Genomic DNA, 57,671 nt, shown 5'->3' on the forward strand with positions numbered 1-57,671 from the left:
CCCACCTTCGCCAGGGCGTGCCGGTACCAGTCCGGCCAGCCCGGAGGCATGTCCTCGCGCGGTACGCCCCGGAAGGCGCGCACGCGCTCGTTCTGGAAGCTCTCGAAGAAGCTCTCCGCCTGGGCCAGGGGCGCGCGGGGAGCGGACTCGGACGCCTCGGACTGGAGCCGGTCCTCGGGAGGGAGGGACACCGGCACCAGGTGCGTGCCGGGCAGGGCGAGCTGCACGGGGTCCTCGTCCACGGACAGCACCTCGTCTGGTGGCGGGGGCGGGGGAACCGGCGCGAGATGTCCCGGGGACAAATCCACCTCCAGCCCTGCTGCAGCAGAAGAAAGACTCTTCTTCTCGCTCTCCCTCTCCTTCTTCCTTCTAGCGGCGGATGTCCCCGGCGCGTCCGCCGGACGTCCGCCGGACGCCGCGGCGGCCTTGTTGGCGCGCTCGCGGCGTTTTCGCTCGGCTTCCTTCCTCCTCTTTTCAAGGACTTGCACGTAGCGGTCACAGAGGGTGAGCCGGACGCTGTCGCCTTCGCGGACCAGGATTCCGGTGCGCAGCAGCGTCTCCCAGAAGGCGCCGGGTGCGCCCGTCCACCGGACGGCACCCTCGACCGCCTCGCACCAGATGGCCTCGTCCGCGGACGCGTCCCGCGGACGTCCGGCGGACGCGGGAAAGGGCTCGAAGCGTCCGGAGGGCAGGGCCTGCACGGCCCAGATCTGCAGCTCCACGATGGCTCCCAGGAACGCGCGGCGCTCCATGCCCAGCAGGCGCGCGGCGCCCACCACGGCGAGGCTCATGGGAAAGCCCACGTCGACCTGCACCCAATCCAACCCGCCCACGTCACTGCCTCCCATGAGCCCGCGCTCGAAGCGTCAGGCCCCTGCGTGCGTCCGATGCTCGCCGGTGTCCTCGTCCCTGTTCCCCGGTGCGTGGGACACCTCGTCACGCACCTCCCATGCCTGTCGCACCCTGTCGCACCCCGAAGACAGAGGGGCGCCGGGCTCGTGAGCTGATCGCGGCCCACCACTACGACAGAGACGCGTCGTTGATCCAGACCTCCGCGATCTGCTTCGCGATCTGGAACGCGTCTACCCCCTGGGTCCTGCGGCTCGCCGGGGTTCACCTCGGGTATGGTTCGGAAGGGGCGCTGCCTGCGCCGGCAGCGGGGCCTCTACAGCGTGCAACATGGTTTGTGACGTTCTGAAGCCAGGGTAGGTGAAGGTGGTCGGGATCTCACGGACCGTGCATTCCAGGCCGTGATCCCACCCGGATCCGACGCAAAAAAATTTGCGCTCCGGATCAGGCGTTCCTGATCTGCCTACAAAACATCACCCTGGATGTGAATATCCGTTTTTGTGCGTCCCGAGTAGCCTGGGTGGGTGAGCTGCGCAGGGCGCGGCGCACGGGTCTGCACGAGTCCTGCACAATCATTCCTCATGAAGCGCACGGGCGGGCCATCCGGGTTGCACACCGGGGGCCCACCCTGCGCTCATGAACGCACCACCTCTTCCTCCCCGCTCCCCGAGGGCACCTGACGGGGCCCTGCGCCGGGCCCTCCGGTGGCTCGTCGCCCACCACGTCTTCGGCAGCCTGCTCATCGTCGTCTTCGCCACGACGGTCATCGCCTCGCAGGTCGCGGACCGGACGGACTTCGCCAACTCGGAGCTGGCCGCCGGGGTGGAGGACCGCTGGGGCGCTCCGGTCACCCAGCCGGCGCCGTCGCTGCGCTACGTGCACAGCGGCACCATCTTCACCGAGCTGAAGCCGCTGCCCTTCGACCGCCAGCACGTGAAGGTGAAGGCGCAGATGAACTACCGCAAGCGCGGCCTGCGGTACTTCTCCGGCTTCGACTTCACGCTCGACGCGGACTACGCGGTGGTCAACACCGAGGGCCGCGACATCGACGTGGCGTTCATCTTCCCCATCGAGATGAACAAGTCCCAGGTGCTCCTCTCGGAGCTCCAGTTCCTCGTCGATGGCAAGAAGTCCAGCCTGGACCTGGGCGAGTCCGGCAACCGGCTGGTGTGGACGGGCCGCATCGCGAAGGACGCCACGGCGCGCTTCTCCATCCGCTATCGCGCCCGGGGGCTTAACTCGTTCGTCTACAAGCTGGACCCGGCGCTGCCGGCCCGCGACGTCAGCCTCCACTTCGCCGTCGAGGGAGGGGAGAACTACGACTACCCGTCCGGCGTGCTCTCCGCCTCGTCCGTGCAGACGCAGGGCGACGCCGTGACGCTGGACTGGGCCTTCCAGTCCCTGGAGTCGGGTGTGAACCTGGGCGTCATCCTGCCGTCGGAGAAGACGTTCGACGCGATGGTGTCCACCATGGCGGGCCGCGCGTGGGTGCCCTTCGTGGGCCTGCTGGCGCTGCTCGCCGCGCTCGGCCTGCGCCACCGCCGGCGGCTCGCGTTCCACGAGACGTACCTGCTGGCCGCCGTGTACGGCTTCTTCTTCGTGCTGCTCTCGTACCTGGCCGCCTTCATGAACTTCTATGCCGCCTACGCCATCGCCGCCCTCGGCCTGGGCGCGGCGGTGGTGGCCTATGCCCGGTGGCTCTTTCCCAAGGAGCGCGCCACCGTGCTCGCCGGCGTCTGGGGCGCCACCCTGGTGGTCCCCACCGTCGCCGTCATCCTCGAGGGCTACACCGGCCTCATCTACACGCTGGAGATCCTCGCGGCGCTGCTCGGCCTGATGGTGCTCTCCACCCGCGCGAGCGTGCGCGCCTTCATGTCCGACCTCTCGCAGCCCGGTGAGCCGCCTCGCGCCGCCGCCGTGGCCGCCGTTCCTGTCACTCCTGTCACCCCGGAAGCGAGCTGATTCCCATGTCCACCCTGCCTCTCGTCATCGGGCTCCTGCTGGCCACCGCCGACGCGCCGGCCTCGTCTCCCGCGGGCACCGCCACCGTGCCGCTGGAGCAGCTCATTCCCCTCTATGCGCAGCGTGACTCCACGCCGGCCACGCCCCCGCCGCTGGAGGCGCTGGTGAAGACGCAGCTCAAGGGCCGCCTCTCCGCGGACGCCCTCTTCGTGGACGGCCACTTCGACGTGGAGGTGCTCGGGGACAAGCGGTGGACGCAGGTGCGGCTGCTCCAGCTCGACGCGGACACGTACCCCAGCGAGCTGCCCACGCTGGACGACGCCACGGTGGGTGTCGTGGACGGATACCTCTGCCTGCTCACCCGGAAGGCCGGCCGCTATGCCTTCGAGGTGAGCCTCTCCATCCGCTCCCCGGGCACGGGCTCCGAGCGCCTCGCGCAGCTCCGTTTCGCGCCCAGCGTCGCACCGGTGCCGCTGGCGCTGGAGGCGGACACCTCCGCCTTCACGTTGAGGGAGCCGCTGCCCGCGTCCGGAGGCGAGTCCTTCGCCGTCTATCCGGTGCAGGGCGTGTTGCGCGTCGGCTGGCGCACGGCCGTGGCGCAGGTGGCGCAGAGCCAGAAGCCGCAGGTGCGCCCTCCGCTGGAGCCGCGCATCTCCGAGGCCACCGCTTCCTGGGTGTCCACGCTGGAGGGCCGCGCCACGCTGCGCGTGAGCTACGCGTTGAGCCTGGACCGCGAGCAGCCACTGGAGCTGGAGCTGCCCGAGGGGCACCGGCTGGAGCGCATCACCCTCAACTCCATTCCCATTCCCGTCGAGACGCAGGAGGGCTCGTTGAAGCTGAAGGTCGCCCCCGCGCGGCTCGGTGAGACGGGGGGCGCGCTGGACGTGGTGCTGTCGCGCGACCTGGGCGTCTTCCACCTCTCCGGCCAGCTGAAGCTGGCGCTGCCGCGAGTCTCCTGGCCCGTGGCCGAGCTCCGTGCCCGCGCGCACTTCCCCGCCGTGTTCAACTACCGGCGAGAGGGCGGCAGTCTGGAGCAGGTCGAGACCGACGCCGCGTCCGCGAGCGAGGCGGAAGCGGGTCTGCCTGGCAAGGAGCTGCACTTCCGCCAGTACCTGGTGGCGGCCTCCGCGCCCACGCTGGAGCTGGGGTACTCGGTGGACATCTCCAACAGCTACTTCCGCTGAGCGACCGGCGCGGGCGCCGCGACCACCGCGAAGGCGGCGCCCGAGCCCTCGGCCCGCGAGGGCAGCAGCTCCAGCCCCGCGCCGAAGGCCCTCAGCATGGACTGGGAAATCGTCAGCCCCAGCCCGGTGCCACCCCGCTCGCGCGCGGTGGTGAAGAAGGCGTCGAAGATGCGCGCCCGGTTGGACTCGGAGATGCCGCGCCCGTCATCTCTCACCACCACGCGCACCGGGCCCGTACCGTCCGCTTCCACCGCCAGCGCCACCCGCACGCCTTCGCCCCCATGCTGGCGCGCGTTGGTGACGAGCTGCCACAGCACGTCGTCCAGCACCTCCGCAGGCAACGCGACCTCGAGACCGGCCGGCCCCGGAGCCACCTGGACCTCCGCCACGCCCTCCACACGGGCCCGGGCCGCGAGCGCTTCCAGCAGCGGGGCCAGCGCCACCCGCGCGGGCGTGGCCGTCATCGAATCCGCGCGCGCCAGCTCCAGCAGCCGCTGCACCAGCCGTGTCAGGCGCCGCGCGTCCGCGTCGATGTTGGCGAGGAACCGCGCCCGCTGCTCCGGGGACATGGCATCCGCGCTGTCTCGCAGCAACTCCACCGCGCCCTGGATGGAGGCCAGTGGCGTCTTGAACTCATGCGACACGTTGGCGGCGAACGAGCGGATGTACTGGTTCCTGTCCCGCAGCGCGGTGGCCATGCCCGCCAGCGCCTCGGACAGCTCCGCCAGCTCCGCCACCACCGGGCGCGCCACCGGCTCGAAGCCGGACGGAGCGCTCGCGGCGATGGCGCGCGTCTGCTTCACCAGCGCCCGCACCGGCCGGCCCACCAGCGCGGCGGCGGCCAGCGACATCAGCGCCACCGCCCCCAGCAGCACGAGCCCCGTGGCGGTGAGGTTCCACCGGTCCGCATACACGGCCTTGGCGAACGTCATCGGCGTGCGCGCCAGCACCACCGCGCCCCAGACACGGTTTCCCTCCAGCACCGGCAGTGCCACCGAGACGCGGATGCCCGTGTCCCGGCTGAGCGAGGCCAGGGGGGTGTCCTCGGGCTCCGCGTAGCGGCGGCGCAGCACGCTCGCGGGCTCGCCGCGCAGGGCCTTCTGGACCTCCAGGCGGTCCGCCAGCGAGACGCCGAGGGCCTCCGCGCTGCTGCTGCCCACCACCACGCCCTCCGTGTCCACCACGCGGATGCCGGCCAGGGTGGTGGCGCGCACCTTCTCCAGCAGCGGCCCCATGCTCGCGCCCGCCTCCCGGGCGTGGGGCTCCGCGGGGATGCGTGAAGGCTCGGGCGCCTCGTCCGGCGGCAGCGGCGCGTCCGACGCCTTCAGCGAGGGGAGGATGGGCTTCAGCCGCTTGTCGTCCGGAATGGGGAAGGGCCAGCGCGCCGTGCGCACCCGGCCGTAGTCCTCCACGCCCGCCACCTCGCGCAGCCTCGAGCGGTACACCTCCGCCACCACCGCGCCCTGGGCGATGAGCTCCGACTCCGTCTGCCGGATGAGCTGGTCATCATAGACGCGCACGAAGGACAGGCCCGCGAGCGTCAGCACGAAGCCGGCCACGCCCACCGCGGCGAAGACCATCCACAGGCGCGGGCGCGCACGCCGCTCAGGGGAGGGCGAGCCGATAACCAAGGCCATGCACCGTCTCGATGACTTCTCCGCCGGCCGCGGCGAACTTCTGCCGGACCCGGCGGATGTGGCTGTCGATGGTGCGGTCGCTCACCACCACGTCGTCATAGACGCGCGTCATCAGCTCGTCGCGCGTGAAGACCTTGCCGGGCACGCGCAGCAGCGTGGCCAGGAGCTGGAACTCGGTGACGGTGAGCACCACCTCGTGCTCGCCCCACCAGGCGCGCCAGCGCTCTGAATCCATGCGCAGCGGGCCGCGCGCCTGCATCCGGGACGTGGCCGGGCCGGGCTCCGGAGAAGGGGCAGGGGAGGGGCGGGCGCGCCGCAGCACCGCCTTCACCCGTGCCACCAGCTCGCGCGGGCTGAAGGGCTTGGTGAGGTAGTCGTCGCCTCCCAGCTCGAGCCCGAGGATTCGGTCCACCTCGTCGTCGCGCGAGGAGAGGAAGACGATGGGAAGCTCGTGCTTGCGCCGGACCTCCCGGCACACGCCGAGCCCGTCCAGCTCCGGCATCATGATGTCCAGGACGATGAGCGCGGGCACGGAGCGCTCCACCTTCTCCAGCGCGGCCCGGCCGTCCGCGGCCTCCTCCACGCGGAAGCCTCCCTGCTCCAGCGCGAAGCGGACGATTTCGCGCAGGTGCGGATCATCATCAACGACGAGGACGGTGGGACGTTCAGCCACGGGTGCTCCGCGCGGGTGCGGCGGGCGGAGTCTACACCGGGGACTGCAAGGGGGCGGGGTACACCGTCACCGGGTACCCCGCCGTGCGCGCTAGCCGCGCCGGGAACGCCGACGCGGGCGCGGAATCGCCACTGCAGCGGCGATCAGCAGAATGACTGGAATGAAAACGAGCATCGTCTGGGCCATCACCGTCGCCCTCCTTTCAGGAAGTCGCGCACTATGTCGCGCCCCTCTGACGTCCCCGTCGGGGCTTTCCTGAAAACACATTTAAACGGGCGTGTGACATTTAGGAAGTAGTACGGTGACTCCGGAATTCTATTGCGCCACCGTCAGAGCAACTCGCGGGTGAGTACCTCGGAGCGCTCGGTGTCGTTCCAGGTGACCTTCCGGGTCTCCCGGCCATTGAAGTACATGGCCTCCTTGTCGCTGATGAGCTTCCGGATGGTGACGCGGGAGAGGTACCGGCCCTCGTCGACGCCGTGGGACAGCTCGTAGCGGGGGACGGCGGCGGGCACCTCGCCCAGCCGGAGGCGGATCTCCCCCACGGTGTCCACGTAGTCCGCCAGGGACTCGAGCTGCGTCAGCGCCCGCCGCAGCACCTTGTCGGTGTGCTTGCTGATGACCCTGTCCCAGAACAGGTAGCCGGCGCCCAGCGTGGCGGCGCTGGTGAAGAACATGAAGAAGCCCAGCGCGGGGTCCAGGTACCGGTTGCGCGTCAGGCCCTTGTCGGTGGCGGCCTCGCTGAGGATGTCCTTCATGGCCTCCACCGCCGTCCGGTGCGCCATCTGGAGCCACTCGCGCGCGTCCCTCTCCGCGCCGAGCAGCAGCCAGCAGAAGCCCAGGTGCAGGGCGATGAGCGAGGTGCGCGCCTTGTCCCGCTCCATGCCCAGCGCATCCGTGAAGCTGGCGCGCGCGGCCTTGAGCAGCTCCAGGCGTTCGTCTCGTGTGCGGTGCGGCTTCAGCGCTGCTTCCAGGTGGATGCGCCCCGCATGGAAGGGGCCTTCCTGGAGCTGACGCGCGTCGCGGTGGAGCCGCCGCAGCAGCGTGAGCTGCTCTTCCTGCGTGCCCAGGAGCGTCTCCACCAGCGGAGCCACGGCCGACTCATCCAGACGACCCCCCGCGGGACGGGTCACCGCCACGACGAGGTCATCCCAGCTGGCCATGCGCGAACTCCGATGTGCTGTAGCGACCATGGATGCGGCCCACCCCCTGCATCACGAGTCTGCCACAACGGGCATGGCGACAATGCATTGCCGGCCGCCACGGCGCGCTTCACGCCGGAGCCGCGGGCTCCAGCGAGGCGAGGAAGCGCAGCGCTTTCAGGCTCGGCAGAAAAAAATACCCTCCGCCCCTCGTGGTCACGAAGCGCCGCAGGTCCGCCATGCACTGGCGCACCGGACGCTGGGGGATGACGAGCCGTCCACCGCCGTCTCCCGAGAGTGGGTCTTCCGCGCCCTCCACCCCCTGGAGCTGGTCGAAGTGCACCCAGCTTCGCTGGACGAACTCGAACTGCCGTCCCAGGCTGGTGTTGAGCGCGATGAAGAGCAGGCCCCGTCCGCTGCCGTCCTCGTAGTTGAAGCCCCGCCGCAGCAGGCGGTGGCGCCGCGTCACCTGCCTGGACACCCGGCGCGAAGGAGGCAGGGCGTCGCGAGGGTTGCATCGCCGCGCGTGTGCCGTCACCGGACAGCCGTACCCATGCGGGTCGTCGCGCGCGTAGAGGAAGCCGTTGTCGACGTCCTTCGGGCCGCTCCGGGACACGCGCGGGGGTCTGGCCTTCTCGCGGCGGGACAGGAAGGGAAGCAGGCGGTGCAGCGGGCAGCGCTTCGCCGCCGTCAGGGGCGCGCCGTTGCGCCAGCGGCCCACCAGCTTCGCCGCCAGCCATTCGCGTTGATCCTCCGGCTTGCCCTCGGGTGCGAGCGAGGCGTTCGTCGCGAGGAAGCCGTTGAACGCCTCCACGTCCTGCTCCAGCTTGCGCAGCACCAGGTAGCTGCCGTTGTGGCCCAGGTCTCGCCAGCCCGCGTGGCCCGGGCTCCCGGGCAGCTCGCGCGCCGCGCCGAGGTGCTCCGGCACGCAGGGGGACAGCGGGTACTCCGCGTACTCGTTGGGGTGGCCGAGGATGAACTCCCCGCGCTTCACGGGCCGGTCATAGTCACGCGGGTGGCCGGCGGGGTCCTTGAAGCCCTCGATTCGCGGCTGCGACAGGCCGTCCAGGAAGCCGAAGTGGTCCCGGAAGTAGCCGGGCGGGTCGCCGGGCTCGTGCCGGCGCAGGCCTCGCTGCACGTGGACCTCCCGCAGTCCCTGCTGCCCCGCGAGCATGGCGTGGTGATGGAGCAGCTCGTCCATCCGCGCCTCATCCGCCGCGTAGAGCATGAGCAGCACATGGAGGTCGTCCTCGAAGCGTGTTCCGCCGAGCTGCCACCCGTCCGGGTCATTGGCTCCCACGTCGCGCAGGTGCTCGCGCGCGCGGCGCGCCATGCCCTCGCGAAGCTCGAAGGGCAGGGAGGCCAACACCTCCTCGGGCAGTCCGAGCGCCGCGAGCCCCCGCGGCGTCAGCGCGAGGTTGACGCGCGAGTAGTCCTTTCCCTCCTCGCGCGCCTTCCGCTGGTGCTTCACCGGGTCCGCCGTGGTGATGACCCCGCTGGCCAGCTCGCGCAGCCAGGTCCGGCAGCGGCTCGCGTCCTCGATGCGAAGGAACTGCAGCGCCAGCGCGTTCATCTCCTTGTAGCCGTGCAGCAGCAGCCCCTGGATGTCATCCAGCACCAGCGGCGGCGGCTGCTCCGAGGGGCGCGGGCGTGCCGAGGGGGAGGCTCGGCGGGATTCCAGGTCGGTGGAGTACACGGTGCTTCCTCCAGGTCTCTCCCAGCCAGCCGCGAAGGGCGGCGGAGAGCGTGGACAGCGAGTGGGTGAGCAGGGCGGGGAGCCGCGGCAGCGCGCGGCCCGGGTCGCATGCGCCACGGGACAGGAACGCGGCGAAGGCGCGGCGCGCGGCCCAGTCCCGGAGCGGCCGGTCGATGCGCTCGCGCGCGAGCAACTCCCGCAGCCGGAGCGCGTTGTGCAGCAGGAGGACGGAGTGCCGCTGGGCGGGACCCCCGTCGAGGGCGGCGCTGTACCAGACACGCGTGGGCACCTCGTGCCCGCGCAGCCATGCCTTGAAGGGCTCCACCGGGAGCTGCTTCCGCCACCTCCGCCACCAAGGCTGGGGGACGAGGCCGCGCGTCCTCTGGGGGAACCCGTCGGTCTGGCTCCAGATGAACTCCAGGAACTGGCGCACGTCCTCGTGGTCGACGAACGCGTCGATGTACGCCTCCCAGCTGTCGTCGTAGTTGCTGAAGAAGATGAGGTGGTGTGGCCCGCCGTCCCTGCTCGAGTAGAGCAGCCAGCGCGCGCAGTGGATGGTCTGGATGTGGTTCAGCCCCACCAGGTAGCGGCGGAGGCGGAGGTTCACGCTGGGCAGGGCGGCCTTCGCCAGCTTCACCGCCACCGGTCCTCCGGTGATGCGCGCCACATGCACCATGGGGTTCTGCACCATGGCGTCGCTCGGGGGCGGGGGACTTCGGGCCGCGGTCAGCTCCGGCGCGCAGGGGCCCCACTGCCTCGGAGGCTGCTTCGGGCCGAAGAGGCGCATCCACAGCCTCAGCCCCAGCACCACCGGCCGGGACCAGAGATTGCGGTAGAAGAGGTACGCCACCGTGGCCGTGGCCGCGGAGCCCCGGGCGGCGCGCAATCGCCGCCTCCAGTCGGGGTCGAACACGGTGGATGATTCCGCCAGCGCCACGTCCCGCAGCTCCCGGTGCAGGTGGGGCAGCTCGCCGCGTCCTCCGCGCCAGGGCGTCTTCGCGAGCTGACGGGCCCGCTCGTCCAGGTGCTGGTTCACCGCGCGCAGCACACCCACCGCTTCCCGCACCTCCTCGGGGGCCTCGAAGCGATAGACGAAGTCCACGTGCCGGGCGGTGGTTTCCGCGCGGTGCCGCAGCAGGTACGCCTCCACTGCGTCCGGGTCCGCCAGCCCCGCCGCCGGGTAGTCCCGGCACGTGCGGTAGACGTCGTCGAACACGCTGGCCTCGCGAGCGCCCTGCGCGCGAAGGCCGCGGAGCCACGAGACGAGCCCGTGGATGAGCTGCCGGTCGAGCTGGAGCGCGCCTCCCGTGCCGTCGGGGACGGTGAAGTCGGCGCCGAAGACGAGCCTGCACTCCCTCTGCCCGTCCGCGCTCTCCGGTGCGGTCAGGTCGATGAGGGCCCAGCGCGCGAAGTGCAGGCCGGGCACGCCGGCGAAGAGCCCGGTGCGAAGCCGGGCGGCCTCCGCCAGCCGCGCCTCCAGCTCCGCGAGCGCTTCAGGACGGATGTCCGTGATGACGGTCGCTGTGCCATGGCGCATGGTCATCCCTCCCTGGATGCGGACTCCCCGGAGCGAATGCCCGCTCCGCAGATGTGACGCTGACCGGAGACCGTGAGAACAGGCGCGGCTCCGGGGGCTGCGCCTGCTTGCCCCACCCCGTGGCCCGAGGGCGCACAGGTGCCCGCGATGCCCGCCTCGGAGCGGAGGGCGATGCGAGCCCCCGTGCCCGAGAGGACGGACGGGGCAGCTACCGGGCGATTCCTTGTTGTGCCAGGAGCCCGTTCCTAACGTGAACGGGTGGCCGCCGGGCGCGTGCCGAAGCGGGGGGAAGTCGGCGATGCCAGGAGAATGGACCAGTGACGAGGAGGCGCGCCGGGACTCCGCGCGAACACGGGGGCCCGATACGGACGCGTTCGACCGCGAGGATTTCGACGACAGCTTCCTGCGTCTGGTGGCGCGCGCCTCCGTGCCGCCCCGCCTGCCCGTGCCGGGCATGCGGCTGGGGGACCGGGATGGACGGCGCTACGAGGTACTCGAGGAACTGGGCGGTGGCGCCATGGGCCAGGTCTTCCGCGCCATGGACACCGAGCTCCAGCGGCGCGTGGCGCTGAAGTTCCTCATTCCCCACGAGTCACTGGCGGAAGCGCCCATGGTGGCCCTGCTGCGGCAGGAGGGACGGGCCATCGCGCAGCTCGACCACGAGCACATCGTCCGCATCTTCAACGTGGACCTCTGGAGCAGCGAGCCGGGAGAGCCCCCGCTCCCCTTCCTCGTCATGGAGTGCCTGGAGGGCGAGTCCCTGTCCGCGCTCCTGCGGCGGGGGCGGCCGAACCCGCGCAGGGCCATGGAGATACTCGACGCGGTGGCCGCGGGGCTCGCGCACGCGCACGAGCACCACATCGTCCACCGCGACCTGAAGCCCAGCAACGTCTTCATCACCCGCAAGGGCGTGGTGAAGATTCTCGACTTCGGCCTCGCGTGGCTGGCCGCCGCGAGCGCACCGCCCGACGTGGCGCTGTCCACCGCGGGCACGCCCCCGTACATGGCGCCCGAGCAGTGGCGCGGCGAGGCGCAGGACGCGCGCACCGACCTGTGGGCGGCGGGCGTGCTGCTGTTCGAGATGCTCACGGGCGAGCCTCCCTACATGGGCCTGCCCGAGGAGATTCGCGCGCGCGTCACCTCTCCGGACCCGGTCCCCTCCGTGCGCGAGCGCGTCCCCACGCTGCCGGAGACGGTGGACCGGCTGCTGGCGTTGCTGCTGGCCAAGAACCCCGCGGAGCGGCTGGGCTCCGCGGTGGAGCTGCGCGAGCGGCTGCGCCAGGTGGAGGAGGGACTGGCGCCCCGCCGCAAGGTGTCCCCGAGCGCGACGCCCCAGCGGCGGCAGGTGACGCTGGTGGCCTGCCGGCTCGCGGACGTGGCCGGGCTGACGGCGCGGCTGGACCCGGAGGACGTGGGCGAGCTGGAAGCGGCGTTCCACCAGACCTGCACGGACGTCATCCAGGAGCATGGAGGCTCCATCGTCCTGTGCGTGGGGGAGGAGGTGCTCGGCTGCTTCGGGCACCCGGTGGCGCGGGAGGACGACTCGGAGCGCGCCGTGAACGCGGCGCTGCGCCTGGCATCGGCCGTGGCGCCCGCGCTCCAGGAGTCACTGCTGCTGCCTCCGGGGCGCGAGCTGGCCCTGCAGGTGGGCATCCACACGGACATGGTGGTGCTGGACGAGGCGTCCATCCAGGGGGAGGCCCCTCGCATGGCCACCTGGCTTGCGCGGCAGGCGCGGCCCGGCACGGCGTGCCTCAGCGAGTCCACGCTGACGCTGGTCCGCGGGGCCTTCGAGACGCACCCCATGGAGCCCGTGCGCTTCACGGGCCTGTCCGGCGTGCGCGACGTGACAGTCCATGAAGTGCTGCGCCCGCGCCGCGTGGCGAGCCGGTTCGACCGCTCGCTGGTGGCCCGCCCGCTCACGCCGCTGGTGGGGCGGCGCGCGGAGCTGCGCCGCCTGCTGGACTGGTGGGAGGAGGCGCGCGGTGGGCATGGCGTGTGCGGCCTCATCACCGGCGAGGCGGGCATGGGCAAGTCGCGCCTGCTGCGCGAGGTTCGCGAGCGCGTGGCCCCGCTCATGCCCATCCGGCTGCGGAGCCAGTGCTGGCCCCAGTCGGCCACCAGCGCCTTCGCGCCCGTCATCGACGTGCTGCGCCACCTGCTGCAGCTCGACACGGAGGGCACGCCCGCGCAGCACCGCGCACGGCTGGAGATGGGGCTGGGCGCGCTTGGCCTGGGACACCAGCGCACATGGGTGCTGTCGGGCCTGGTGGGGCTGCCCGCGGACGAGGGCGCGCCGCACCTGCGCTACACGCCGGACCGGCTGAAGCAGGAGACGTTGGAGGCGCTGACGGCCCTGCTGCTGCGGCTGGCGGAGGACCGGCCGGTGCTCGCCGAGCTGGAGGACCTGCACTGGGCCGACCCCTCCACGCTCCAGCTCCTGGGCGTGCTCCTGGACAAGCTGCCCCAGGTGCGTGCGTGCGTGCTGCTCACCGCGCGGCCCGACTTCCGTCCGCCCTGGCCCACCCGCGAGTCCCTCCGCCGGCTCTCGCTGGAGCGGCTGCCGGCCGCCATTGCCGGCGAGCTGGTGCGCAAGGCGGCGGGGCGGCAGTCGCTGCCCTCGGAGGTGGTGGCGCGCCTGGTGGAGAAGACGGACGGCGTCCCCCTCTTCGCGGAGGAGCTGACGCGCACGGTGGTGGAGCGCCCCGGCACCGAGGGGCTTCCGTCCGCGGCGCTGAGCTCGCCCGTGCCCCTGTCCCTCCGGGAGCTGCTCCTCACGCGGCTGGACCGGCTTCCGTCGTCGCAGAAGGAGCTGGCCCAGCTCTGCGCCGTCGTGGGCCGCAGCTTCTCGCACGCGCTGCTGACGTCGCTGTCCAGCCGGGGGGACGCGGCGCTGCGCAAGGACCTGGCCGGGCTCGTCGGGGAGGGGCTGCTCCAGCCGGAGGAGGCCACGGAGCCGCGCTTCTGCTTCCGGCACGCGCTCATCCAGGACGCGGCCTCGGACTCGCTGCCCAAGCACCTGCGGCGGCAGTACCACCGCCGCGTCGCCCGGGTGCTAGCGGAGCAGTTCCCCGAGATGTCCGAGGCGCAGCCGGAGCTGCTGGCCTGGCACTACACGGAGTCCGGGCAGGTGGAGGCCGCCGTGCGCTGGTGGGCACGCGCGGGCGAGCTGGCCAGCCGCCGCTCGGCAAACGTGGAGGCCCTCAGCCACTTCCGGCAAGCGCTGGAGCTGCTGCGCACGCTGCCTCCCTCCCGCGAGCGCTCCGGGCAGGAGCTGAAGCTGCTGATGGCCCTGGCGCTGCCGCTGGTGCAGGTCCAGGGCTACCACTCGCCCGAGGGCGAGCAGGTGTATCCGCGCATCCGGGAGCTGATGCACGAGGTGGAGGAGGACCTGCCCCGGCTGGAGCCGCCCTACTGGGTCGCCTTCTCCCATGCCTTCGCGCGGGCCCGGTGGGACGAGGCGCACGAGGTGGCGGAGCGGCTGGTCCGCCTGGGCCGGGGCCATGGCCTGCGCGAGCTGCTGGCGCTGGGCTACCGGATGATGGCCACCGACTTCTTCACCTGGGGCAAGGTGCACGCCGCGCTGGAGCACGTGGAGCTGGCGCTCGCCTTCTCCGACGTGGGGCTGGAGCAGCACCAGGTGCTCGCGGTGAAGCACTGGGTCAACCCGCGCGTGGCGGCCCTGGCCTACGCGGCGGTGTTGCACGCAGTGCTGGACGCGCCGGAGCGCTCGCGCGAGCACGCCCGGCTGGCGCTGCGGCTGGCCATGGACATCGGCCACCCCAACACGACGGCCTTCGCGTTGCTGTACTCGGCGCTGGCATGCCAGCTCCGCCGCGAGCCTCGCGAGGCGCTGGAGTTGTGCGACCGCAACATCGCGCTGTCACGCGAGCACCACTTCCGGTTGTGGCTGGGCTGGGCCACGCTCATCCGGGCGTGGGCGCTGGCCATGCTGGGCAGCGCGCGCGACGGGCTGGCGCTGATGCAGGCGGCGCTGGGGCAGTGGCGGCGCTCCGGCGTCGAGGCGGGAATGCCGCACAACCTGGGCATGCTGTCGGAGATCCACCTGCTGCTGGGGCAGTTCTCCGCGGCGCTGGAGACGGTGCGCGAGGCGCTGGACGTGGTCGAGTCGTACGGCGAGCGCTCCTACGAGGTGGTGCTGCGCGGTCTGGAGGCGGAGGCGCTGCGGGGGCTGGGCAGGGAGGCCGAGGCCCACGAGGCCTACGCCCGGGCGCTGCGCGTGGCGGAGGCCCAGGGCGCGCTGGGCTATGACCGGATGGTGCGTGAGCGCAGGCTCGGACATCCGCGGGTGGAGATGTCGGTGTCGCTGGGCTCCCAGATGGAGGGCCCCTCGCCCGGTGCGTGAGCGGACGGCAATTCCGGAGTGCGTCACGTTCGCGCGGAGGTGACTCCTCCAGGCAGGCAATGAGCAGGAGCGTGACGCGATGATTTCACCGACGATGGGACCGGGGGAGGGCGCGGAGGGCGAAGGGCTCGCGTCTCGTGAGCAGTTGGAGGCGCGGATCCACGCGCTCTGCCTTCAGGGGGCGTACGGCCAGGCGGTGGAGCTGGCGATGCGTTCCTACGGGCCGGAGCTCCGGCGGCTGATGGCCTCCGTGCTCCACCACCCGGAGCTGGCGAAGGACGCCTTCAGCCTCTTCAGCGAGAACCTGGTGAAGGGGCTGCCAGGCTTCCGGTGGGAGAGCTCGTTCCGGACGTGGGCGTACCGGCTGGCGCGCAATGCCTGCTACCACCAGCTCCATGCACCCGCGTCGCGCGAGCAGCCCGTGAGCGAGCCCGGGGCCAACGAGCCACAGCGTATCCGCACGGACACCCATCCCTGGCAGCGCACCGCCATCAAGGAGCGCTTCCGCGCGCTGCGGGAGCAGCTCGAGCCGCACGAGCGGCTGCTGTTGATGTTGCGCGTGGACCAGCGCCTGCCCTGGACGGAGATTGCCCGGGTGATGGGGGAGCCCGATGAGCCCCTCACCCGGGCGGCGCTGAACCGCCGCGCCACGGCGCTGCGCCAGCAGTTCCAGCGCGTGAAGGCGCGGCTGCGGGCGCTCGCCATCGAACAGGGCGTCATCCCGGCCGACCGGCTGGACGCGTAGGCCTATCGCGCCGCGACGCTCCGGAGCAGGGGCCGGGCCTTCTCCAGTAGCGCGAGGAACTCTTCCCGCTCCGCGTTGCCGGCGGGCGTGGCCGCGCGGGCAATCTCCCGCACCGACTCGATGCTCCAGCGGTCCGCGTGGGGGCTGCGCCGCAGCAACTCCGCCGCGCCCATCACCGCCGTCGCGAAGCGCAGGTCGGCGCTGGCGTCCCCGAATGTGCCAGCAAGCGCTCCGGCGGGGAAGGGGTAGACGCGTTCGGTGGCGGACTCGCCGCGCGGCCGCTTGGCGCGCACGCGCACCGTGGCCAGTCCTTCTCCGGCGCCGGGCTTCAGCTCCAGCTCGTACAGCGCGGTGACGGTGTGGCCGGAGCCAATCTCTCCCGCGTCCACGCGGTCATTCCGGAAGTCGCGGTCCGCGATGTCCCGGTTCTCGTAGCCCACCAGCCGGTAGCGGGCCACCTGCGCGGGGTTGAACTCCACCTGCACCTTCACGTCCTGCGCGATGACCTCCAGCGTCCCACCGAGCTGCTCCTGGAAGATGCGCCGCGCGGCCATCAGCGAGTCCACGTAGTAGTGGTTGCCGTTCCCCTGGTCCGCGAGCTGCTCCATCATGGTGTCCTGGTAGTTGCCCATGCCGAAGCCCACGGTGGTGACGGTGATGCCCTCCTTCACGTGGCCGCGGATGGTCTTGAGGATGTCCGCGTGGTTCGTCGTGCCCACGTTGGCGTCTCCGTCCGAGAGGATGACGACCCGCGAGAGGGAGGCGCCGTCCAGCGTCTTCATGGCCTCCTGGTAGGCCAGCTCGATGCCCGAGGCCATCGCCGTGGAGCCACCGGCGGACAGCTCCTCGATGGCGGCGTGGATGCGTGCCTTGTGCTCCATGCCGGTGGGCGGCAGCACGCGCCGCACGCTGCCGGCGTACGTCACCAGCGCCACCGTGTCGCCGTCGCGCAGCTGGTCCACCAGCATGCGCAGCGCGCGCTTCGCCAGCGGCAGCCGGTCCGGTGACTGCATCGAGCCGGACACGTCCACCAGGAAGGTGAGGTGCGCGGGCTTGCGCTCGGACACGCTGAGACGCCGGCCCTGCACGCCCACGCGCAGCAGGTGGCGGCCCGGCGTGTACGGCGAAGGCGCGGCGTCCAGATGCACGGCCAGCGGGCCGTCGCTCGCGGCGGGCGCGGGGTACGTGTAGCGGAAGTAGTTGAGGAACTCCTCCACGCGCACCGCCTCCTTCGGCGGCAGCGCTCCCTCCAGCAGCTTGCGCCGCGCCAGCGTGTACGACGCGGTGTCCACGTCCACGGCGAAGGTGGAGAGCCGGTCCTCCGCCGCCGTCACGAAGGGATTCACCCCGTAGTCACGATAGCCCTCGCCCGAGGAGGGCGGCTCGGCGGGGGCGCGTCCGAGGTGCTTGCCCCCGAGCGCGGCCGTGGAGCCCATGCCCGTGAAGCTTCCGCTTCCAGTGCCGTAGCTCGAGACGCCGCCCCCGCGCCCCTTCGTGCCGATTCCGCCGATGCCGGCAGTGTTTCCACCCCCCAGGCCGCCACCTCCGGCGCCGATGCCCCGCAGCCCCAGCCCTCCCATCTTCCCTTCATCAGCCGTCTTTCCGAGGGACTTCGCGGCCGGGTCGATGAGGAGTGCGTTCGAAGACGGTGCCTTGCTCAGGGCAGGTGCGTCGGCGGAGGGGAGGATGACGAGCTTCGCCACCTTCGCTTCTTCCCCTGTCGCGGGCGCTTCGGGCCGAGCCGCCGCGGAGTCCCTGTCTTCTCGTGAGCGACAACCCGATGCCGCGCCCACCATGAAGAGTGCACAGACGACTCCCGTGACGGCCGTGTGGATCCGCCTCATTCACTGCCTCCGTTGTCTTGGATTCGCGAAGGCGTCCGACAGCCGCGCGCGGAGAAGGTTCCCGCGACGTCGCGGCGCCGCGTGGACTCGAGACAGCCGGGTCAGTCTGGCCCCCAGTCCAGCCAAAAGACGCGTGGCCAGAGGCAGATAGCGTCCACACTCACCGTGGTGATGCCTGGGTGTAAATTCACACCGTCGACAGAAAGCAGGCCCTTGCGGTACACGCTGCGTCGCTGGGCCGGGGTCGCCTGGTCACTGGCCGTACCACAAGAGGGGGACGTCATGACGCCGCAGGGGTTCTGGGCACGCACGCTCGCGTTGCTCGTCGTCGTCGCTTTCGCCGGCTGCAACAAGGACGCGGAAAAGGCCGAGTCGCCACCGTCCGCGGCGCTCGTGAATCAGCAGCGCGCATCCGTCCTGGCCACGGAGGAGGCCTGCGAGCCCGGCGACACCTCCCCCAAGCCCACGGCGCTGGAGTACTCGGGTGCCACGGAGGCCGAGTACGGCGACGTGCTGGGCCTGGTGGCTCGCCTGACGGACGCGTCCGGCCAGCCGCTGGCTACGCGCGAGGTGCGCTTCACCCTGGGAAGCCTGGAGGCGTCGGCCGTCACGGACGACCTCGGCATGGCGCGGGCGCCCCTGGCGCTGACGCTGGCGCCGGCCGCGGTGCCACTCCAGGTGCGTTTCGCGGGTGACGCGACCCACGCCCCGTCCGCCACCTCGGCCACGGTGACCATTGCCCGCGCGGACACCCGCACGCGCGTGCTGGGCCCCACGCTGCTGGCCACGGGCGCGCCCCAGCAGGTTCGCGCCTCGCTCGCGGACGCGGACGAGCAGACCGCCATCGCCGGCCGCACCCTCGTCTTCGAGGCCGCGGGCGCGCGCGCCACCGCCACCACGGATGCCTCGGGTGTCGCCACCGCCACGCTTTCCTGGAGCGCGAACGCCACCGGGCCGGCCGTGCTGGCCGTCTCCTTCGCGGGCGACACGTATTACGAGCCCTCGCGCGACGAGGCGCCCGTCACCCGTTACCTGCCCACCGCCTTCGCCGTCTGGGGCGGCAACACGCCGGGCCTCGCGCTCGGAGACCGCGTCAACTTCTGGGGCCACTCCTGGCCGAAGCAGGTGACGGGTGGCGCGTACGACGCGCAGGGCGACTTCAAGGGCTGGGCCTACGGCCTGCAAGGCTTCGCGCTCTGCCAGCCCACGGCGCGTCCCGGTGGCACGCCGCCGCTGACGCAGGGCTGCTGGAACAGCAAGACGGGGCAGAGCTGGCCGCCGGACTCGCTGCCCGAATACATCGGCGTCATCGTCCCCAACGCCATCTCCAAGGACAAGAGCACCCTCTTCGGCAACGTGGCGGCGCTGGCGGTGGTGAAGGTGGACCCGGAGCCGAAGTACGGCCCGGTGCCGGGCAAGCCGGGCTGGGGCACGCTGGTGGCGCTGGTGGACGGCGGCACCGTCTTCCCGCAGCCGGCGTCCCTGGTGGCCTCGCAGCGCCAGCCCCTGTCGGTGCAGCCGGGCGCCACCTTCGACGTCACCGTCGACCTGGGCAACCCCACCGCGACGGCGGCCCAGGCCGTGGTCGTCACCGAGCAGTTCGAGGGCGTGACGCCCACCTCGGGAGAGCAGTCGCTCGGCACCATCGAGCCCTCCACCCAGCGCTCCACCTCCTTCACGGTGACCGCGCCGTCCGTCGCCCCGCGCGGTGAGGCGGAGTCGCAGGTGGACTATCTCGCCCGCCTCGCCGCGCTGGACGGCCTGCCGCTGCGCTCCGTGGGCCGCGTGCGCTACGCGGACCCGACGGGCTCGTCACCGGCGCCCATCGACCTCTCGTCCGTCACGCGGGTGCAGCTGCCCCGGCTGACGGCGACGCTGTCGGCGCCCTCGTGCGCCGGCCCGTGCACCACCGTGCGCTACGTGCTGACGGTGGCCAACCTCGGCGCCGGCAAGGCCCAGGGCGTCACCGCCACCGTCGTCCTGCCGGACAGCTCCACCCAGGTGCTGGAGGTGGGCGCGCTCGCCTCCAACCTGCTGGCCACGCGTACCGTGGAGTGGAGCGTGCCCGAGGTGGCTGCGCGCGGTGAGGACGAGACGGTGGAGGCGTACCTCACGCGCCTGCGCGAGGCCGCGGAGCGGACGTACTCCGCTTCCGCGACGGTGACCTGGAAGGACGCGCGGGACAACGCCTACGGCCCCGTGGGCGCGCAGGTGACGACGGAGGCGCGGCTGCCCATCCTCACCGCCTCCACGGAGCGTCCCGCCCCCGTGCTGCCGGGACAGACGCTGCCCCTGGCCTTCACCGTCACCAACCTCGGAACGGTGCGCGCGGTGGACGCGCGGCTGCAGGTGGAGGGCGGCGGTGGCCAGCTCCCCGCCTTCACGCTGGAGGGCGGCCAGTCCACCACCATCCCCGTGGACGTCGTCGCTCCGCCCGTGGCGCCCAAGGGCGCGGAGGAGACGGACGACGCCTACCTGGCGCGCCTGCGGGCCACGGATGGCAGCCTCTTCTCCGTGGGCTACTCGCTGGACTGGGCCAGTGCGTGCCCGGCCCGCTTCGGCCCGCTGCCGGGCGTGGTGAAGACCTTCACCGTGCTGCCGGTGGTGACGCTGGGCCTGGAGGGGCCGGCCACCGCGGACGCCGGGGACACGCTGCACTACACCGTGTCGCTGGCCAACGTGGGGCACGCGGAGGCCTCCGGTCTGGTGGTGACGCTGGTGCTGCCGGACGGCAGCTCGCAGCCGGTGGCGGTGCCCGGGGCCGTGCTGGCCCGCGGTGCCACCGCCCAGGTGCCCGTCACCTTCACGCTGCCGGCCGGTCAGCCCGCTGGCACGGTGACGGCGCACGCCTCCGTGCGGTGGGCGGACGCGGTGGCCAACGCCTATGGCCCGGTATCCGCGAGCGCAAGCACCGAGGTGCGCCGCTCCAACCTGCCTCCCGTCGTCAACGCCGGGCCGGACTTCACCGTCACGCTGCCCGCGGGCGCCACCCTGCCGGGCACCGTCTCCGATGACGGCATGCCCCTGGGCTCGGCGCTCACCAGCTCCTGGGTGCAGGTGAGCGGCCCGGGCATCGCCGTCTTCGCGGACGCCACGGCGCCCATCACCGGCGTCACCTTCACCGAGCCGGGCACGTACGTGCTGCGCCTCATCGGCAGCGACGGCGAGCTGTCCGCCAGCGACGAGGCCACCGTCATCGTGAAGCCGCGCGAGGGCAATGGCACCACGCTGCCCGGCGGCGGCACCGTGCCGGGCGAGGTCCTCATCAACGTGGTGCGTGACGGCAACCAGCTCCGCCTGGACAACACCACCAACGCCTTCAACTTCATCTGGGTGGCCGTCTCCACCAAGGGCACGGTGCTGAAGTTCAACACCGCGACGGGCCAGATTCTGGGCGAGTACTACACCTCGCCCACGGGGCAGCCGAAGGACCCGTCGCGCACCACGGTGGACAAGACCGGCAGCGTCTGGGCGTCCAACCGCGCCGGCAACAGCGTCGTGCACATCGGCCTGGTGGAGAACGGCCAGTGCGTGGACCGCAACGGCAACGGCGTCATCGATACGTCCACGGGCTATGGCGACATCAAGGCCTGGACGAACGCGGGCGGCGCGGACACCAATGGCGGCGTCACCACCGCGCAGGACGAGTGCATGCTGCACTACGTCCGCGTGCGCTCGTCGGGGACCCGCCACGTGTCGGTGGACGAGAACAACGACGTCTGGGTGAGCGGCACCAACGGGCGCCACTTCGACCTGGTGGACGGACGCACGGGCGTCATCAAGCGCCAGGAGAACTCGGTCGGCTACGGCGGCTACGGCGGCCTGATTGACCGCAACGGCGTCATCTGGTCCGCCGCCAACCTGCTGCGCTGGGACACGGCGCTTCCGCTCAATGGCGCCAACGGCGTCAACTGGCGCGGCTACAGCCACGCCAGCTACGGCCTGTGCCTGGGGCCGGACGGGCACGTGTGGAACACGGAGCTCGGCTCGCGCATCCGCCGCTTCGCGCCGGACGGCACGCTGCTGGGGACCTTCACCCACGGCGGCTCCTACGCGCAGGGCTGTGTCGTGGCCCCTGACGGACACGTGTGGGTGGCCCATTCGCTCTACGGCAACACGGTGGGCCACCTGAAGCCGGACGGCAGTCACGTGGGCAACGTGCAGGTGGGCAGCGGCCCCACGGGCGTGGCGGTGGACGGCGCCGGCAAGGTGTGGGCGACCAACTACTACAGCGGCACGGTGTCGCGTATCGACCCGACGAAGGGCGCGCTGGGGCCGGATGGGGTGACGCGGGTGGGGCAGGTGGACTTCACCTCGCCGTACCTGGGCGGCAACCTCTACAACTACAGCGACATGACGGGCAGCACGCTGGCGGGCGCGCCGGACAACGGCACCTGGACGGTGGTGCGTGACAGCGGCGCGGCCGGCAGCGAGTGGGGGAAGGTGACGTGGAACGGGCAGGTGTGCGGCGACGCCACGCTGACCGTGACGGTGGCCAGCAGTGAGAATGGCACGACGTTCAGCGCCCCGGTGGTGGTGCGCAGCGGTGAGGACTTCGACGTCCCCAACGGCCGCTACCTGCGCGTGAGCGTCGCCTTCAAGCGCTCCAGCAAGGGCGAGAGCCCGGTGCTCTACAACCTGTCCATCGGCACCGCGCCGTACGTGATGCCGGAGCAGGCGAATGGCGTACCCACGGTGGACGCGGGCCGCGACCGCACGGTGACGCACCCCAACGTGGCGCGGGTGACGGGCTCGGCGTGCGACGACGGCCTGCCTTCCGGGGCGGCGGTGTCGCTGGCCTGGAGCCAGGTGAGCGGCCCGGGCACGGCGACCTTCTCCTCGCCGGCGCAGGAGGCCACGGACGTGGCCTTCAGCGAGCCGGGCACGTACGTGCTGCGGCTGTCGGCGAGCGACTCGGCGCTGAGCGGCCATGACGACGTGACGGTGACGGTGCTGCCGCGCAACCTGCCGCCGGTGGTGAGCGTGCAGGCCCCCACGTCCCTCATCCTCCCCGACGTCGCCGACCTCACGGCGACGGTGACGGACGACGGGCTTCCCGCGGGGGCGGTGCTCACCCGGAGCTGGGCGAAGGTGAGCGGGCCGGGCACGGTGACGTTCTCCGCGCCGGACGCGGACGTCACGACGGCGGCCTTCTCGCAGGCGGGCACCTACGTGCTGCGCTTCACCGCGTTCGACGGGCACCTGACGCGCTCGGAGGACATGAGCATCACCGTCAGCCCGGCGCCGTCCGCCAACCAGGCGCCCGTGGTGTCCGCGGGGCCGAACCTGTCGCTCATCTTCGGCGCCCAGGTGAACCTGGCCGGGACGGTGACGGACGACGGGCTGCCCACCGGCAAGGCGGTGACGCAGTCGTGGAGCAAGGTGAGCGGTCCGGGCACGGTGAGCTTCACCAGCCCGACGGCCGCCTCCACCCGCGCCACCTTCAGCGTGGCCGGTGAGTACGTGCTGCGGCTGACGGCCACGGACACCGACCTCAGCCGCTCCGCGGACGTCAGCGTGGTGCTCACCCCGGCCACGCCCGCCAACCGCGCGCCCAACGTCTCCATCTCCGCGACGACGAGCGGCACGGGTGGCATGCAGTTGTCGCTGTCCAGCACCGTCACCGATGACGGGCTGCCCTCGGGCGCCAGCCTCACCCGGCAGTGGAGCGCGGTGAGCGGCCCGGGCCCGGTGACCTTCAGCGCGCCGACGAGCAGCACCACCCTGGCGAACTTCACCGTCGCCGGCACGTACGTGCTGCGGCTGACGGCCAGCGACACCCAGCTCAGCACCAGCGCCGACATGCAGGTGGCCATCAACACCACCGCGCCTGCCAACACGGCGCCGTCGGTGTCCGCGGGCACCAACGTGGCCATCACCCTGCCGGTGAACTCCGTGCAGCTCAACGGCACCGCCAGCGATGACGGCCGTCCGACGGGCTCGACGCTGAGCGTGCTGTGGACGCAGGTGGGCGGCCCGGCGGGGGTGACCTTCACCTCGCAGACCACGGCCTCCACCCGGGCGGCCTTCCCGGCCGCGGGGACCTACGTGCTGCGGCTGACCGCCAGCGACGGCCAGCTCGAGCGCGCCTCGGACGTGAGCGTGGTGGTGCATCCGGCCGCCACGGCCAACAAGCCGCCCCTGGTGGCGGCCGGCCCCAACCTGTCCACGGTGCTGCCGCAGGACACGGTGCAGCTCCAGGGCAGCGTGAGCGATGACGGCCTGCCGGAGGGCAGCGCGCTCGCGGTGACGTGGACACGTGTGAGCGGCCCGGGCACCGTCACCTTCGGTGATGCGTCCCAGCCCGCCACCTCGGCGAAGTTCAGCGCGGCGGGCACCTACGTGCTGCGGCTGGCGGCGAGCGACGGTGCCTTCACCGCCACCTCGGACGTGTCGGTGGTGGTGAATGCCTCCGTTCCCTCCAACCAGGCGCCGGTGGTGGACGCGGGCCCGTCGTGGAACCTGCGGCTGCCCACGCGCACGGTGACGCTGACGGGCACGGTGACGGATGACGGACTGCCCACGGGCGCGGTGGTGTCGCAGCAGTGGAGCATGGTGGAGGGCCCCGCCTCCGTCGTCTTCAGCGCGCCCACCCAGAAGACGACGGCGGTGACGGTGAGCAAGGCGGGCGTCTACCGGCTGCGCCTCACCGCGAGCGACACGAAGCTGACGGGCTCCTCGGACGTGATGCTGAACGTCTCCGAGGCCGCCGCGGACAACGCTCCGCCGTCCATCGACCCTGGTCCCAACCTCAGTGTGAATCTGCCGGCTCCGGCGGTGGCCCTCAACGGCACCGTGACGGACGACGGGCGCCCGGTGGGCAACGTGCTGGAGACCCGCTGGGAGCTGGCGAGCGGCCCCGCGCTGGTGACGTTCGCCAATGCCTCGCAGCCGGCCACCACGGCGGGCTTCACGACGGTGGGCGACTACCTGCTGCGGCTGACGGCCAGCGATGGCGAGTGGGTGGCCAGCGCGGTGAAGCAGGTGCGTGTCCAGCCGGTCGTGGTGAACAAGGTGCCGGTGGTGAGCGCCACGGGCCCGGCCACGGTGACGCTGCCGGGCACGGCCCTGCTGTCCGGCTCGGCCCGCGACGACGGCCTGCCGGCCTCCAGCACGCTGGCGGTGTCCTGGAGCCAGGTGAGCGGCCCGGGCACGGTGTCCTTCACCCGCCCGGCGCAGGTGTCCTCGGCGGCCAGCTTCAGCGCGCCGGGTGACTACGTGCTGCGCCTCACCGCGAACGACGGCGAGCTGACGGCGTCGGCGGACGTGTCGGTGCGGGCGCTGGTGGTGAACCAGGCCCCGGTGGTGTTCGCGGGCGACGGCCAGGTGCTGGAGTACCCGGTCCGCACTGCGACGCTGACCGGTACCGCCACGGATGACGGCCTGCCCGCGGGCCGGCCGCTGACGGTGGCGTGGAGCGTGGTGGGCGGCGCGGGCGCGGTGACGTTCGGCAGCCCGGACCAGCTCGTCACCACCGCGACGTTCGCCTCCGCGGGCAGCTACCTGCTGCGGCTGACGGCGAGCGACTCGGAGAAGACGGCCAGCTCGGACGTGGTGGTGAACGTGGCGGCGCCGGAGGGCCCGGTGCCCACGGTGAGCCTCACGTCGCCCGTGGACGGCGCATCCGTCACCGGCCCCGTCACCGTCGCCGGCACCGTGAGCGGCGGCGAGTGGAGGGTGGAGTACCGCCTGGGCGCGGACGACACGGCCCCGCAGGAGTGGACCGTCCTCGCCAACGGCAGCGGCCCCTCCAGCGGCACGCTGGCCACGTTCGACCCGACGGTGCTCCTCAACGGCACCTACGAGGTGCGCGTGGTGGCCACGACGTCGGGCGGTGACTCCGTTGCCTCGGTCTCCACCACCGTCACCGGCGACCAGAAGGTGGGCAACTTCAGCCTCGCGTTCACCGACCTGGACATGCCGGTGGCCGGGCTGCCCATCCGCGTCACCCGCACGTACGACAGCCGCGACAAGCAGGTGGGTGACTTCGGCGTGGGCTGGACTCTGCAGGTCTCCAACGTCCGCGTGGAGAAGCGGGGCGTGCAGGGCAAGGCGTGGGAGCAGACGAAGTCGTCGGGCTTCTTCCCCACCTACTGCGTGACGCCCACGCGCCCGCTCGAGGTGACCATCACCTTCCCGGACAACCGGCAGTACCGGTTCATGCCGGAGCTGGAGGAGCCCTGCTCGGTGCTCTATCCCATCCAGTTCGGCTACGTGCGCTACCGGGCCGTGCCGCCCACCCAGGGTGAGCTGGTGGTGCTCGGCAACACCGAGGTCTACGTCGAGGGCTCCATCCCGGGCGCCGCGCAGCTCGTCGGGCTTGACGACTTCCAGGTCTTCAACCCGAGCCGCTTCCAGCTCACCACGGAGAAGGGCAACGTCCTCATCATCGACCAGACGGAGGGCGTGCAGCGCATCATCGAGCCCAACGGCAACAGCCTGACCATCGGCCGTAACGGCATCCTGCACTCCAGCGGGAAGAGCGTGGAGTTCGAGCGCGACACCAAGGGCCGCATCCAGCGCATCCTCGACCCGAACGGCAACGCGCTCACGTACGCCTACGACGCGCGCGGTGACCTGGTGGCCTTCACCGACCGCGAGGGCAACACCTCCACGTATTCGTACAACCTCAGCCACGGGCTGACGGGCATCAAGGACCCGCTGGGCCGCGAGCCGCTGCGCAACGAGTACGACGAGAGCGGCCGGCTGGTGAGCCACACCGACGCCTCGGGACGCACCGTGGTGTACGAGCGCGACCTGTCCGCCAACCACGAGGCGGTGACCAACCGGCTCGGCTACACGACGCTCTTCGAGTACGACGAGGACGGCAACATCGTCCGCATCACCGATGCGAAGGGCAACGTCTCGACGGCCACGTTCGACGCGCGGGACAACAAGCTGACCGACACGAACGCCCTCGGCCACGTCACCCGGTACGAGTACGACGCGCTCGACAACAAGGTGAGCGAGACGGACCCGCTCGGCCGGACCACGCGCTACACGTACAACGAGAAGCGCCAGCCCCTCACCATCACCGACCCGCTGGGCGGCGTCACCCGCTACGCCTACGACACCAAGGGCAACCTGCTGTCGGTCACCGACCCCATGGGCGGCGTCACCCGCTACACGTACGACTCGCAGGGCCAGGTGCTCACGGAGACGGACGCGCTCGGGGCCGTCACGCGTCACGAGTACGACGCGGAGGGCAACGAGGTCGCCACCACGGACCCGCTGGGCAACGTCACCCGGAGCACGTTCGACGCCAACGGCAACAAGCTGACGGAGACCGTCCGCCGCACGGTGGACGGACAGGTGCAGGAGCTGACCACCCGGTTCACGTATGACCGGGAGGGCCGGCTGATCTCCACCCTCATGCCGGACGGGACGACGCGCTCCACCGAGTGGAGCCCCACCGGCCAGCTCGCCGCCACCGTGGACGGGCTGGGCCGCCGCACCGAGTACACGTACGACCCGCAGGGCCAGCTCCTGGAGACGCGCTTCCCGGACGGCACCTCCGAGCGCTCCACCTGGGACGCGGAGGGGCACCGGCTGACGTTCACCGACAAGGCCGGCCGCATCACCCGCTTCACCTACGACGAGCTGGGCCGGCTGACGCAGACGCAGCATCCGGACAGCACCACCACGAGCCAGTCCTACGACGCGGCCGGCAACGTGGTGGCGAAGACGGACGAGCGCGGGCTCGTCACCACCTTCGAGATGGACGCCGTGGGCCAGCGCGTCGCGGAGACGGACGCGCTCGGGGCCACCACCCGGTTCACGTATGACGCGCTCGGCAACGTGCTGAGCACGACGGAGCCGAGCGGCGCGGTGACTCGCTACACGTACGACGCGGCCAGCCACCAGACGCGCGTCGAGCACCCGGACGGGACGTTCGAGACGCTCGCGTGGGATGCCCAGGGGCGTAACACGCGCAAGACGGACGCCGCGGGCCAGGCCACGGCGTACGCGTACGACAAGCTCGGCCGCCTCGTGTCCGTCACCAACGCCATCGGCGGGCTCACCGTCTACGTCTACGACGAGCTGGGCAACGCGGTCTCCGTGACGGACGCCAACGGCCACACGGTGCGCATGGCGTACGACACCCAGGGACGCCGCATCCGCCGCACGCTGCCCATGGGGCAGACGGAGTCGTGGACCTACGACGCCGCAGGCAACGTGCTGTCGCACACGGACTTCGCGGGGAGGACGACCACCTTCGCGTACGACGCCATGGACCGGATGGTGACCAAGACGCCGGACTCGGCCTTCGGCCAGCCCGCCATCCAGTTCCACTACGGCCCCAGCGGCCGGCGCACGGAGATGGTGGATGCCACCGGCACCACCGTCTACACGTACGACGTGAGGGACCGGCTCCTGCGGAAGGCCACGCCCTTCGGCACGCTGTCCTATACGTATGACGCCGTGGGCAACGCGCGCTCCATCCGCTCGTCGAACCTGGGCGGCACCGCGGTGGACTACGAGTATGACGACGCGAACCGGCTCGCCCGCGTGGGCGACGCCGCGCTGGGAGCCGCGGGCACCACGTACCAGTACGACGCCAACGGCAACCTCGCGAGCTTCACGCTGCCCAACGGGGTGAGGGCGGGCCACGTCTATGACAGCCGCAACCACCTGACGCAGACGAGCGTGGAGGGGCCGGGCGGCGTGCTGGCCCGCTACACGTACACGCTGGGCGCGGCCGGCAACCGCCTCTCCGTGTCCGAGCTGAGCGGCCGGACGGTGCGCTACTCCTACGATGCGCTGTACCGGCTCAACGGGGAGGAGATCTCCAACGACACCCGGTCCGGCACCGTCCTGTACGCGTACGACGCCGTGGGCAACCGGACGGCGCGCATCTCCACGCTGGCGGGCGTGAGCACGACGAGCAGCACGTACAACGCCAACGACCAGCTCGAGGGCCACACGTACGACGTGAACGGGAACACCACGGCCGCGGAAGGCCAGACGTACACGTACGGGTACGACAACCGCATCGCCTCGCTCAACGGCGGCGTGGTGACCTTCACCTACGACGGTGACGGCAACCGCGTGGCGCGGACGGAGGCGGGCGTCACCGTCCACTACCTGGTGGACACGGTGAACCCGACGGGCCGGGCCCAGGTGCTGGAGGAGGTGTCCGGCGAGACGGCGCAGGTGGTCTACACCTACGGCCACGCGCTGCTGGCCCAGCGCCGCCGCGCGCCGCAGGGCTCCACCGTGAGCTTCTACGGCTACGACGGCCACGGCAGCGTGCGCTTCCTCACGGACGCGGCCGGCGCCGTCACCGACACCTACGACTACGACGCCTTCGGCATCCTCCTGCGCTCCACGGGCACCACGCCCAACGACTACCGGTACTCGGGCGAGCAGTCCGACCCGACGCTGGGCATGGTGTACCTGCGCGCCCGGTACATGCAGCCGGCCAGCGGGCGGTTCTGGACGCGCGACGTGCGCGAGCCGGAGCCCTTCGAGCCGAGCACGCTGCACCGCTACCTGTACGCGGACGCGGACCCGGTCAACCGCAATGACCCGTCCGGCGAGGTGTCCAACCTCATCTGGGGGCGCCGCGTCCACCGCGACATCGGCACCCACTTCGTGAACCAGTCCCCGGGCAGCCGCGTGGCGGACCAGAGCATCAGCCGCATCCTCGGCTACCGGGTGCCGTTCGCCGGGCGCATGCGGCCCGACCTGACGGACCTGGGCACCTACGAGGTGTACGAAATCAAGCCGCTGGGCTCCTACCCGGAGGGCCTCGCGCAGCTCACCGGCTACGTCCTGTCCCTGCGCTACTTCGACCCGGCGAAGCGCCACTGGGACTACGGCTCCACGTACATCCCGCCCGTCATCATGCAGATCGAGCCCATGGTCTACGCGCTGGTGTCGCCGCCGGTTCAGGGCGTCATCATCTACGAGGTGCTCGACTTCCGGCTCTACCTGGCGGCCATCGCCGCGTACGGGGCCTACTCGCTGAGCACCAGCATCAGCATGGCGATGACCACCGCGTCGTTCGGGTTCGCGTTCTAGAATGGGCGAATGACCAACGTGGTGGAGACGTTCGCGGAGCGGTACTACCGGTGGGCTCGCGAGGAGATGGCGCGTGAGCTCGCCGGTGGGCTGGACCGGGCCCGGCGGGTGAAGGGCGCGGACGCGGCCCGGGCGGTGGTGCTGCTGGACTCGCTCGCTCCCGACGAGCGGACCCGGCTGGCCACCGCGCTCCTCAAGCAGGCGCACGCACCGGCGGCCGGACGGCTGGGGGAGGGGCCCACACCGGAGGAGACCGCCCTCGCGAGGCGCTTCAACGACCGCAAGATGCTGCTCCAGGCTCCGCTGGAGCTGCGGCCCGGCGCGGGCACGTTGAAGCGTCCGGAGCTGCGCAAGGTGCTGAAGGCGACGCTGAACCCGCTGCTGGGAAAGCCCCAGTCCGTCTTCGGTGGCCGCGAGGAGTGGCGCTACACCCGGCAGGTGGGGCGCTGGCTCGTCCACACGCACGTGGACACCGGGGGCAGCATCCGGCAGGCGGACTACAGCCACGAAATCGTGCCCGCGGGGGCCGAGGGACAGCTTCCACTCGCGCGGGCCATCTCGCTGATGACGTGGCTGGGGCTGTCGGGCACCACGAGCTGGAACGTGCTCGCCGAGGGCGAAGCGGAGGAGGCGGCCCAGGCCATGGCCTCGTTCTGCGAGCACTTCCTCCAGGCCGCGCCCGCGCTGCTCGACGGGCTCTAGCCCGGGCGCCCGCTCGCCGGCCTCCCATCCCCGGCCCGGCGCGGCTACGTTGGGAGGATGACGCATGCGGCTTCCGACACGTGGACGCTGCCCTGGCGAGGGCTGGGGCTGAGCAGCAACCTGAGCACGGCGGACGTGCCGCAACCGTACCGGCTGCTGGACGCGTCCCCGGGCCTCTTCGACTTCGTGGAGTACAGCGCCCCGCTGTCGCTGGACGAGGCGAAGGCGCACGCGTCGCTCTTCCCGGAGATGTGGCGGCGCCGCGCGGAGGTGCCGGTGCTCTTCCACCCCGTGCACCTCAACCTCTGGGGACCGGAGCTGGAGCCGGCGTCGGCGCTGGCGGAGCTGGACGCGCACGCGCGCGCGGTGCAGAGCCCGTGGGTGGGCAACGACGTGGGCTGGTGGCACGTGGGCGGCCAGCCCTTCCCGGGCTACCTCTACTTCACGCCGCCCTTCAACGAGGCGGGCCTCGTGGACTGCGCGGCGCACGCGCTCCACGTGCAGCGGCACCTCTCACTGCCCCTTGTGCTGGAGAACCCCGCGGTGCTCGCACGGCGCGGTGAGTGGCACGTGCTGGACTTCATGGCGCGGCTGCACGCGCGCACCGGGCTGCCGCTGCTGCTGGACCTGGGACACCTCTTCAGCCACCAGCTCTCCGCCGGTCTGCCACTGGAGGCGGGGCTGGACGGCTTCCCGTTGGACAAGGTCGTCGAGCTCCACATCGCCGGCGGGGTGGTGACGCGCCGGGGCTCGCGCTGCTTCTACGTGGACGACCACACCCAGCCGGTGCGCGAGGAGTTGTTCACGCTGCTGGAGTCGCTGGTGCCGCGCTGCCCCTCGCTGCGTGCCGTCACCTTCGAGGGGGATGGGCACCCGCCCGAGATAGCACTGTTGTCGCTGCGCCGCCTGCGCGAGCGGGTGCCCGGGGGCGAGCGCCCACCCCTGACGCTGCCCATTCCCCGCGACCTCACCGCGCCACCGTTGACGGGCGGAAGCCGGCCATGGGAGCTGTACGACACGGGCTACCTCGCCGCGCCTCCTCCATCCGAGGACGACGGGGAGGGCGCGCTGGCGGACCAGGACTTCCGCCTCGCGGTGGTCGCGGAGGTGCTGGACCGGGAGTGGCCGCTCACGCGCCTGCTGCTCGCGGGCTCGCGGGCGGGGCTGGCGGCCTTCACCGGTTCCCCCGAGTTCCGAAGCCTCTTCGGCGGTACGGGCCGCTCGCCGGGGCAGGTCTTCTCCAGGTGGGCCATGCGGTGCCTGCGCGAGCACCCCGACGAGGGCGCCTCCGCGGCCCTGGCGCTGGAGATGCTCCTGCCCACGCTGTTTCTTCGTCCGGTGCCTCCGCCGGGGCCGGGGCAGGTGGGGCTGGCGGAGGACGTGCGCCTGGGTGCCCTCCCGGTGGACCTGTCGGAGCTGGTGTTCGCCGCGCGGGCCGTGCGGCGTCACCTCACCGCGCGTGCGTGGGCCTGTGGCTCGCTGGAGTTGTCCGGCCTGGAGTCGCTCGCTCAGGTGGCGCGCCGGCCGGCCCCCGGGCCGTGGCACTTCCTCGTCCGTCGCAGGGGAGGGGGGCACGAGGTGCTGATGGTGCCGCCCGGACTGGCGGAGTGGCTGCGCACGCTCGCTGCCCATCCCGTGCCAGCGGACGGCGTCCCCCCCGTGCTGCTGGCCGAGGCCCAGGGGCGCGGGCTGATCCGCCGGGGGTAGATGTTCGAAAATGGACCGAAGCCTTGCGCGGGCCGCCCTGGTGCGGTAGTCGCGCCGCCATGGTGTCCCCCCTCGTTGTTGGCATCGCGGGCGGTACAGCGTCTGGAAAGACCACCGTTGCCCGCAAGGTCCGCGAAGCCCTGGCCGACTGCCGCGTGGCCTTCATCGATCAGGACTCGTATTACCGGGATTTGAAGGACCTCCCGCTGGTGGAGCGGCGAGAGGTGAACTTCGACCACCCGGACGCGTTCGACACGACGCTGCTCGTGAATCACCTGCGGGCGCTGAAGGCCGGGCAGGCCATCCAGAAGCCCGTCTACGACTTCGTCACCTCGTCCCGCCAGCCCCAGACGAAGGACGTGGCCCCCGGCGACATCATCCTCATCGAGGGCATCCTCGTCCTCCACATGAAGGAGGTGCGGGACGAGATGGACGTGAAGATCTACGTCGACGCGGACGACGACCTGCGCATCCTCCGGCGCCTCACCCGCGACATCAAGGACCGCGGCCGCGACTTCGACCACGTGGTGAGCCAGTACCTGCGCCACGTGCGCCCCATGCACATGGGCTTCGTGGAGCCGTCCAAGCACTTCGCGGACATCATCATCCCGCACGGCGGCAACAACGAGATTGCCATCGGCATGCTGGTGGGCGCGCTGCGCGGGAAGCTCTCCGGCGCGAAGCCCCGCGAGTAGTCAGCACCGCCGCAGGAAGTCGCTCAGCGGGCCGTGCAGCCGGTCCGCGTCCGACAGCAGCGCGCCGTGGTCTCCCGGCCCCGGCAGCTCCAGGAAGCGCGCACTCACCCCCGCCGCGCTCAGCAGGTGGTACGTGTCGCGCACCCGGTTCGCCGGCGCCAGCGCGTCCGTGGCGCCCGCCATGAGCAGCACCCGCGCGCGGATGTGCTGGAAGCAGTCCGCCACGTCGCACCCCGCATAGGCCGAGCACAGCGTGGCCCAGGACACCGGGTCGAAGGTGTCGGCGAAGGCGTCGGCCTCCGCCTCCAGCGCCAGCCGGGCCGCCTCGGCGTCCGGGTGGACGGAGGCGAGGTGCTCGCGTCCGTACAGCAGCTTCAGGAAGTCCAGCCGCAGCCGGCGCATCGTCTTGCGCGGCATGGCGTCCGGCCCGTAGAGGCCCTCGCGGAAGTCCGGGTCCGCGCGCAGCAACTGCCACGACAGGCCCAGCTTCTCCCGCACGCCCTCCGGGAGCGCGCGCGCCGACCCGAGCGCCACCACGCCTCCGGCCAGCTCGGGGAAGAGCGCCGCCAGCCGCAGCGCCACCAGCCCGCCCAGCCCCACGCCCACCAGCGCGCGCACCTGCTTCAGCCCCAGCGCGCGCAGCGTCGCGGACACGCCGCGCGCCATGTCCAGCACGGTGAGGGGAGGCAGGCTCAGGCCCCAGCGCTCACCCGTGGCCGGGTCCACCGACGCCGGGGACGTGGTGCCGAAGGGGCTGCCCAGCAGGCCCGGCACCACCACCGGCGTGAACTCCGGGTCCAACGCCAGCCCCGCCCCCACCAGCGCTCGGCCCCAGCCGGAGGGCCGGTACGCTCCGTCCTCTTCAGGGCCCAACGCCCGGTGCGAATGGGACAGGTCGTGCAGCACCACCACCGCTTTGCCGTCCGATGGTTCTCCATAGGTCTCCCAGGCGACCTGGGGATTGCCCAGCAGCTCCCCCTCCTCCAAGGGAAGCGGCACGGAGAACAGGTGGGTGCCGGTGGCCTGGATCACGTTGGGGAATTTTCATATCACTGCCGGCTCCAACGCACAGGAGCCAGCCTCGTGAAGCGCTACTTCGGAGTCATTGTCCTCATCGCGGGTGTGCTGCTGGCCGCCGTCATGAGCTACCGCACCGCCAGCGGCAAGGCCCGCGAGGCCCAGCGCGAGGCGGATGCCCAGCGCATCCAGGCCGAGTACCTCGAGCGCGTCGGGTGGATGCGCGCCAACCCCGACGAGGCCTCGTACCGGGAGGAGCTGAAGCCCTTCCTCAAGACGTACTTCGACCAGGTGGACGAGCACCTGACGCAGTTCGGCGGCAACAAGCAGTTCGACGGGTACCTCCAGGAGCTGGAGAAGCGCGCGGAGGGCGGCAAGGACGACCGCGCCGCGGACCGGAAGGCCTTCTACGAGTACACGCGCAAGGTGTTCGACAGCCTGCGCGAGGGCCGCTACCGCCCGGTGTGGACGGCCACGGACAAGGGCATGCGCCTGGACGTGGTGTCGTCGGACGTGGTGATGGTGATGGGCAAGCCGCAGGTGCGCCTGCAGCTCGTGCTGTGGGGCGCCCAGCGCATGCTCAAGGACGAGGGCAAGGTGAAGAAGATGCTGACCAGCGCCTCGTTCAACACGGTGTGGAAGCTGACGGACGCGAAGGGGAAGCTGCTGGGTGAGATGCGCGGCGGCGACCCGTCCATGAAGGTGGACTTCCCGGAGCGCTACGTCGCCTGGTTCCCGCCGCAGATGGTGCTGGGCCACTACGACCTGGACCTGATGCCCAGCGAGGTGGCGAAGCTGGAGATGACCATCAACGTCTCCTCGCGCGCGGCCTCCGGGGGTGACGCCAACGCCAACTACGTGTGGAAGCTGGACGTGCCCTCCGACTGGAAGCTGGGCGCCGGCGAGACGTGGGAGGGCGCCACCCAGGAGGAGCGCCCCGAGGAGGAGATCGACCCGTCGAAGTCCGCGAAGAACGAGTAGCGCCCGCGCCTACTCCACGACGGTGAAGTGGGACGTCAGCCGGTACGCGGACAGCGTGCCGGCGTCGTCCAGGAAGAAGAGGTTGAGGCGCACGTCCGCCTGGAGCGCGACGAGCCCCAGCCCCACCCGGACCTCCGCGAGCACCTGTCCGCCGCGGGGGTCCACCGCCCGCACCCGCTCGCCCGGCACCAGCGTCACGCCCCGCGCGGTGCGCGCCGGCAGCGGGCGGATGAGCGGCTCGCCCGCGGCGCCCACGCGCCAGTCCACCGTGCCCGACGCGGACACCCGCGCGGCGGCCCCGGAGGCGCTCGTCACCACCACCGCGCGCGGCAGCGGCGACAGCGCGTAGGGCCCCGGTCCCAGGTTCAGCGGGCGCTCCCAGACGCGGCGCCCCTTCGCGTCCAGGCAGAGCAGGAGGCCCTCCCGCTCGCGCTCCCCGGCGAGGAACACGCGCTGGCCCACCGGCAGCGGTACGGACGGGTGCGTGAGGTCCGGCTCGTGCGTCCATACCGCCTCGCCGGTGTGCGCGTCCGCCAGCAGCACCGCCCAGTGCGAGCCGCGGCCGAGCATGGAGAGGAAGCGCCGGCCCCACGGCACCGGCGGGCAGTGGAAGGGCATGGGCGCCCGCATCCGGTAGCGCACCTGTCCGTCCACCAGGTCCAGTCCGTAGAGGTAGCCCGAGTCCGTGCCCACCAGCGCCCGGTGTCCCTGGGTGGTCAGCCAGCTCCGCTGCGTGCGGGGAGGCGCGAGCCGCCATACCTCGCGGCCGGTGGCCTCCGCGAAGGCCACCACGGTGCGGTCCTCGGAGAGGGTGAGCAGCAGCCCGTCCTTGCGCAGCAGCAGCGGGCCCAGGGGGATGCCGTCATGGTCATGCAGCCAGCGCGCGCCCGCGCCCCGGCCGGTGAAGCCGTAGACGCGCGTCATGTCCGCCGCCACCGCGTGCCCGTCCGCGGACGCCGCCACGCCCAGCGCCGCCGCGCGCTTCCACAGCTGCGTGCCGTCCTTGCGCGAGAAGGCCACCGCGAGTTGTGGCGCGCAGTACACCGGCCCGTGGCGTCCCAGCAGCAGCCGCGCCTCCTCGGCGTCCGCCAGCCCGCGCTTCTCCCACAGCTTGTCGAAGCGCAGCCGGCGCAGGCGCCCGGGCACCTTCAGCGGGCGCGACGTGCCCCGGCCCGGCCGGGCCTTCTTCTCGCGCGCGGCGCCCTGCGCCTCGGGAGGCTCCACCGGGCCGCGCAGGTGCGACAGGCCCTCGCGGCAGCGGTCCGCCAGCTCCACCAGGTAGGGGCTGCCCACCAGCGTCCGGTCCGCCTCGGCGAAGGTCGCCGCCAGGGACTCGCCCAGGTGGAAGAGGGCGGCGGCCAGGGTGTTGCCGTCGAGCGGGAAGGGCGTGCCGGTGCGCCCGGCCTTCGCCTTGCCCGCCTTCAAATCCAGCACCAGCGTCGGCCGCGCGCCCGCGGGGGCCAGCTCGAAGCGCTCCTCGCCCAGCTCCACCGCGCGCGCCAGCTCCACCGCCTGCCGTGACAGCTCCAGCACCGCGAGGAAGGGCGGCCCGGGGACGCGCCACGCCTCCGGCCGGCCCGGCAGCGACAGCCACACCTCTCCCGCCGTCAGCAGCGGCGCCAGCGCTCCCGCCGTGCCGCGCTCGGCCGGCCGGCCCACGGGCACACCCACATCCCGCAGCTCGAAGCCGAAGCCTGGCACCTGCTGGCGCTCCACCCGCCGGAGGGAGGGCTTGCCGGGGGCCTCCTCCGGCGGCCGTGCCGCGCGGCGGAGCGCCTTCAGCGGCTCTCCCAGCGCCTGGGAGACCGAGGTGGCGAGCGCCCTGGGGCCCACCCGGGTGACGTCCGCGAGGAAGCGCTCACCGCCCTCGCGCACCGCCTGCGCCAGCTCCTCCACCTCCACGCGCACCGGCGGGCGCATCAGCCGGGCGGGGCGGGCGAGGCTCGCCACCAGCAGCTCCACCTCGGGCCCCAGCCGCCGCAGCACCAGCTCCAGGTGCGCTTCCGGTAGCGATACCTGGGCGAGCCGCTGGCGACCCGAGTAGATCGCAGCAACTGAGCGCACCAGGGAGGGCACCACTTCTGCTAGAGACTCCTCCACGGCCCCGGACAGCAGGTCCACTCCGTCCAATTCCAGTGCGATGGAATCGAGCGGGGAGGCCGCGGGTTCGCGCTTCCAACGCTGTCCGATGCGTATGCGGGTCATCTTCCGTTCGTTGACAAGCCAGTTTAGCGATGGCTAGCATCCGCCACCCATACGGACCTACATTTTTGTAACCGTTCGGAATTCTTGGGGAATACTCGATGACATTCTACGAGGCCGCGCTCCGTGTCCTGGAGAGCGAAGGACGTCCCCTCCATTTTCTGGAAATCACCGAGAAGTCCATTCAGCAGAACCTGCTCTCCCACGTGGGCAAGACGCCCGAGGTAACCATGCTGTCGCGCCTGGCTGCCATGGCGCGCCGCACGCGGGATCGTAAGGTGATTGTGACCGCGAAGGACACCTTCGCGCTGGTGGACTGGTCGATTCCCGAGGACGCGGAGGCGCTGGCGCAGACGGGAGTGATGGAGCCGCACCCGGAGGAGGAGCTGCCGCCGCTGCGTCCGGCGGAGCGCCATCCGGAGCCCCGGCAGGACAACGTGCGGGTGGCGGGCCGAGGCAGTGAGCGCAAGCGCCGCCGCGACGAGGAGGACGAGCGGGGCCGCCGCAAGCGCTTCCCGCCCCTGCCCGAGGTGGTGTTCGAAATCCTCAGCGAGGCCGAGGTCGCGCTGCGCACCGAGCAGATCATCGAGCGCGCCCGCTCCAAGGAGCTGTGCGCCGAGGAGACGACGGTCGAAGCGGTGCTCACCGCGCTGCTGGAGGACAACCAGCGCCGCATCGACGCCGGCCGCCGCCCTCAGTACTCCTTCAACAAGGAGTCGGGCGAGGTGTCGCTGGAGCGTGCCGGCGCGCCGAGCGAGGCTCCGCCGCTGGAGCTGCAGGCCGCCTTCGCGCAGGCGCTGGGCATCCCCCTGGAGGGCGGGCGCCCGCAGCTCGGCAAGCCCGCCGCCGCGGCCGCCGCCGAGCCGCTGGTGGACGCCGCGCTGCTGACCACGCTGCGCACCACGCTCAAGGACGCACGCCGGGCCGTGGCTCGCGGGCTGCGCAAGCGCCTGGGCGAGCTGGACGTGGGCACCTTCGAGAAGTCCGTCGTGAAGATGATGCACGGGCTGGGCTTCCGCGAGCTGAAGGTGGCGAAGCGCTCCAAGGAAGGCCCCCTGCTCACCGCGCGCAAGCGCGAGGGCAGCGTGGAGCTGCGGTACGCGGTGCGCATGCTGAAGGGCGCGCCCGCCATCGACCGCAAGAGCGTGCAGGAGCTGCGGCGCGACCTGGGCCACTACTCGGCGCAGGTGGGCCTGCTGGTGAGCGCCGGGGACGTGCGCGGCGACGCGCGCACCGAGGCGCAGGCCAACGGCTCGCTGGTGATGCTCTGGTGCGGTGACGCGCTGGGCGAGAAGTTCCTGGAGGCGAAGACGGCCGTCTCCGTCACCACGGTGGAGCTGTACGAGGTCGACGAGCGCTTCTTCGAGGCGGCGAAGCTGGATGCCGAGGAGGCCCAGAAGCGCCGCGAGGAGCGCCAGCGCGAGAAGCAGGCCCGCGGGGAAGGCGAAGAGGCCGCCGCGGAGGCCGGTGCCGCGCCCGAGCGGGAGCGCCCGCGCGAGAGGCGCCGCCGTGAGCGTGAGGAGCGCGAGGCCCGTGAGGCCCGCGAGGCGGAGGAGACCGGAGAGGTGTCCGAGGCCGCGGAGGCCACGTCCGCCACCGTCCCCGCCGAGGCGCGTGAGGGCGTGCCGTCCATGCCGCCCGCCGCGCCCGCCCAGCCGTCGGCTGAGGACGAGGAGGGTGAGGAGGACGAGGAGGGCGAGGACGAGGACCTGGAGGCCGCGACCGCCTTCGTGGGCGGGGCCCGTCCCGAGGGTGCCGCCGCCGAGGGTGGTGCCGAGGGTGCCCAGGGTGAGCGCAAGCGCCGCCGCCGCCGCCGCCGGGGCCGCCGCGGCCGTGGCAACCGCGCGGGTGAGGCCGGCGCCGCTCCGGGGGCAACCCCCGCCGGGGAGGGTGCCGCCGCTGCTGCCGCTCCGACCGGCGAGGCTGCTGCCGCTCCGGCCGGGGAGGGTGCCGCCGCTGTTGCCGCTCCGTACGGCGAGGCTGCCGCCGCTGTCGCGCCGACCGCCGAGGCCACCGCTGCTCCCATGGAGGGGGCTGCTCCCGCCGTCACGCCCACCGAGGGTGCCACGGCTGGAGAGGCCGCGGCGCCTGTCCAGGTTTCAACGCCCGCCGAGGCTCCGGCTCCCGCCGAGGCCCCGGCTCCTGCGGAGGCTCCGGCGCCCATCGAGGCCGCGGCTCCCGGGTCGCAGGAGGTGGGAGAGGCCCAGGAGCGTCGAGAGACGCCTCCTCCGCCGCCCGCTCCCGGGCCGTCCGAGGGCAGCGAGGGCTGATGCGGCTCCCCGGACAGCCGGGGAGTGAACGGCGGGCTTGCGCCGAGGTGGGAGAGTCGTGAGAGGGGCGCGAGACGCCTCTTCCTTCCACCTCGGTCCGCTCTCAGAGGGCTGCGGTTTCCTGGGCGGGCCGGCCAGGGTCGGAGGGATGGGGGCGGGCTGCCGCACTTCCGCGGGCGGGCAGGGAATGGCCGGCAAGGCCGCGCTCCGGGTGTTAACCTGGAGGGGCGATGAAGCCGGCCCTGCTGCTCGCCATCTGCGTCGTCCTACTCGGTGCCTGCCGCTCGCAGGCGCCGCGCCACCCGATGGCGCCGGTGGAGGTCTCCGGCGCCACCGTGCGGGACAACGCGCTGCTCGGGCTCGCCCCGGAAGGGGTAGGGGTGCTCCTCACGGACGCGCTCAAGGCCACCGGCCGCTTCGAAGCCCCCAAGGAGGACGCGCCCCGCGAGGTGCGCCCGTGGCGGATGACGCTGGATGTGCCCTTCACCCGCGAGGTGCTGAAGGACGGCGACCCGCGCAGCTTCGCCGAGGTGGGCGCCAACCTGGAGCTGGAGCGCTTCGGCGCAAACCACCCCCAGCACTACGAGGTGGTGGGCCTGGGCGAGGCGCCCGTGCTGGAGGACACCCCCGCCGGGCGGCAGGCCGCCATGCGGGAGGCGCTGCGGAGCGCACTGCGCCAGGTGGCGGAGTCCGCCGCGCTGCAGCTCGCCGCGCTGGAGCGCAACGACGAGGCTCTCGTGCAGGACCTGAAGGCCAGCGACTCGCGCATCCGCGAGTTCGCCCTGCGCACGCTGGCCGAGCGCCAGCATCCCTCCGCCGCGCCGCTGCTCATCGAGCGGCTGAAGGAGGCCAGCGACGCCGAGACGGTGCGGAAGACCATGGGCGCGCTGGTGGAGATGAAGGCCCGCGTCGCGGTGCCCGTGCTCATCGACCTGGCGCGGGGCCGGGACCTCGGCTTCGTGCAGGAAATCGTCTTCGCCGTGGGCGAGATTGGCGGGCCGGAGGCGGAGGCGTACCTCTACACCGTGGCGCAGGGCCACGACGCGCCCGCCGTCCAGGCCGCGGCGCAGCAGGCGCTGGACACGCTCTACGCAGTACGGAAGTCCCCAACCGCGGAGGCGCGTGGCTCGGACCACGCGGACTGACATCGAGATGAAGCGTTCATTCGGCGTGGGCGGGGTGGCCGTGCTGGCCGCCCTGGTGCTGGGCGGCAGCGGCTGTTCCTCCAAGAACGTGGAGGCCCAGCCGCGCGCGCGCACCACCGGCGACGTGTCCCAGTACTACCCGCTCGCGGTGGGCAACCGCTGGACGTACCGGGTCAACGGCCGTGACGACAAGCCCGTCTCCGTGGAGATCCTCAAGGAGGAGGACGGCTACTTCCACGACAGCCAGGGCGGGCAGCTCGCCGTGGACGCCTACGGGCTGAGGGACCCCAAGCGCTACCTGCTGCGCGCGCCCGTCGAGGCGGGGCACTCGTGGACGAACGTGGTGTCCGTGTCGTCCACGGAGCGCTACCGCATCCTCGAGGCCGGGGTGCGCTGCGAGTCGCCCGCGGGCACCTTCGACAACTGCGTCCAGGTGGAGGGGCGCAACCGCATCGACGAGAAGGCCACGCTCATCAACACCCAGACGTTCGCCCCCGGCGTGGGCATGGTGCGCATGCAGGTGGACGTGGAGACGAAGGACCAGCGCGTCCCGCAGACCTGGCTGGAGCTGACGTCCTGGCAGGTCCGCCCCCAGGGAGGAGCCGGGCCGGCCCGCGAGGCGACTCCCGCCGGCTGACAGCCCGCCCCGCGACGGGACGGGAGGAGGGGTGACGCGGTGGGTTGAAAGCCCGTGCGCCCCTCCGTACCCTGGAGCCTCTTCCGAGGGACCGCCGTGGCCGTCGAATCGAACGAGCAGACGCAGGAGGAGCTCATCCTGGGCTTCCTCTCCGAGAGTGGGAACGACTACACCTCCGGAGAGGCGCTCTCCGGCAAGCTGGGCCTGTCCCGCACGGCCGTGTGGAAGCGCGTGGAGGCACTGCGCACCAAGGGCTACCGCATCGAGGCCGTCTCCGCCCGGGGCTACCGGCTGGTGGAGGTGCCCGACAGGCTCACCTCGCTGGAGCTGTCCCCGCTGCTGTCCACGCGCGACCTGGGCCGCACCGTCCACCACCACGAGTCGGTGGGCTCCACCAACGAGCGGGCCTTCCGGCTGGCCCAGGATGGGGCCGAGCACGGAGTGGTGGTGGTGGCCGAGCAGCAGACGGCCGGCAAGGGCCGCCGGGGCCGCGCCTGGGTGTCCCCGCCGGGCCTCAACCTGTATTTCTCCGCCATCCTCCGCCCGGAATTGCCGCCCCAGCGCGCCCCCGAGCTGACGCTGGTGGCCGCCGTGGCCCTGGCGGAGACGCTGCGCGACTGGGGGACGGAGGCCGCCATCAAGTGGCCCAACGACGTCCACATCGACGGGCTCAAGGTGGCGGGCATCCTCACGGAGCTATCCGCCGAGCCCGAGCGCGTGCACTTCGTCATCGTGGGCGTGGGCGTCAACCTCAACTCCCAGGCCGAGCACTTCCCGGAGGAACTGCGCGCCACGGCCACCTCCCTGGCCCTGGCGAGCGGCCAGCGCGTGCCCCGCGCCCGCTTCGCCGCCGCCCTCTGGGCGCGGATGGAGGCGTGGCTGGACGGGTACCTGGAGGAGGGGTTCGGCCCGGTGCGCGCCCGCTGGAAGGCGCTGTCCTCCACCCTGGGCCAGGAAGTGCTGGTGCGCACGGACCGGCAGGAGCTGCGCGGGCTGGCGGAGGACATCGACCCGTCCGGGGCGCTCCTGGTGCGGACGGAGGAGGGCTCGCTCGAGCGGGTGCTGGCCGGTGACGTGGAGCAGCTCCGGCCCCGGAAGGCCCCGCGCTCCAGATAGGAGCCGACGGAGACACGTTGCCCCCGCCTTCGCGCTAGAGTGCCTGGCGTGATGCTCCTGGCCATCGACGTTGGCAACACCAACACCGTCCTTGGAGTCTTCGAGGGCCGGCGCCTGCTCGACCACTGGCGGGTGGAGACCAGCACCCGCCGCACCTCGGACGAGTACGGCATCCTCGTCCGGCAGCTCTTCACCCACAGCGGCATCGACGCGGCGAGGGTGTCCGCGGTGGTGGTGTCCAGCGTGGTGCCGCCGCTCCAGGGCAACCTGGAGAAGATGTGCGAGCGCTACTTCCGGACGCGCCCCATGTTCATCGGGCCGGGCGTGAAGACGGGCATGCCCATCCTCTACGACAACCCTCGCGAGGTGGGGGCGGACCGCATCGTCAACGCGGTGTCCGCCTACGAGAAGCACCACGCGGGCGTGCTCGTCGTGGACTTCGGCACCGCCACCACCTTCGACGCCGTGTCGCCGAAGGGAGAGTACCTGGGCGGAGCCATCTGCCCCGGCATCAACATCGCCATGGAGGCCCTGTTCCAGAACGCCTCCAAGCTGCCGCGCGTGGAGTTCGCGCGGCCTCCGCACGTCGTCGGCCGCAACACCGTGCACTCCATCCAGTCCGGCCTCGTCTTCGGCTACGTGGGACTGGTGGACGGCATCTGCGCGCGGATGCAGACGGAGCTGGGCTTCCCGGTCAAGGTTGTCGCCACCGGGGGACTGGCCCCGCTGGTGGCGAGCGAGTCCAAGGCCATCCACGAGGTGGACGAGTTCCTCACGCTGGAGGGCCTGCGCATCATCTACGGAAGGAATCACGCGTCATGACCACCGCCGCACCCAACAACATTCCGGCGCCGCCGCCGGGCTGTCCCTTCAACGCGGAGTTCCTGCCGCCCAACCTGCGCAAGCACGTGGACCCGGCCGCGCCGGTGCCGCTGCGGATGATGGCGGCCAAGTCGCTGGTGCCGCTCAGCCCGTCGGACATGCTGGGCGCGCTCTTCATGCTCACGTTCGACCCGGACGCGGGCGTGCGCGAGACGGCCGCGAAGACGGCCGCCGGCCTGCCGGACAAGATTCTCGGCTCCGCCGTGCGCGACGAGGAGGTGCAGCCGCCCGTGCTGGGCTGGTTCCTGCGCCTGCTCAAGGACAAGGAGACCTACGCGGAGCTGCTGGTCCTCAACGCCAGCACGCCGGACGACGCCGTGGCGGAGGTGGCGAAGGAGTGCTCCGCGAAGCTGGCGGAAATCATCGGGCAGAACCAGCTCCGCCTGCTGCGCCACGACGACATCCTCCGCAACCTGTGCGCCAATCCCAACGTCCCCGTGTCGCTCACCGACAGCGTGTGCGACTTCGCGGTGCGCAGCGGGATGATGCTGGCGGACGTGCCGCAGATGAAGACGGCCCGTGTCCGCCTCTTTGGCCCCGAGGCCGCCGAGGCTCCGCCGGACCCGGGCCCCACCGCCGAGCAGATCCTCCAGGAGTTCCAGGAGGTGGCGAAGGACGACGCCGCGCCCATGGAGGAGGGGAAGAAGCTGACCCTCGCCCAGCGCATCATGAAGATGTCCATCGCGGAGAAGATCAAGCTGGCCACGCTGGGCAACAAGGAGGCCCGCGGCGCGCTCATCCGGGAGACCAACAAGCTGGTGGCGGTGGCCGTCATCCGCAGCCCGCGCATCACCGACGGCGAGGTGCTGGCCTGCGCGGCCAACAAGGCGATGATGGATGACGTGCTGCGCGTCATCTACAACAACCGCGAGTGGACGAAGAACCAGAAGGTGAAGCTCGCGCTGGTGAAGAACCCCAAGGTGCCGCTCACCGTCACCATGAAGTTCCTCAACACGTTCCGCGACGCCGAGCTGAAGGACCTCAGCCGCGACAAGAACGTGCCCGCCGCCGTGCAGTCCTTCGCGAAGAAGCTGCACGAGAAGAAGACCGCGCCCAAGAAGCAGGAGTAGGGCGGGGCAGGGGCCCCGGGCTCGTCATGAAGCCCGGGGCGGTACGGCGGGACTTCAGGCCGCGGCCTCGTCGGCGTCGTCCGCCACGGAGGACGCCGGCTCGTCCAGGAGCTGCTGGGCGATGGCGAGCGCCTTCTTCGTCTTCTCGCGCAGCTTCTCGTCGTTCTTGATGCGCGCGTAGAGCTTCGTCACGCGCTCCTCGTTGCGGACCGCGGCGGCCTCCAGCTCGCTGATGCGCCTGCGCAGCTCCTCGGCCTCCTCCGCCGCGCGCGTGCCCTGCTCGGAGAGCTGGGCCTGCGCCTCCTCGAGCTGGGCGCGAATCGACTCGGCCTCCTGCTGGGCGGACTCCACCTGGGAGCGCAGCCCGTCCGCCTCCGCCTGCACGGCCTGGAGGTCCATCTCGAGCTGGCCGGTGCGGCCGCGCAGCTCCTCCACCTCGGCGCCCAGCGCCTGGGCCTGGGCCTGGTGCTGGTCCAGCTCCGCCTGGAGCGCGGAGAGCTGCGCCGTGGCGCCGCGCGCCTCCTCCTTCGCGGCGGCGAGCTGCTGGTCCACCCGCCTGCGCTCCGCGGCCAGCGAGTCCGCCTTCGTGGTGAGCGTCTTGATCTGCGCGTCGCGGCGGGCAATCTCGGACTCGGCCGAGTTGGCCTTCTGCTCCAGCTCCAGGTGCTGGTCCTTGAGCTCGACGATCTCCTGGTCCTTCTGGTTCAGCTCCGTCTTGAGGCGGAGGATTTCCTTGTCCCGCTTGTTGACGGCGTCACGCAGGGCGAAGGTGTCCTTGTCGTTCTTCCCGGACGCGGCGCGTGCCGTCTCCAGCTCGGTGGCCTTGCTCTCCAGCTCGGCCTCCAGCTCGCGCACGCGGTCCTCCGCCTGGGAGGCCTGGCCGCGGACGTCGTCCAGCGTGCCCTGCAGCTCGGCCACCTTCGCGCGCAGGTTGCGCAGCTCCGCCGCGTCCGCCGCGGACATCGCCGGGGCCGCCGGAGTCGACGGCGGCATCACCGCGCGGCCGGCCGGGGCCGCAGGGCGCTGGGTGGCGGCCGCGGGAGCGCGCACGGGCTCCGGGGCGCGCACGGGCTCCGGCGGGCGCACGGGCTCCGGGGCACGCACCGGCTCCGGCGGCGGGCGCACGGGCTCCGGCGCCGCCGGGGGCATGAAGCCCACCACCGTCTTCTCCGAGTCATCCAGCGCGTCCAGCGCGTCGTCCGCGTCCGTGCCGAGCGAGTCCAGCGAGGAGAAGTCCTCCTCGACACCCTCCACCACGGCCTCCGGCGGGGCCACCACCGGCTCCTCGTCGAGGGCCGGCTCGGGCTCGGGGGCGGACATGTCGCTGAAGGCGGCGTCGAGGTCCAGCTCCTCGCCCTGCACCGCGGGCTCGTCGCCGGCGTCGACGGAGATCTCCTCGCCGAAGTCCGCCGTCAGCGGCTCGTCGTTGAGCGCGTCCAGCGTGAGGCTCTCGTCCACCACGTCCTCGGACGCCGGCAGCTCCGGGAAGCCGATCAGCGCGCCCACGCGCTCCACGAGGAGGTTCGCGTCCACCGGCATCGCCACGTACTCGTCCGCGTGCGCCTTCAGCTTGCGGTGCTGCGCGAAGCCGTCCGGGTTGCCCACGATGACGATGGGGACGTTCTTGAGGTCGTCGTCCTTCTTGAGCTTGCCGCAGATGAGGTAGCCGTTCTGCCCCGCGGACAGCTCCACGGCGATGACGGCCAGGTCCGGGCGATCCCTCCGGATCTGCTCCACGCTGCCCTTGCCGTCGGAGGTGTCCTCCACCGTGAAGCCACGGCCCTCCAGGGCGGGCCGCAGCGTGGCGGCGAGGCCGGTGTCGCTCTTTTCGACGATCAGGATTTTCTTGGACATGAAGGGACAGCCCGTCCTGCGAGTGCGGCGCGCGCGGGGGCGCCACTCAGGCGGCGGCGCGCAAGGAAAAATGCGCCTTCGAGGCTATCGGCCATACATGGGACCGTCAATGTTCGGGCCGGACGGAATCCCGGACGCCCGGCGGGCGGGCAGGCGGCGCGCGGGTGTCCGCTTCAGTGGGGGTACGTCACCGGGGCAATGGACGCCGCGGGAAGGGAGGACTGCTGGCGCGGCATGGGCGGAAGCGACCAGGGCGTGTCCTCGGAGTCCTCCCGCTGCGGCTTGCGGGCGAGGGTGGCCTCCCCGTCGCTCGCGGAGAGCAGCCGGCGGATGTCGGCCTCGTCCATGTCCGTCACCATCTCGTAGACGATTTCCTCGTCCCGCCAGGTGACGACGTTGAAGCCCTGCGTGGAGTCCACCTCCACCGCCTTCAGCGCCTGGAACTTCGGGGCCTCGGCCTCGTCGTCGGGGAGCACGAACACGCCCAGGCGGCGGCTCGGCTCTCCCTCGTTCTCCGGCAGCGTCTCGTAGCTGATGTACGCGACCTCCTTGCCGTTGAGGATGGAGATGCGCCCGCCCAGCGGCCGGGCCTTGGGGAGCCGCGGCACGGTGATGCGGTGGTCCACCTTGCCCCGGAACCACTCGGCGATGGGCTCGGTGGAGGTGGATTCGACCTCGAAGGGCAGCGGCTTGCTGTGCCGCTGGACGGCCTCACGCTTCACGATGCGCTCGCGCTGCTCGGACTGGTAGGCCACCCAGCCGCCGCCCACCGTCACCATCACCAGCGCCACGGCGCCGGCACGCAGCCACATCCCGTACTGGGCGCGGCGCATCTCCTGGCGGAGCCCCGACTCGATGTCGGCGCGCAGGGACGCGGGAGCCCGCATCCCCTGCACGGAGTGGCGCGCGGCTCGCCGCAACGCCTGCCGCATCTGCTTCTCGTTCTCCACACGGCGCCGGCACGCGGCGCACCCGGAGAGGTGGGTTTCGAGGTCCACCCGCTCCTCGGGCTGGAATTCGCCGTCGAGGTACGGATGGAGCAGCCGATCGAGTTCCTGGCAGGTCATGTGAGCGCGGGAGGAACTGCTTTCTACCCCGTCTTCTTCCTGTTCCGGTACTCCTCGAGATCCGCCGGGGCGTTCACCGGCTCACCCTCATGCCGGAACACGCCCTGGCCCTCCGCGTACTCGCGGAGGTTCTTCTGCAGGAGCTTGCGGCCGCGGAACAGCCGGCTCATCACCGTGCCCACGGGGCACTCGAGAATCTCGGCGATCTCCTTGTAGGAGAACTCCTGGAGGTCCGCGAGGATGACCACCAGCCGGAAGTCGATGGGCAGCGCGTCGATGGCGCGCAGCACGTCGTCCGACAGGAGGCGGTCGAAGAAGTACTGCTCGGGGTTGGCCGCGAAGTCCGTCGCGTCCCGGCTCACGAAGCGCTCGTGCACCGCCTCGCGCTCCACGCCCTCCACCACCGTGCGCTCCTTCACCTTGCGGCGGTAGCGGTTGATGAAGGTGTTGGTGAGGATCTTGAAGAGCCAGGCCTTGATGTTGGTGCCCCGCTCGAACTTGTCGAAGAAGCGGTAGGCCCGCATGCAGGTGTCCTGGACCAGGTCCTCCGCATCGCGCTCGTTCTTCGTCAGCCTCAGGGCCGCGGAATAGAGCGGGTCCAGGTGGGCCAGCGCCAGTTCCTCGAATTCCTGCTTCGTTCGGTTGGGTTGCCTGAAGTCCAACATGTCCCGCCTTCCAAGGGCCCGAAACAATTGGGGAATGAGTTGTCGCCTGCCCATCAATGTATGCATGGGAACAGTCTGGGCAACATCGCCATCCCACTGACACCCGCCCGCACGCCCGCTTCGGGAACGCTAGACGCAGGGCGAAGAGACTTATTCCCCAACACAGATAACGAACGGGGAGGCCGGATGTCGCCATCCGAACCTCCCCGCCGGGTACTTCCTGACTGCCTGCCAGGCTCTCAGCCGGGCCTACTTGCGGCCGAAGGCGTCCATGATGGGCACGTAGTCGTAGCCCATGTCCTTCGCGACGGCCTCGTAGGTGACGTGGCCATTGTAGGTGTTCATCGCACGGGCCAGGGCGCGGTCGGACTTCACGGCCTCGATGAGGCCCATGTCGGCGATCTTCCGCGAGTACGGGCGGGTGGTGTTGGTGAGGGCGTAGGTGGACGTCTGGGGCACCGCGCCGGGCATGTTGGCCACGCAGTAGTGGACCACGCCGTGGACGGTGAACGTCGGGTTGTCGTGGGTGGTGGGCTTGCACGTCTCGATGCAGCCGCCCTGGTCCACGGCCACGTCGACCACCACGGAGCCCGGGGTCATCTCGGAGATGAGGGCCTCGGAGACGAGCTTCGGGGCCTTGCCGCCGGGGATGAGCACCGCGCCGACGACGAGGTCGGACTCGCGCACGGACTTCGCGATGCTCTCCGTGTCCGAGGCCAGCACGCTGACGCGGCCGAGGAACACGTCGTCCAGGTAGGTGAGGCGCTCCAGATTGACGTCGAGGATGGTGACCTCGGCGCCCATGCCCACCGCCACCTTGGCGGCGCACAGGCCCACCACGCCGCCGCCGATGACGGTGACGCGGCCGCGGCGCACGCCGGGCACGCCGCCCAGCAGGATGCCCTTGCCGCCGTGGGCCTTCTCCAGGCACGCGGCGCCCACCTGGATGGCCATCTTCCCGGCCACCTCGGACATGGGCTTGAGCAGCGGCAGGCTGCCGTCATCCAGCTGCAGCGTCTCGTACGCGACGGCCGCCGCCTTCTTCTTGATGAGCGTCTTCGTCAGCTCCGGGTCCACGCCGGCCAGGTGGAAGTACGTGTAGATGATCTGTCCGGGCTGGATGCGCTCGTACTCGGGAGCGATGGGCTCCTTCACCTTGACGATCATCTCCGCGCGCTTCCAGACCTCGTCCGCGCTGGCGACCATCTGCGCGCCCACGCGCTGGTACTCCGAGTCCGGGATGCCGGAGCCGACGCCGGCGTTCGTCTCGACCAACACCGTGTGGCCCGCGCTCGTGAGCGCGCGCACGCCCGCCGGAACCATGCCGACGCGGTACTCACGGGTTTTGATCTCCTTGGGAACTCCGACGATCACGACTGCCTCCAAAAGGGGTGCGAAAAGCGCGCGGACCCTACCCAAAAGCCGGGAGGATTCAAGGCACCGCTGGACGGGGTGGCTTGACGCGCGGCGTTGGATGCGATGCGTCTCGCGGTGCTTCTTGCATCGAACAAAAGCCGCACCGGTGGTAGTTGACGGAGGCATGAAGTCCGCACCGAAGCTGCTGTTCGCCGACCCGAAGGGCCGGGTGATGGAGCATCCCTACCTGCTCGCCACGCTGCGTAGCGGCGAGGAGCTCGTCCCGCCCCAGGACAAGCCCATTCCCCTGCCGTCCGCCGGTCGGCTCGTGCACCTGCCCGGCCGCCTGCCGGTGGGCATCCACCCGGAGACGGGCGAGCTGGAGCTGGTGCGGGAGATGAAGGTGGGCGGAAAGACGTTCGTCCCCAACGCGGTGGGCGCGCTCCTGCCGCCGGGCTACACGCGCACGTTCCTCCCGGGCGAGGTGAAGGGGAGCGGGCCGGTGCTGCCGCAGTGGGCGTACACCGCCGCGGCCTGGGTGGACGACGGGCCGGTGGCGTGGGCCATCCACACGGACCGCCGCTCGCATTGGGACCCCGAGCGCTACTCCACGCCGGACATGAAGGCGCTGGTCGAGAAGCAGATGGAGCGCTTCCCGAACAACCGCGTGCTGAAGCAGCTCAAGACGTGCGCGCTCGTCTACCGGTGCTTCACGTCGCAGAACACGTTCTACGTGCGCGACGAGGCCGCCATCCCCGCGTCCGTCATGTGCAACGCGCGCTGCGTGGGCTGCATCTCCGACCAGCCCGCGGACGGGCCGCCCGCCTCGCACGAGCGCATGGACGACGGGCCCACCGGCGAGGAGATGGGACAGGTGGGCCTGTTCCACCTCGAGAATGCGCCGGGCCGCACCATGGTCAGCTTCGGCCAGGGCTGCGAGGGCGAGCCGCTCACGCGCTGGAAGCAGATAGCGGAGGCCATCCGCTACATGCGCGCGCACACGGACAGGGGCTCCATCAACATCAACACCAACGCCAGCCTCACGAAGGGGCTGGAGGCCCTGTTCGACGCGGGGCTGGACGCCATCCGCGTGTCGCTCAACTCGGCGGTGAAGGACCTCTACGAGGCCTACTACAAGCCGGTGAAGTACGGCTGGGAGGACGTGGAGGCCTCCATCGCCCTGGCCCGCGAGCGCGGCGCGTACCTGGCGCTGAACCTGCTGCTGTTCCCCGGCGTCACCGACCGCGAGGGCGAGGTGCGCGCGCTGGAGCGGCTGGTGAAGAAGTACCGCGTGGACCAGGTGCAGACGCGCTCGCTGTGCATCGACCCGCTCCAGTACCTGGAGGTGGCGAGGGACAAGGGCGCGGGTGGAGAGCCCGTGGGCATCCGCACGCTCCTTCAGCGGCTGAAGGCGGCGCGGCCGGGGCTCATCATCGGCAACTTCGCGCGCGGGCTGGACGAGCGCGAGAATGCCGCGGGGCGGGGGTAGGGCGGTGAGGCTCACGGGCCCCGCCCGGGGCCCGGGGGGCTACTCGTTCCCGGTGGGCATCAGCTCCTTGGCCACCAGGTTGCCCATCACCGCGTCCTTGGGGATGTAGCCGTCGGCGCCGGCCTCGCGGCAGATGCGCTGGAGCTCCTCGACGTTCTCCCCGGAGCACAGCAGCACCTTGATGCCCTTGAAGAGGCTGTTGCTCTTGATGAAGCGGCAGAACTGCTCGCCATTCACGTTGGGCATCCGCACGTCCAGCAGCACCAGGTCCGGACGCGTCTGCTTCTTGAGGATGATCTTCGTGGCCTTGTCCGCGGTGTCGGCCACGTGCACCTCGAAGCCCTTGGACACGAGGTCCGCTTCGATGATGCGGGCCGTCATCTCGCTGTCGTCCACGATGAGGATGCGCGGCTTGCGCCCACCGGCGGCGGCCGGCGCCTTGGGGAGGCCTCCGGAGGCGGCGGGCGCCTGGGGCGCGGCGGCCGTGGGCGCGGCGGCGGGGGCAGGGGGCGGTGTGGGCACGGCCGTGGGCACGCCCAGGGCCGGAGGGCCGATGAGCCCCATGACGCCGCCCAGCACGGCCTCCAGGCCGCCGCTCTTGAGGATGTAGCCGTCCGCGCCCGAGGCCTTCGTCTTGCCCGCCAGCTCCGCCTCGGGGATGTCGGAGTACAGCACCAGCTTGGCCGTGACCTTCTTCTGCCGGCGGAGGTACTCGACGACGTCGTCGCCGAACATCTCCGGCATGTTCACGTCCATGAGGATGAGCGCGAACGGGCCCTCGGCGAGCTTCTGGTCGAGGCTGGCCAGATCCTGCGCGCCGCTCGCCTGGTAGCCGGCGGCGGTGAGTGCCCGGACGGTGAGCTCCACCAGCATCGGGCTGTCGTCAATGACCAGTACGCGCGACATCGTCCTCCTCAAAGGAATCCCGCTAACCCTACACCTTTGAAGCAGCGTGGACCATCGAAACGGCGACCGAGCGGCCATGCTGTCGGGTCCACTTGACCGGTTTTCGTCCCCTCCGGATACTTTGCCGCCTTGACCACGACCCCGACACCCCTTCAGCGAGCACTCCGGATGGCTCCGGACCGCGCTGTCGCCGCCCAGGCCCGCCCCGAGCAGGAGTTCTTCTGCTTCCGGGTGGGAGACCTGCGCCTCGGCGTGCCCAGCGAGAACGTGCTCGAGGTCCTCCGCGCCGGCCTGCTCACTCCCCTGCCGAGGACGCCCTCCTTCATCATGGGCGTCACCGGGCACCGGGGCGAGGTGCTTCCCGTCGTCGACCTGCTCCGCTTCCTCTCCAAGGGGGAGGCGCGCATCGGCCCGCGTACCCGCCTGTTCGTCGGCATCACCGGCAGCTACGTGGCCGGTGTGGTGGCGGACACGGTGCTCGGTCTGCGCCGCATCCCCGTCGCGGAGATCCTCCCGCCACCCCTGGGCGGTGACGCCTCCGCCGAGCACCTGCTCGGCGTGGTGCAGGGCCACGGCACCCAGGACGCCATCAACCTCCTCAACTTCTCCAAGCTGCTGCAGACGGCGCGGCAGCGGGCGGTGGCTCGATGAACGACGAGCACGTCCACGAGCGGGAAGGGGTGGACATCCTCTTCTTCGACATCGGTGCCTCCACGTTCGGCACGGACGCGTCCCAGGTGCTGCGCATCGACCGCTCGCTGCCGGAGGACATCACGCTGCCCGAGCTGGGCCTGCCCCACCGCGGGCACCGCGCGCTCGTCTTCGACACCCCGGAAGGCGAGGGCCACCTCAAGGTGGACGCCGTCCACGCCGTCCGCTCCATCCCTCTTTCCGCGCTTCGCCGGATGCCCCCCACGGCCGGCGCGGCTCCCTATGCTGTCGGCGTGTGCCTCGAAGAGGACCGCGCCGTGCTGCTCATCGACCTGGTCGAAACCGCCAGAACCCAAGGAAGGCACTGACCGCAATGTCCCTGGACACCCCCAACGACAAGCCCACGTCCAAGGCTCGCGCCGCCCGGAAGGCCCCCGCTTCCAAGGCGGGCGGTGCCTCGGCCAAGGCCGGCGCCGCCAGCACGGCGATGTCCCCGGCCCAGTACAAGGCCTTCACCGACACGCTGCTGACGGTGCTGTCCGGCAACCTCCAGGCCCGGGTCCCCGCGGAGCTGGTGGGCGAGGGCGGCGCGGAGATGGCGCAGCTGCTCAACCAGGTGCTGGACAACCTCGCGGAGTCCGAGCACCGCAAGCAGGTGTCGGCGCAGGAGATCGACCAGGCGCTCGACGCGCTCATCGGCCTGGTGCGCGAGGGTGACCTGTCGCGGTGGAACACCTCCACCGAGGACCCCCAGCTCGGGCCCCTGCTCGAGGGCTTCGGCAAGGTCATCGAGACGCTGCGCACCTTCGTGCGGGAGATCAACGAGGCGGCCCTGCGGCTGTCCTCGTCCGCCAACCAGGTGCTCGCGGCCTCCACGCAGCACGAGACGTCCTCCACGGAGCAGGCGGCGGCCATCCACGAGACGACCGCCACCATGGAGGAGCTGAAGCACGCCTCCGCGCAGATTGCCGAGAACGCGGGCAGCGTGGCGCGCGTGGCGGAGGAGACGCTCGGCGCGGCGCGCGCGGGCCGTGGCGCCATCGGCGAGTTCATCCAGGCCATGCAGCAGATCCGCAGCGACGGCGTCGCGGTGGCGGACTCCATCGCCAAGCTGTCCAAGCGCGTGGAGCGCATCGGCACCGTGGTGGAGGTCATCGACGAGATCGCCGACCGCTCGGACCTGCTCGCGCTCAACGCGGCGCTCGAGGGCAGCCGCGCGGGTGAGGCGGGCAAGGGCTTCTCCATCGTCGCGGCGGAGATGCGGCGCCTGGCGGAGAACGTCCTGGACTCCACCAAGGAGATCAAGAACCTCATCACCGAGATCCGCGAGGCCACGGCCGCGGCGGCTGGCGCGGCGGAGGCCTCCAAGTCCGCGACCGAGTCCGGCGAGAAGCTGGGCGCGGTGGCGGCGCAGGCGGTGGAGGGCATCCTCGCCGGCGTGCAGGAGACCAGCGACGCGGCCCGCGTCATCAACCTCGCCACGCAGCAGCAGCGCACGGCGACCGAGCAGGTGGTGGCGTCCATGGCGGAGATCGAGGACGTGACGCGCCAGACGACGCAGGCGTCCAAGCAGGCCACGGGCGCGGCGGCGGAGCTCACGCAGCTCGCGGGACGTCTGGCCGAGCTCATCAAGCGCTTCAAGGCCGACTAGCACTTCCTGGAGTAGGAGGGGCGAACGCCGGCCATGGACACCGAGGCTCTCAAGAAGTCCCTCCTGAAGAAGTTCCAGGAGGTCACCGCCGACCGCCTCCAGAAGATTCAGCTGGGGGTGTTGGACCTGGAGAAGGAGACCGCGGATCAGGCCGCGGAGGACGTCGCGCGCGAGCTGCACACGATGAAGGGCGAGGCCCGCATGCTGGGCCTGGCCGCCATCGGGCAGCTGGCGCACGCCGCCGAGGACGTCCTGCGCGCCGAGCGCGAGGGCAGGACGGCCACCGAGATCGCCACGGACGTCATGCTCCGGGCATGCGACGTCCTCTCGGACCTGAACGAGGACCTGGCCTCCGCCAACACCGGCAACGCGGCCAGCGAGGAGATGGTCCGCGCGCTCGCGGAGGTCTCCGGCCAGGAGCCGCCGTCGTTCGGCCCGAAGCCCGCCGCGAAGCCCGCGGCGCCGGTGGCCCCGCCGCCCGCGCCCGTTGCTCCGGTGGTGGCGGCTCCCGTGGTGCCGGTGGCCCCGCCGCCCGTGCAGCGTGCCCCGGAGCCCGCGCCCCAGGCGGCTGTGCCCGCCCAGGCGCCTGCATCCGCTCCGGCCTCCGCGCCGGCCCAGGAGGAGGCTCCGAGCGCGGCGAAGTCCGCCGTGGCGGACCGGACCATCCGCGTCAACGTGGAGGTGCTGGACTCGCTGGGCCTGCTCGCGGGTGACCTGCTGGTGGAGAGCGCCCGCGGCCGGCTGCGCAGCACGGAGACGGAGGAGCTCTTCGAGCGCTTCAGCCGCCTGGGCGACCGCTTCCTGCGGCTGGCGGAGCAGATAGACATCCCCGCGCAGGTGCGCGCGGCGCTGGACCGCGTGGAGAGCGATCTCCACATGCTGCGTGACGACGCGTTCCGCTTCGTGCGCCGCAACGACGACGGCATCAACACGCTGCACGGCAACCTGGCGAAGATGGCGGACCACGTGGCCGAGGCCCGGCTGGTGCCTCTGTCCACCGTCTTCGACGCCTTCCCCCGCGCGGTGCGCGAGATGTCGCGCACCCAGGGCAAGGAGGTGGACCTGGTCATCGAGAACGCCGACATCGGCGTGGACCGGTCCATGCTGGGCGACGTGCGCGACGCGCTGGTGCACCTGTTGCGCAACTCGGTGGACCACGGCGTGGAGTCCCCGGACATGCGCCAGCAGCTCGGCAAGCCGCTGACGGGCCGCATCCGCATCCGCGTGCGGGTGGACGGCGACATGCTCCACATCGAGGTGGAGGACGACGGCCGCGGCATGGACCCCGAGCGGCTGCGCCAGGCCGCCGTCAACAAGCGCCTCATCAATCAGGTGCAGGCCGCCGCGCTGTCCGAGCGCGAGGCGATTGAGCTCATCTTCCGCCCCGGCTTCTCCACCCGCGACCAGGTCAGCGAGCTGTCCGGCCGTGGCGTGGGCATGGACGTGGTGAAGCGGAAGGTGGAGACGCTGGGCGGCTCGGTGGGCGTCAACAGCCGCATCGGCCGTGGCACCACCATCACCCTGCGGCTGCCGCAGTCGCTCGCCCTGATGAAGGTGCTGCTGGTGCGCCTGGGCGACGACGTCTACGGCATGCCCGCCGCGGACGTGGAAGCGGTGATGCGCGTCAAGCCGGAGGACCGGCTCGAAATCTTCGGCACCCTGGCGGTGCGGCACCGTGGCAAGCCCACGGCGCTGGTGGCGCTGGGGCCGCTCCTGGGCCTCAACGGCGGCAACCGCTTCGACAAGCCGCCCGCGGTGGTGGTGCGTCACGGCGAGGACCACGCGGCCCTCGTGGTGGACGGCTTCGTGGACGAGCGCGAGGTGGCCGTGAAGCCCTGCGGCGGCGAGTTCCTCAAGGGCGCGCCCTTCATCGCCGGCACCGCCGCGCTGGAGGACGGCCGCATCGCCGTGCTGCTGCACGTGCCGGACATCATGGCCGAGGTGCGGCGCATGGCGCGTCCCGTCACCCAGGCCCCCGCGGCCAAGCGGCTGCGGGTGCTGCTGGTGGACGACTCGCCCATCGCCCGCGCCACGGAGGGCGCGCTCGTCAAGGCGCTCGGCCATTCGCTGGAGGAGGCCCAGGACGGCGAGGAGGCGTACGCGAAGGTGCAGAACAACCAGTACGACCTCATCCTCACCGACGTGCAGATGCCGAAGATGGACGGCTTCTCGCTGGCGCGGCGGCTCAAGTCGACGCCCGCGGTGGCCCGCATCCCGGTCATCATCCTGTCGTCGCTCGCCTCGCCCGAGGACAAGCGCCGCGGCCTGGACGCGGGGGCGGACGCCTACCTCGTGAAGGGGGAGCTGGGCGTGGAGGTTCTCGCGCAGGCCATCGACCGGCTGACCTGAGGAGTCTCGTTTGGGCGGCACGGCTGCGGCGGCAATGGCGTTCAGGGTGCTCATGGTGGGCAAGGGGCTGCGTGCGCTCGCCGCGCGCGGCCTCTTCGAGGGCGAGTCGCTCGTCCCCGTGGGCCCGGCGGAGGTGGACTTCACGGGTGCGCTCACCGCCGTGCAGCGCCACTTCCCGGACGTGGTGCTGGTGGACCTGAGCGCCCGCGAGTCGCTGGACGCCATCGAGCTCGTCATGGTGGAGCGGCCGGTGCCGGTGCTCGCGCTGCACCCGGGCGTGCTCTCCGGCCAGGACGCCTTCCAGGCGCTGGCCCTGGGCGCGCTGGATGTCATGGAGCGGCCGGCCTCACCGGGCGCGGACTTCTGGGCCAGCGTGTCGCGCAGGCTGGTGATGCTGGCGCAGGTGAAGGCGGTGCGGCAGGTGAGCACCCGGCCCGCGCAGAAGGCCCCCCGGGAGGACGCGCCGCCGCCCTTTCCCCTGGTGGCCATCGCCGCGTCGCTCGGTGGCCCCAAGGCGGTGGCCCAGGTCCTCCGGATGATACCGCGCGGCTTCCCGGCGCCCATCGCCTACTGCCAGCACATCAGCGAGGGCTTCACCGAGGGGCTGGCGCACTGGCTGGCCATGGAGACGGCCCTGCGGGTGAAGGAGGCCGACGACGCGGTGGTGATGGAGCCCGGCACGGTGTACATCGCACCGTCTGGCAGTCACCTGTTGGTACGACCGGAGGGCAGGCTGGAGCTGGACTCCGGGCCCGCGCTCCGCGGTTTCAGACCTTCGTGTGACATGCTGCTCACTTCCGCGGGCGAGGCCTTCGGCTCGCGCTGCATCGGGGTCATCCTGACAGGCATGGGGCGCGACGGGGCGCGAGGGTTGAAGGAGATTCGCGAGCGCGGTGGCCGGACCATCGCCCAGGACGAGGGCACGTCCGTCGTCTGGGGCATGCCGCGCGAGGCCGTGCAGCTCGGCGCCGCTCAGGAGGTGTTGCCGCTGGACCGGATTGGCCCGACGTTGGTGTCGTGGGTGGACGCGTGCTGAACGTGAGCAACAAGGTGCTCCAGCAGCTTGCCGCGCTCCTCCTGGAGCGCGCGGGCCTGAAGATTACGCCGGACGGCTTCCACAGCCTCCGGCTGGCCCTGTCCACCCGCATGCCCGTGGCGGGCGTGGAGGAGCCGGAGAAGTACCTGGAGCGCCTGTCGGGCCCGGGCGGTGAGGAGGAGCTGCGCTCGTTCCTCCCTCTGGTGACGGTGGGCCACACGGAGTTCTTCCGGGACGCCAAGCAGTTCCGCGCCCTGGAGAAGAGCGTCCTGCCGGAGCTGGTGACGCGCGCCCGGCGGGAGATGCGCAGGGTGTCCGTCTGGTCGGCGGGCTGCGCCACCGGCGAGGAGCCCTACAGCGTGGCCATGGTGCTGGCGGAGCTGGGCGCGCTGTCCATGGAGGTGGACCTGTGGGCCACCGACCTGAACCTGGCCGCCGTGGAGGCCGCGCGGCAGGGGCGCTTCTCCTCGCGCCGCTGCATCAGCATCAGCCAGGAGCGGCTGCGGCGCTTCTTCCGTCCCGTCGAGGACGGCTACGAGGCGCTGGCCACGCTGCGCGACTACA

At 71.7% G+C, this 57,671-nt stretch carries 35 protein-coding genes and 1 pseudogene (1 of these 36 running past the window's edge); 22 read left to right on the plus strand and 14 right to left on the minus strand.

Going from position 1 to position 57,671, the window contains the following annotated elements:
• A pseudogene (locus K8638_RS36140) lies at positions 1-848 on the minus strand (hypothetical protein); the annotation flags it as partial.
• A 637-nt stretch (positions 849-1,485) separates the two neighbouring features.
• On the opposite strand from K8638_RS36140, the gene K8638_RS36145 reads away from it, so the two are divergent.
• The gene (locus K8638_RS36145; protein WP_223759273.1) at positions 1,486-2,811 is read left to right on the plus strand and encodes a hypothetical protein; all 1,326 of its coding nucleotides are present in this window, start codon (positions 1,486-1,488) and stop codon (positions 2,809-2,811) included.
• 5 nt (positions 2,812-2,816) lie between these two features.
• Complete coding sequence (locus K8638_RS36150; protein ID WP_223759274.1) at positions 2,817-3,995, plus strand: hypothetical protein; 1,179 nt, start codon at positions 2,817-2,819, stop codon at positions 3,993-3,995.
• On the opposite strand, the gene K8638_RS36155 is transcribed toward K8638_RS36150, so the two are convergent.
• The 5 genes from K8638_RS36155 to K8638_RS36175 form a co-directional block, all read right to left on the minus strand.
• Complete coding sequence (locus tag K8638_RS36155; protein ID WP_223759275.1) at positions 3,983-5,632, minus strand: histidine kinase dimerization/phospho-acceptor domain-containing protein; 1,650 nt, start codon at positions 5,630-5,632, stop codon at positions 3,983-3,985. The two genes, K8638_RS36150 and K8638_RS36155, sit on opposite strands and share 13 nt — an antisense overlap.
• Positions 5,601-6,305, minus strand: coding sequence for a response regulator transcription factor (locus K8638_RS45415; RefSeq protein WP_223759276.1), 705 nt, complete (start codon positions 6,303-6,305; stop codon positions 5,601-5,603). Before K8638_RS45415 ends, K8638_RS36155 begins: the two co-directional genes overlap by 32 nt.
• 329 nt (positions 6,306-6,634) lie before the next feature.
• Positions 6,635-7,468, minus strand: coding sequence for a hypothetical protein (locus tag K8638_RS36165; protein WP_223759277.1), 834 nt, complete (start codon positions 7,466-7,468; stop codon positions 6,635-6,637).
• Between the two features lie 109 nt (positions 7,469-7,577).
• Positions 7,578-9,143 carry a Dyp-type peroxidase domain-containing protein gene (locus K8638_RS36170; RefSeq protein WP_223759278.1) on the minus strand — a complete coding sequence of 522 codons (1,566 nt, stop codon included), beginning with the start codon at positions 9,141-9,143 and terminating at the stop codon, positions 7,578-7,580.
• Positions 9,055-10,680, minus strand: a complete 1,626-nt coding sequence (locus K8638_RS36175; protein WP_223759279.1) for a hypothetical protein — start codon at positions 10,678-10,680, stop codon at positions 9,055-9,057. The genes K8638_RS36170 and K8638_RS36175 overlap by 89 nt, the downstream gene beginning before the upstream one ends.
• Before the next feature lie 298 nt (positions 10,681-10,978).
• Between K8638_RS36175 and K8638_RS36180 the strand changes: the two genes are divergently transcribed.
• Together K8638_RS36180 and K8638_RS36185 are read left to right on the plus strand one after the other, a co-directional pair.
• Positions 10,979-15,046, plus strand: coding sequence for a protein kinase (locus K8638_RS36180; protein ID WP_223759280.1), 4,068 nt, complete (start codon positions 10,979-10,981; stop codon positions 15,044-15,046).
• Between the two features lie 79 nt (positions 15,047-15,125).
• Positions 15,126-15,791 (plus strand): RNA polymerase sigma factor, encoded by a 666-nt coding sequence (locus tag K8638_RS36185; protein ID WP_223759281.1) that lies wholly within the window; start codon positions 15,126-15,128, stop codon positions 15,789-15,791.
• Positions 15,792-15,793: 2 nt separating this feature from the next.
• Here the strand turns inward: K8638_RS36185 and K8638_RS36190 are convergent, their stop codons facing one another.
• Entirely contained in the window at positions 15,794-17,635 is a 1,842-nt protein-coding gene (locus K8638_RS36190; protein ID WP_223759282.1) for a VWA domain-containing protein, read from the minus strand.
• Positions 17,636-17,917: 282 nt separating this feature from the next.
• On the opposite strand from K8638_RS36190, the gene K8638_RS36195 reads away from it, so the two are divergent.
• Genes K8638_RS36195 through udk form a run of 4 tightly spaced genes read left to right on the plus strand, consistent with a single transcriptional unit; the run spans position 17,918 to position 32,763 of the window.
• The gene (locus K8638_RS36195) at positions 17,918-29,659 is read left to right on the plus strand and encodes an RHS repeat-associated core domain-containing protein (RefSeq protein WP_223759283.1); all 11,742 of its coding nucleotides are present in this window, start codon (positions 17,918-17,920) and stop codon (positions 29,657-29,659) included.
• Between the two features lie 9 nt (positions 29,660-29,668).
• Positions 29,669-30,361, plus strand: a complete 693-nt coding sequence (locus tag K8638_RS36200; RefSeq protein WP_223759284.1) for a hypothetical protein — start codon at positions 29,669-29,671, stop codon at positions 30,359-30,361.
• 57 nt (positions 30,362-30,418) lie between these two features.
• Positions 30,419-32,068: a DUF692 family multinuclear iron-containing protein gene (locus K8638_RS36205; protein WP_223759285.1), complete on the plus strand. Its 1,650-nt coding sequence runs from the start codon at positions 30,419-30,421 to the stop codon at positions 32,066-32,068.
• A gap of 59 nt (positions 32,069-32,127) precedes the next feature.
• Positions 32,128-32,763: a uridine kinase gene (gene udk, locus K8638_RS36210; protein ID WP_223759286.1), complete on the plus strand. Its 636-nt coding sequence runs from the start codon at positions 32,128-32,130 to the stop codon at positions 32,761-32,763.
• On the opposite strand, the gene K8638_RS36215 is transcribed toward udk, so the two are convergent.
• Positions 32,764-33,795 (minus strand): alpha/beta fold hydrolase, encoded by a 1,032-nt coding sequence (locus K8638_RS36215; protein ID WP_223759287.1) that lies wholly within the window; start codon positions 33,793-33,795, stop codon positions 32,764-32,766. It lies immediately after the preceding gene.
• Positions 33,796-33,846: 51 nt separating this feature from the next.
• Here K8638_RS36215 and K8638_RS36220 point away from each other — a divergent pair, with 51 nt between their 5' ends.
• Complete coding sequence (locus tag K8638_RS36220) at positions 33,847-34,761, plus strand: hypothetical protein (RefSeq protein ID WP_223759288.1); 915 nt, start codon at positions 33,847-33,849, stop codon at positions 34,759-34,761.
• A 9-nt stretch (positions 34,762-34,770) separates the two neighbouring features.
• Here K8638_RS36220 and K8638_RS36225 read toward each other — a convergent pair whose 3' ends face one another.
• Positions 34,771-36,966, minus strand: a complete 2,196-nt coding sequence (locus K8638_RS36225) for a PQQ-binding-like beta-propeller repeat protein (RefSeq protein WP_223759289.1) — start codon at positions 36,964-36,966, stop codon at positions 34,771-34,773.
• 98 nt (positions 36,967-37,064) lie between these two features.
• On the opposite strand from K8638_RS36225, the gene K8638_RS36230 reads away from it, so the two are divergent.
• The 6 genes from K8638_RS36230 to K8638_RS36255 all read left to right on the plus strand — a co-directional run bounded on the left by K8638_RS36230 (position 37,065) and on the right by K8638_RS36255 (position 44,083).
• Positions 37,065-39,233: a restriction endonuclease gene (locus K8638_RS36230; RefSeq protein ID WP_223759290.1), complete on the plus strand. Its 2,169-nt coding sequence runs from the start codon at positions 37,065-37,067 to the stop codon at positions 39,231-39,233.
• A 230-nt stretch (positions 39,234-39,463) separates the two neighbouring features.
• Positions 39,464-40,378, plus strand: coding sequence for a HEAT repeat domain-containing protein (locus K8638_RS36235; protein ID WP_223759291.1), 915 nt, complete (start codon positions 39,464-39,466; stop codon positions 40,376-40,378).
• On the plus strand, positions 40,356-41,015 hold the full coding sequence (locus K8638_RS36240) for a hypothetical protein (RefSeq protein WP_223759292.1): 660 nt from the start codon (positions 40,356-40,358) through the stop codon (positions 41,013-41,015). The genes K8638_RS36235 and K8638_RS36240 overlap by 23 nt, the downstream gene beginning before the upstream one ends.
• A gap of 96 nt (positions 41,016-41,111) precedes the next feature.
• Positions 41,112-42,131 (plus strand): biotin--[acetyl-CoA-carboxylase] ligase, encoded by a 1,020-nt coding sequence (locus tag K8638_RS36245; RefSeq protein ID WP_223759293.1) that lies wholly within the window; start codon positions 41,112-41,114, stop codon positions 42,129-42,131.
• Between the two features lie 51 nt (positions 42,132-42,182).
• Entirely contained in the window at positions 42,183-42,953 is a 771-nt protein-coding gene (locus K8638_RS36250) for a type III pantothenate kinase (protein WP_223759351.1), read from the plus strand.
• Complete coding sequence (locus K8638_RS36255; RefSeq protein ID WP_223759294.1) at positions 42,950-44,083, plus strand: hypothetical protein; 1,134 nt, start codon at positions 42,950-42,952, stop codon at positions 44,081-44,083. The genes K8638_RS36250 and K8638_RS36255 overlap by 4 nt, the downstream gene beginning before the upstream one ends.
• Before the next feature lie 54 nt (positions 44,084-44,137).
• Here the strand turns inward: K8638_RS36255 and K8638_RS36260 are convergent, their stop codons facing one another.
• The 4 genes from K8638_RS36260 to ald all read right to left on the minus strand — a co-directional run bounded on the left by K8638_RS36260 (position 44,138) and on the right by ald (position 49,043).
• Complete coding sequence (locus K8638_RS36260) at positions 44,138-45,937, minus strand: response regulator (RefSeq protein WP_223759295.1); 1,800 nt, start codon at positions 45,935-45,937, stop codon at positions 44,138-44,140.
• Positions 45,938-46,110: 173 nt separating this feature from the next.
• Positions 46,111-47,004 (minus strand): anti-sigma factor, encoded by an 894-nt coding sequence (locus tag K8638_RS36265; protein ID WP_223759296.1) that lies wholly within the window; start codon positions 47,002-47,004, stop codon positions 46,111-46,113.
• 23 nt (positions 47,005-47,027) lie between these two features.
• Positions 47,028-47,669: a sigma-70 family RNA polymerase sigma factor gene (locus K8638_RS36270; protein ID WP_223759297.1), complete on the minus strand. Its 642-nt coding sequence runs from the start codon at positions 47,667-47,669 to the stop codon at positions 47,028-47,030.
• A 249-nt stretch (positions 47,670-47,918) separates the two neighbouring features.
• The gene (gene ald / locus K8638_RS36275; protein ID WP_223759298.1) at positions 47,919-49,043 is read right to left on the minus strand and encodes an alanine dehydrogenase; all 1,125 of its coding nucleotides are present in this window, start codon (positions 49,041-49,043) and stop codon (positions 47,919-47,921) included.
• Positions 49,044-49,209: 166 nt separating this feature from the next.
• Here ald and K8638_RS36280 point away from each other — a divergent pair, with 166 nt between their 5' ends.
• Positions 49,210-50,514 carry a radical SAM protein gene (locus K8638_RS36280; protein WP_223759299.1) on the plus strand — a complete coding sequence of 435 codons (1,305 nt, stop codon included), beginning with the start codon at positions 49,210-49,212 and terminating at the stop codon, positions 50,512-50,514.
• A gap of 39 nt (positions 50,515-50,553) precedes the next feature.
• On the opposite strand, the gene K8638_RS36285 is transcribed toward K8638_RS36280, so the two are convergent.
• Positions 50,554-51,420: a response regulator gene (locus K8638_RS36285; protein WP_223759300.1), complete on the minus strand. Its 867-nt coding sequence runs from the start codon at positions 51,418-51,420 to the stop codon at positions 50,554-50,556.
• A gap of 168 nt (positions 51,421-51,588) precedes the next feature.
• Here K8638_RS36285 and K8638_RS36290 point away from each other — a divergent pair, with 168 nt between their 5' ends.
• The 6 genes in view from K8638_RS36290 to K8638_RS36315 are tightly spaced (at most 34 nt apart) and all read left to right on the plus strand, a layout consistent with a single transcriptional unit that may run on beyond the window.
• Positions 51,589-52,071, plus strand: coding sequence for a chemotaxis protein CheW (locus K8638_RS36290; RefSeq protein ID WP_223759301.1), 483 nt, complete (start codon positions 51,589-51,591; stop codon positions 52,069-52,071).
• A complete protein-coding gene (locus K8638_RS36295) occupies positions 52,068-52,439 on the plus strand; it encodes a Frizzy aggregation protein FrzB (protein WP_223759302.1) in 372 nt (123 codons plus the stop codon). The genes K8638_RS36290 and K8638_RS36295 overlap by 4 nt, the downstream gene beginning before the upstream one ends.
• Before the next feature lie 5 nt (positions 52,440-52,444).
• Positions 52,445-53,722: a methyl-accepting chemotaxis protein gene (locus K8638_RS36300; RefSeq protein WP_223759303.1), complete on the plus strand. Its 1,278-nt coding sequence runs from the start codon at positions 52,445-52,447 to the stop codon at positions 53,720-53,722.
• Between the two features lie 33 nt (positions 53,723-53,755).
• Positions 53,756-56,071 (plus strand): hybrid sensor histidine kinase/response regulator, encoded by a 2,316-nt coding sequence (locus tag K8638_RS36305; RefSeq protein ID WP_223759304.1) that lies wholly within the window; start codon positions 53,756-53,758, stop codon positions 56,069-56,071.
• Between the two features lie 34 nt (positions 56,072-56,105).
• A complete protein-coding gene (locus K8638_RS36310; protein ID WP_223759352.1) occupies positions 56,106-57,107 on the plus strand; it encodes a chemotaxis protein CheB in 1,002 nt (333 codons plus the stop codon).
• On the plus strand, positions 57,101-57,671 hold the beginning of the coding sequence (locus K8638_RS36315; RefSeq protein WP_223759305.1) for a CheR family methyltransferase. 1,190 nt of this gene lie beyond the right edge of the window; 571 of the gene's 1,761 nt are visible here — the first part of the coding sequence; the start codon lies at positions 57,101-57,103; the stop codon falls past the right edge of the window. The genes K8638_RS36310 and K8638_RS36315 overlap by 7 nt, the downstream gene beginning before the upstream one ends.

It is taken from the genome of Myxococcus sp. RHSTA-1-4 (assembly GCF_020037125.1).
Classification (GTDB): Bacteria; Myxococcota; Myxococcia; order Myxococcales; family Myxococcaceae; genus Myxococcus.

Excerpts from the sequence above, each read along its gene's own strand:
- K8638_RS36200 (WP_223759284.1), top strand. The coding sequence starts at position 29,669 with ATGACCAACGTGGTGGAGACGTTCGCGGAGCGGTACTACCGGTGGGCT.
- K8638_RS36305 (WP_223759304.1), top strand. The coding sequence starts at position 53,756 with ATGGACACCGAGGCTCTCAAGAAGTCCCTCCTGAAGAAGTTCCAGGAG.
- K8638_RS36175 (WP_223759279.1), bottom strand. The coding sequence starts at position 10,680 with ATGCGCCATGGCACAGCGACCGTCATCACGGACATCCGTCCTGAAGCG.
- K8638_RS36280 (WP_223759299.1), top strand. The coding sequence starts at position 49,210 with ATGAAGTCCGCACCGAAGCTGCTGTTCGCCGACCCGAAGGGCCGGGTG.
- K8638_RS36270 (WP_223759297.1), bottom strand. The coding sequence starts at position 47,669 with ATGTTGGACTTCAGGCAACCCAACCGAACGAAGCAGGAATTCGAGGAA.
- K8638_RS36260 (WP_223759295.1), bottom strand. The coding sequence starts at position 45,937 with ATGTCCAAGAAAATCCTGATCGTCGAAAAGAGCGACACCGGCCTCGCC.
- K8638_RS36225 (WP_223759289.1), bottom strand. The coding sequence starts at position 36,966 with ATGACCCGCATACGCATCGGACAGCGTTGGAAGCGCGAACCCGCGGCC.
- K8638_RS36290 (WP_223759301.1), top strand. The coding sequence starts at position 51,589 with ATGGCTCCGGACCGCGCTGTCGCCGCCCAGGCCCGCCCCGAGCAGGAG.
- K8638_RS36295 (WP_223759302.1), top strand. The coding sequence starts at position 52,068 with ATGAACGACGAGCACGTCCACGAGCGGGAAGGGGTGGACATCCTCTTC.
- K8638_RS36265 (WP_223759296.1), bottom strand. The coding sequence starts at position 47,004 with ATGACCTGCCAGGAACTCGATCGGCTGCTCCATCCGTACCTCGACGGC.
- udk (WP_223759286.1), top strand. The coding sequence starts at position 32,128 with ATGGTGTCCCCCCTCGTTGTTGGCATCGCGGGCGGTACAGCGTCTGGA.
- K8638_RS36190 (WP_223759282.1), bottom strand. The coding sequence starts at position 17,635 with ATGAGGCGGATCCACACGGCCGTCACGGGAGTCGTCTGTGCACTCTTC.
- K8638_RS36310 (WP_223759352.1), top strand. The coding sequence starts at position 56,106 with ATGGCGTTCAGGGTGCTCATGGTGGGCAAGGGGCTGCGTGCGCTCGCC.
- K8638_RS36255 (WP_223759294.1), top strand. The coding sequence starts at position 42,950 with ATGACCACCGCCGCACCCAACAACATTCCGGCGCCGCCGCCGGGCTGT.
- K8638_RS36185 (WP_223759281.1), top strand. The coding sequence starts at position 15,126 with ATGATTTCACCGACGATGGGACCGGGGGAGGGCGCGGAGGGCGAAGGG.
- K8638_RS36165 (WP_223759277.1), bottom strand. The coding sequence starts at position 7,468 with ATGGCCAGCTGGGATGACCTCGTCGTGGCGGTGACCCGTCCCGCGGGG.
- K8638_RS36155 (WP_223759275.1), bottom strand. The coding sequence starts at position 5,632 with ATGGCCTTGGTTATCGGCTCGCCCTCCCCTGAGCGGCGTGCGCGCCCG.
- K8638_RS36300 (WP_223759303.1), top strand. The coding sequence starts at position 52,445 with ATGTCCCTGGACACCCCCAACGACAAGCCCACGTCCAAGGCTCGCGCC.
- K8638_RS36235 (WP_223759291.1), top strand. The coding sequence starts at position 39,464 with ATGAAGCCGGCCCTGCTGCTCGCCATCTGCGTCGTCCTACTCGGTGCC.
- K8638_RS36250 (WP_223759351.1), top strand. The coding sequence starts at position 42,183 with ATGCTCCTGGCCATCGACGTTGGCAACACCAACACCGTCCTTGGAGTC.
- K8638_RS36230 (WP_223759290.1), top strand. The coding sequence starts at position 37,065 with ATGACATTCTACGAGGCCGCGCTCCGTGTCCTGGAGAGCGAAGGACGT.
- K8638_RS36150 (WP_223759274.1), top strand. The coding sequence starts at position 2,817 with ATGTCCACCCTGCCTCTCGTCATCGGGCTCCTGCTGGCCACCGCCGAC.
- K8638_RS36180 (WP_223759280.1), top strand. The coding sequence starts at position 10,979 with ATGCCAGGAGAATGGACCAGTGACGAGGAGGCGCGCCGGGACTCCGCG.
- K8638_RS36195 (WP_223759283.1), top strand. The coding sequence starts at position 17,918 with ATGACGCCGCAGGGGTTCTGGGCACGCACGCTCGCGTTGCTCGTCGTC.
- K8638_RS36205 (WP_223759285.1), top strand. The coding sequence starts at position 30,419 with ATGACGCATGCGGCTTCCGACACGTGGACGCTGCCCTGGCGAGGGCTG.
- K8638_RS36285 (WP_223759300.1), bottom strand. The coding sequence starts at position 51,420 with ATGTCGCGCGTACTGGTCATTGACGACAGCCCGATGCTGGTGGAGCTC.
- K8638_RS36145 (WP_223759273.1), top strand. The coding sequence starts at position 1,486 with ATGAACGCACCACCTCTTCCTCCCCGCTCCCCGAGGGCACCTGACGGG.